42 protein-coding genes, 2 tRNA genes and 1 pseudogene (2 of these 45 cut by a window edge) are annotated in these 57,671 nt (G+C 42.2%); 21 read left to right on the top strand and 24 right to left on the bottom strand.

All coding sequences use genetic code 11. The features are described from left to right. Positions 1 to 1,154: the 3' portion of a ribonuclease Y gene (gene rny, locus AC3IRT_RS14140; protein ID WP_489393856.1), read on the top strand. It extends 406 nt beyond the left edge of the window; only the last 1,154 of its 1,560 coding nucleotides appear in the window; its start codon lies off the left edge, out of view; the stop codon is at positions 1,152 to 1,154. 150 nt (positions 1,155 to 1,304) lie between these two features. Next, entirely contained in the window at positions 1,305 to 2,519 is a 1,215-nt protein-coding gene (locus AC3IRT_RS14135) for an MFS transporter (protein WP_489393855.1), read from the top strand. An 82-nt stretch (positions 2,520 to 2,601) separates the two neighbouring features. Here AC3IRT_RS14135 and AC3IRT_RS14130 read toward each other — a convergent pair whose 3' ends face one another. The 5 genes from AC3IRT_RS14130 to AC3IRT_RS14110 all read right to left on the bottom strand — a co-directional run bounded on the left by AC3IRT_RS14130 (position 2,602) and on the right by AC3IRT_RS14110 (position 5,202). Then, positions 2,602 to 2,943: a VOC family protein gene (locus tag AC3IRT_RS14130; RefSeq protein ID WP_489393854.1), complete on the bottom strand. Its 342-nt coding sequence runs from the start codon at positions 2,941 to 2,943 to the stop codon at positions 2,602 to 2,604. Positions 2,944 to 2,983: 40 nt separating this feature from the next. Beyond that, complete coding sequence (locus AC3IRT_RS14125; RefSeq protein WP_489393853.1) at positions 2,984 to 3,520, bottom strand: hypothetical protein; 537 nt, start codon at positions 3,518 to 3,520, stop codon at positions 2,984 to 2,986. Positions 3,521 to 3,643: 123 nt separating this feature from the next. Further along, a complete protein-coding gene (locus AC3IRT_RS14120) occupies positions 3,644 to 4,099 on the bottom strand; it encodes a VOC family protein (RefSeq protein ID WP_489393852.1) in 456 nt (151 codons plus the stop codon). Between the two features lie 44 nt (positions 4,100 to 4,143). Then, positions 4,144 to 4,563 (bottom strand): RidA family protein, encoded by a 420-nt coding sequence (locus AC3IRT_RS14115; RefSeq protein WP_489393851.1) that lies wholly within the window; start codon positions 4,561 to 4,563, stop codon positions 4,144 to 4,146. A 66-nt stretch (positions 4,564 to 4,629) separates the two neighbouring features. Then, positions 4,630 to 5,202 (bottom strand): Crp/Fnr family transcriptional regulator, encoded by a 573-nt coding sequence (locus tag AC3IRT_RS14110; RefSeq protein ID WP_489393850.1) that lies wholly within the window; start codon positions 5,200 to 5,202, stop codon positions 4,630 to 4,632. Positions 5,203 to 5,370: 168 nt separating this feature from the next. On the opposite strand from AC3IRT_RS14110, the gene AC3IRT_RS14105 reads away from it, so the two are divergent. The 7 genes from AC3IRT_RS14105 to AC3IRT_RS14075 all read left to right on the top strand — a co-directional run bounded on the left by AC3IRT_RS14105 (position 5,371) and on the right by AC3IRT_RS14075 (position 16,070). After that, entirely contained in the window at positions 5,371 to 6,075 is a 705-nt protein-coding gene (locus AC3IRT_RS14105) for a response regulator transcription factor (protein ID WP_489393849.1), read from the top strand. A 4-nt stretch (positions 6,076 to 6,079) separates the two neighbouring features. Next, the gene (locus AC3IRT_RS14100; protein ID WP_489393848.1) at positions 6,080 to 7,423 is read left to right on the top strand and encodes a sensor histidine kinase; all 1,344 of its coding nucleotides are present in this window, start codon (positions 6,080 to 6,082) and stop codon (positions 7,421 to 7,423) included. 117 nt (positions 7,424 to 7,540) lie between these two features. Continuing rightward, complete coding sequence (locus AC3IRT_RS14095; RefSeq protein ID WP_489393847.1) at positions 7,541 to 8,779, top strand: TolC family protein; 1,239 nt, start codon at positions 7,541 to 7,543, stop codon at positions 8,777 to 8,779. Positions 8,780 to 8,783: 4 nt separating this feature from the next. Then, positions 8,784 to 9,890, top strand: coding sequence for an efflux RND transporter periplasmic adaptor subunit (locus AC3IRT_RS14090; protein ID WP_489393846.1), 1,107 nt, complete (start codon positions 8,784 to 8,786; stop codon positions 9,888 to 9,890). A 7-nt stretch (positions 9,891 to 9,897) separates the two neighbouring features. Further along, positions 9,898 to 12,990, top strand: coding sequence for an efflux RND transporter permease subunit (locus tag AC3IRT_RS14085; RefSeq protein WP_489393845.1), 3,093 nt, complete (start codon positions 9,898 to 9,900; stop codon positions 12,988 to 12,990). Positions 12,991 to 13,045: 55 nt separating this feature from the next. Beyond that, positions 13,046 to 15,298: an NADP-dependent isocitrate dehydrogenase gene (locus AC3IRT_RS14080; protein WP_489393844.1), complete on the top strand. Its 2,253-nt coding sequence runs from the start codon at positions 13,046 to 13,048 to the stop codon at positions 15,296 to 15,298. Between the two features lie 133 nt (positions 15,299 to 15,431). Further along, a complete protein-coding gene (locus tag AC3IRT_RS14075) occupies positions 15,432 to 16,070 on the top strand; it encodes an outer membrane beta-barrel protein (protein ID WP_489393843.1) in 639 nt (212 codons plus the stop codon). Positions 16,071 to 16,184: 114 nt separating this feature from the next. Here AC3IRT_RS14075 and AC3IRT_RS14070 read toward each other — a convergent pair whose 3' ends face one another. From AC3IRT_RS14070 to rpsL, 8 genes are all read right to left on the bottom strand, one after another. After that, positions 16,185 to 17,957 carry a RagB/SusD family nutrient uptake outer membrane protein gene (locus AC3IRT_RS14070; RefSeq protein WP_489393842.1) on the bottom strand — a complete coding sequence of 591 codons (1,773 nt, stop codon included), beginning with the start codon at positions 17,955 to 17,957 and terminating at the stop codon, positions 16,185 to 16,187. Between the two features lie 12 nt (positions 17,958 to 17,969). Beyond that, positions 17,970 to 21,542, bottom strand: a complete 3,573-nt coding sequence (locus AC3IRT_RS14065) for a SusC/RagA family TonB-linked outer membrane protein (protein ID WP_489393841.1) — start codon at positions 21,540 to 21,542, stop codon at positions 17,970 to 17,972. Between the two features lie 144 nt (positions 21,543 to 21,686). Beyond that, complete coding sequence (locus tag AC3IRT_RS14060; protein WP_489393840.1) at positions 21,687 to 22,655, bottom strand: FecR family protein; 969 nt, start codon at positions 22,653 to 22,655, stop codon at positions 21,687 to 21,689. Between the two features lie 129 nt (positions 22,656 to 22,784). After that, on the bottom strand, positions 22,785 to 23,384 hold the full coding sequence (locus AC3IRT_RS14055) for a sigma-70 family RNA polymerase sigma factor (RefSeq protein ID WP_489393839.1): 600 nt from the start codon (positions 23,382 to 23,384) through the stop codon (positions 22,785 to 22,787). A 122-nt stretch (positions 23,385 to 23,506) separates the two neighbouring features. Continuing rightward, positions 23,507 to 23,812 carry a 30S ribosomal protein S10 gene (gene rpsJ, locus AC3IRT_RS14050; protein WP_066753028.1) on the bottom strand — a complete coding sequence of 102 codons (306 nt, stop codon included), beginning with the start codon at positions 23,810 to 23,812 and terminating at the stop codon, positions 23,507 to 23,509. Between the two features lie 84 nt (positions 23,813 to 23,896). Continuing rightward, positions 23,897 to 26,020 (bottom strand): elongation factor G, encoded by a 2,124-nt coding sequence (gene fusA, locus AC3IRT_RS14045; protein ID WP_489393838.1) that lies wholly within the window; start codon positions 26,018 to 26,020, stop codon positions 23,897 to 23,899. A 132-nt stretch (positions 26,021 to 26,152) separates the two neighbouring features. Then, positions 26,153 to 26,620 carry a 30S ribosomal protein S7 gene (rpsG, locus tag AC3IRT_RS14040; RefSeq protein ID WP_489393837.1) on the bottom strand — a complete coding sequence of 156 codons (468 nt, stop codon included), beginning with the start codon at positions 26,618 to 26,620 and terminating at the stop codon, positions 26,153 to 26,155. Between the two features lie 19 nt (positions 26,621 to 26,639). Further along, on the bottom strand, positions 26,640 to 27,053 hold the full coding sequence (rpsL, locus tag AC3IRT_RS14035) for a 30S ribosomal protein S12 (protein ID WP_002993550.1): 414 nt from the start codon (positions 27,051 to 27,053) through the stop codon (positions 26,640 to 26,642). A 308-nt stretch (positions 27,054 to 27,361) separates the two neighbouring features. On the opposite strand from rpsL, the gene AC3IRT_RS14030 reads away from it, so the two are divergent. Then, positions 27,362 to 27,772: a hypothetical protein gene (locus AC3IRT_RS14030; RefSeq protein ID WP_489393836.1), complete on the top strand. Its 411-nt coding sequence runs from the start codon at positions 27,362 to 27,364 to the stop codon at positions 27,770 to 27,772. Positions 27,773 to 27,890: 118 nt separating this feature from the next. Here the strand turns inward: AC3IRT_RS14030 and AC3IRT_RS14025 are convergent, their stop codons facing one another. The 4 genes from AC3IRT_RS14025 to fsa form a co-directional block, all read right to left on the bottom strand. Continuing rightward, on the bottom strand, positions 27,891 to 28,169 hold the full coding sequence (locus tag AC3IRT_RS14025) for a GNAT family N-acetyltransferase (protein ID WP_489393835.1): 279 nt from the start codon (positions 28,167 to 28,169) through the stop codon (positions 27,891 to 27,893). 28 nt (positions 28,170 to 28,197) lie between these two features. After that, positions 28,198 to 30,327, bottom strand: coding sequence for a ribonuclease R (rnr, locus tag AC3IRT_RS14020; RefSeq protein WP_489393834.1), 2,130 nt, complete (start codon positions 30,325 to 30,327; stop codon positions 28,198 to 28,200). Between the two features lie 402 nt (positions 30,328 to 30,729). Continuing rightward, entirely contained in the window at positions 30,730 to 31,206 is a 477-nt protein-coding gene (locus tag AC3IRT_RS14015) for a Fur family transcriptional regulator (RefSeq protein WP_489393833.1), read from the bottom strand. A 91-nt stretch (positions 31,207 to 31,297) separates the two neighbouring features. Next, entirely contained in the window at positions 31,298 to 31,957 is a 660-nt protein-coding gene (gene fsa / locus AC3IRT_RS14010; RefSeq protein WP_489393832.1) for a fructose-6-phosphate aldolase, read from the bottom strand. A 130-nt stretch (positions 31,958 to 32,087) separates the two neighbouring features. Here fsa and AC3IRT_RS14005 point away from each other — a divergent pair, with 130 nt between their 5' ends. Then, positions 32,088 to 33,311 carry an MFS transporter gene (locus AC3IRT_RS14005; RefSeq protein WP_489393831.1) on the top strand — a complete coding sequence of 408 codons (1,224 nt, stop codon included), beginning with the start codon at positions 32,088 to 32,090 and terminating at the stop codon, positions 33,309 to 33,311. Here the strand turns inward: AC3IRT_RS14005 and AC3IRT_RS14000 are convergent. The 4 genes from AC3IRT_RS14000 to AC3IRT_RS13985 all read right to left on the bottom strand — a co-directional run bounded on the left by AC3IRT_RS14000 (position 33,308) and on the right by AC3IRT_RS13985 (position 42,381). Then, positions 33,308 to 33,763 carry a retropepsin-like aspartic protease gene (locus tag AC3IRT_RS14000; RefSeq protein ID WP_489393830.1) on the bottom strand — a complete coding sequence of 152 codons (456 nt, stop codon included), beginning with the start codon at positions 33,761 to 33,763 and terminating at the stop codon, positions 33,308 to 33,310. The two genes, AC3IRT_RS14005 and AC3IRT_RS14000, sit on opposite strands and share 4 nt — an antisense overlap. A gap of 35 nt (positions 33,764 to 33,798) precedes the next feature. Beyond that, positions 33,799 to 34,737: a malate dehydrogenase gene (locus tag AC3IRT_RS13995; RefSeq protein WP_489393829.1), complete on the bottom strand. Its 939-nt coding sequence runs from the start codon at positions 34,735 to 34,737 to the stop codon at positions 33,799 to 33,801. A 62-nt stretch (positions 34,738 to 34,799) separates the two neighbouring features. Further along, on the bottom strand, positions 34,800 to 37,082 hold the full coding sequence (tamL, locus tag AC3IRT_RS13990) for a translocation and assembly module lipoprotein TamL (protein WP_489393828.1): 2,283 nt from the start codon (positions 37,080 to 37,082) through the stop codon (positions 34,800 to 34,802). After that, a complete protein-coding gene (locus tag AC3IRT_RS13985) occupies positions 37,072 to 42,381 on the bottom strand; it encodes a translocation/assembly module TamB domain-containing protein (protein WP_489393827.1) in 5,310 nt (1,769 codons plus the stop codon). The genes tamL and AC3IRT_RS13985 overlap by 11 nt, the downstream gene beginning before the upstream one ends. A gap of 217 nt (positions 42,382 to 42,598) precedes the next feature. Here AC3IRT_RS13985 and AC3IRT_RS13980 point away from each other — a divergent pair, with 217 nt between their 5' ends. The 5 genes and pseudogenes from AC3IRT_RS13980 to AC3IRT_RS13960 form a co-directional block, all read left to right on the top strand. Then, on the top strand, positions 42,599 to 43,270 hold the full coding sequence (locus AC3IRT_RS13980; RefSeq protein ID WP_489393826.1) for a response regulator transcription factor: 672 nt from the start codon (positions 42,599 to 42,601) through the stop codon (positions 43,268 to 43,270). 5 nt (positions 43,271 to 43,275) lie between these two features. Continuing rightward, a complete protein-coding gene (locus AC3IRT_RS13975; protein WP_489393825.1) occupies positions 43,276 to 44,559 on the top strand; it encodes a sensor histidine kinase in 1,284 nt (427 codons plus the stop codon). 53 nt (positions 44,560 to 44,612) lie between these two features. Continuing rightward, positions 44,613 to 45,065, top strand: coding sequence for a PepSY-like domain-containing protein (locus tag AC3IRT_RS13970; RefSeq protein WP_489393824.1), 453 nt, complete (start codon positions 44,613 to 44,615; stop codon positions 45,063 to 45,065). A 15-nt stretch (positions 45,066 to 45,080) separates the two neighbouring features. Next, positions 45,081 to 45,524: a PepSY-like domain-containing protein gene (locus AC3IRT_RS13965; RefSeq protein ID WP_489393823.1), complete on the top strand. Its 444-nt coding sequence runs from the start codon at positions 45,081 to 45,083 to the stop codon at positions 45,522 to 45,524. 483 nt (positions 45,525 to 46,007) lie between these two features. Further along, positions 46,008 to 48,335: pseudogene (locus tag AC3IRT_RS13960) on the top strand (ABC transporter permease); the annotation flags it as partial. Here AC3IRT_RS13960 and AC3IRT_RS13955 read toward each other — a convergent pair. From AC3IRT_RS13955 to AC3IRT_RS13945, 3 genes are all read right to left on the bottom strand, one after another. Continuing rightward, on the bottom strand, positions 48,332 to 48,397 hold the full coding sequence (locus tag AC3IRT_RS13955) for a YSIRK-type signal peptide-containing protein (RefSeq protein WP_489396138.1): 66 nt from the start codon (positions 48,395 to 48,397) through the stop codon (positions 48,332 to 48,334). The pseudogene AC3IRT_RS13960 and the gene AC3IRT_RS13955 overlap by 4 nt on opposite strands. 129 nt (positions 48,398 to 48,526) lie before the next feature. Further along, the gene (locus AC3IRT_RS13950) at positions 48,527 to 49,774 is read right to left on the bottom strand and encodes a TlpA family protein disulfide reductase (RefSeq protein WP_489393822.1); all 1,248 of its coding nucleotides are present in this window, start codon (positions 49,772 to 49,774) and stop codon (positions 48,527 to 48,529) included. A 375-nt stretch (positions 49,775 to 50,149) separates the two neighbouring features. Beyond that, positions 50,150 to 50,234: transfer RNA gene (locus tag AC3IRT_RS13945), tRNA-Ser, on the bottom strand. A 267-nt stretch (positions 50,235 to 50,501) separates the two neighbouring features. Here AC3IRT_RS13945 and AC3IRT_RS13940 point away from each other — a divergent pair. The 5 genes from AC3IRT_RS13940 to AC3IRT_RS13920 all read left to right on the top strand — a co-directional run. Beyond that, positions 50,502 to 50,575: transfer RNA gene (locus tag AC3IRT_RS13940), tRNA-Arg, on the top strand. Between the two features lie 279 nt (positions 50,576 to 50,854). Continuing rightward, on the top strand, positions 50,855 to 52,318 hold the full coding sequence (locus AC3IRT_RS13935; RefSeq protein WP_489393821.1) for an FAD-dependent oxidoreductase: 1,464 nt from the start codon (positions 50,855 to 50,857) through the stop codon (positions 52,316 to 52,318). A 446-nt stretch (positions 52,319 to 52,764) separates the two neighbouring features. Continuing rightward, complete coding sequence (locus AC3IRT_RS13930) at positions 52,765 to 53,967, top strand: ROK family protein (RefSeq protein WP_489393820.1); 1,203 nt, start codon at positions 52,765 to 52,767, stop codon at positions 53,965 to 53,967. A gap of 5 nt (positions 53,968 to 53,972) precedes the next feature. Then, complete coding sequence (locus tag AC3IRT_RS13925; protein ID WP_489393819.1) at positions 53,973 to 57,275, top strand: SusC/RagA family TonB-linked outer membrane protein; 3,303 nt, start codon at positions 53,973 to 53,975, stop codon at positions 57,273 to 57,275. 12 nt (positions 57,276 to 57,287) lie between these two features. Further along, positions 57,288 to 57,671, top strand: partial view of a SusD/RagB family nutrient-binding outer membrane lipoprotein gene (locus AC3IRT_RS13920; RefSeq protein WP_489393818.1) — the beginning only. The gene runs 1,311 nt beyond the window's last position; the window shows 384 of its 1,695 coding nt (coding positions 1-384); the start codon lies at positions 57,288 to 57,290; the stop codon falls past the right edge of the window.

Genomic DNA, 57,671 nt, shown 5'->3' with positions numbered 1-57,671 from the left:
AAAATCAGCACATCAAACAACTGGAAACCATCGCCGGATTGACTGCCGACGAAGCCAAAGAACAATTAGTGAGCTCGCTACGCGAAGAAGCTCGTTCGCAGGCGATCATGCAGATCAAAGATATTGTAGACGAGGCGAAACTAACGGCTTCTAAAGAAGCTAAAAAAGTAGTTATCCAAACTATTCAACGTACCGCGACGGAATCTGCGATTGAGAATACGGTATCCATCTTTAATATTGAAAATGATGAGGTAAAAGGTCGTATCATCGGTCGTGAAGGTCGTAATATACGTGCTTTGGAAGCCGCAACCGGTGTGGAGATCATCGTGGATGATACGCCAGAGGCAATTATCCTTTCTGGATTTGATCCTGTACGTCGCGAAATTGCGCGTTTATCGCTTCACCGTTTAGTAACCGATGGTCGTATACACCCGGCTCGTATCGAAGAGGTGGTTGCAAAAACGCGATCGCAGATCGAAGATGAAATTGTAGAAATTGGTGAACGTACTGCCATTGACTTAGGAATTCACGGATTGCATCCAGAATTGATTCGTATGGTTGGTCGTATGCGTTACCGTTCATCTTACGGACAAAACTTGCTACAACACTCACGTGAAGTGGCGAATTTTGCGGCTACTATGGCGGCAGAATTGGGCTTGAATGTAAAATTGGCTAAGCGTGCTGGACTATTGCACGATATTGGAAAAGTGCCAGACGATAATCCAGAATTGCCACACGCTATCTTGGGTATGCAGTTGGCAGAGAAATATAAAGAGCATCCAGAAGTATGTAATGCGATTGGAGCTCACCATGACGAGATTGAGATGACTTCCATGATTTCACCAATTATTCAAGCTTGTGATGCTATTTCTGGTGCACGCCCGGGAGCGCGTAGAGAAGTAGTAGAAAGCTACATCAAGCGATTGAAAGAACTAGAAGATTTAGCACTTTCTTACCCAGGTGTAGAGAAAACCTTCGCCATCCAAGCAGGTCGTGAACTCCGCGTAGTGGTAGAAAGTGAAAAAGTAAATGATACCGATGCCGAGATCTTGGCAGCAGATATCTCTAACCGTATCCAGACGGAGATGACTTATCCAGGTCAGATCAAAGTAACGGTAATTCGCGAGACTCGATCGGTTTCGTTCGCAAAATAAATTTATAGCAACGTTTTTCCGCGTTGCTTGTATTTAAAATATCATTAAGGCAGGCCTATTCTTTGGTCGGCCTTATTTTTTATCACCGATTGGAAGTATTGTCTTTATGAGTTTAATAATTGTCGTTTAAAATAATGTGTGATCAATTTGATGAAAGAATCTAGTCCGACAGCAGCAAAAACAACTACGGGTATATCACGCACATTAGTTTGGCTAATGGCTATTATCTCAGGCCTTGTTGTAGCCAATAATTATTACAATCAGCCGCTATTGGCGTTAATTGCAGATGAGCTGCGTGTTTCGGAGAGTGCGGCAGGGAGAATTTCGGTGCTTACTCAGATAGGTTACGCTTTGGGGTTGCTATTGGTCGTGCCCTTAGGAGACAAGCTCTTACGAAAAAGACTTATTCTTATCGATTTGCTTTTGGTGATTGCAGCCTTATTATGGATGACTTTTGCTCAAGAATTATGGATGCTCTATGCCGCCAGTTTGCTGATTGGAGCTACTTCAGTCATTCCACAGCTGTTTGTGCCAATCGCAGCACAGCTTTCAAATGATCAAGAAAAGTCTGCAAATATCGGTCTAGTAATGTCAGGATTGTTATTGGGGATTCTTTTGTCGCGCTTTTTTGGAGGAATCGTCGGTGAATTGTGGGGTTGGCGTTCTATGTTTGGTATCGCAGCAGGAATAATGGTTTTTGTTTGGGTCATTGTTTACAAAATGCTTCCCGAAATGCACCCTAACTTTTCAGGAAGCTACAAGCAACTCATGTTATCAGTAGCTCGCTTAGCGAAGACGCAACCAGTCTTGCAATTGGCTTCTTTTCGGGGTGCCATGGCTTTTGGTTCTATGTCAGCACTTTTTACCACTTTAGTATTTCATATGGAGCAACCTCCATTTAACGTTGGCGCTTCGGTCGCTGGCAGTTTTGGACTGGCAGGAGCAGCAGGTGCTTTGGCAGCAGCCAAAGTCGGCAAATTACAATTGAAGATTGGAACAGACCGCACTATCCTATACTCCTTACTGGTTTTGATTGGTAGTTGGGGATTTACGTACTTTGGTGGAGAAACCTATTGGGGACTTATTGTCGGGGTTATTCTGGTGGATTTAGGTGTACAGGCAAGCCATATTATGAATCAAACCAGTTACTTCGCATTAAAATCAGATGCCGTCAACCGGCTTAATACAGTGTACATGGTTTCCTATTTTATCGGTGGATCGCTCGGCACATGGCTGGCTTCGATTGCTTGGGAATACGCACAATGGTCGGGCGTCTGTGCAGTAGGTGTACTATTTGGTCTTTTGGGATTGGTGGCACATTTATTATTCAGAAAAAAAATACGTTTAGCACCAAATAAAGTATAATAGCTGAGCTGTAACGTATGGTGTAATAAAGATTGATGCTCTAAAACTTATATTTTAGAGCATCGATCTTTAAGTGAATAGATTATTGATCTGACCATACAGCTAGTTCATTTCCTGATGGATCTAGGAAATGAAAGCGATGTCCTCCAGGGAAAGAAAATATATCTTTCGTAATAATTCCATTGGCGTGAATCACATTTTGCTTTGCTAGCGGTAAATCTTCGTGATAAAGCACAACTAATGCGCCGTTGATGACTTCCTCATCAGTTTTTTCAAAACCGCCATCTAAGCCGCTTCCTGCAAATGCCACGTAACTTGGTCCATAATCTGTAAAATTCCATTCGAAAGCCTTGGTATAAAACGCTTTAATAGCCAGTAGATCTGTGGCTCTGAATTCAATGTAATTGATGTGGTTGTTTGTCATGGTGTAATATATTTACTAGGGAATGATCTATTATTGTGATCTACTTACCAAAGGAAACATTAAGACTGTGCTTCTCCGCGTAATCTTGTCCTAAAGTCAGCAAAGAAACATATTTCGCTTCATAAGCCGATCCATATGTTTCAATAATCTTTTCAGACTCGGCCATGATTTTCTCTTCTGTCTGCTTTTGATCACACATCATAGCTAACTTGTTATATTCGTTTTGATATACGGGTAGTACAAATTTGAAGAGATCCAGTGCTTTTTCCTTGAGCACTTTGCCATCCTCGTCTGGAGCTGTGCTATCTTCAATCTTTTTGATCGTCTGCTCGATGTAAGCAATTTTGTTATCCACAATTTGTTGTGCTTCGTCACCATTATTTTTTGTACTGGGCATATCCGGAAACTCAACGGTTTCCGCAACTAATGATTTGGCAAAACGTTCAGATCCAAATTCATTAAGAATATTAGTATTTAAGACCGTGGTTTGAAAGAATTCATCTGGTGATGGACGATTGCAGCTTATAAATAGAGTAATAGCCAATGTAGTAAGGGATAAAAGTAAATTGAATCTCATAGATATTTATTTGTGTTCAATAGTGTGCTTATTATCCATGTGTGATGTCCTATTATGTCTATGTACGATGACAAAATATGGAACTGTCAAAAATATAATGTTGGGTCTTGAAGTATACTAGAATTAAGGTTTTGGTTGTGCCAACCAATCTTCATAAGATAGCACACCTAAGCTTGGCTTCGGCGCACCTTCCAGCAAAGCTAAAAACTCCAATTGATTCCCATCTGGATCGTTGAAGTAAATCGCTAAGGCCGGCATCCAACAAAAAACCATTGGTTGTACAGATCCATCTTTCAGAAAGTTGTAAGGTTGCAGCTTATGTTCTTGTAGAAAATCTACCGCATGGTATAGTATAAAATCTTTGTCGCAATAGAATGCAAAATGACGCGGTTGCAAGTTAGAAGTTTCTTCCCAGAGACCTAGCATGCTCGTTTTATCATTGCCAGGCATGTATAGAAAAGCAATTCGGCGATGTTCATCCAAATGGCCAATCGTTAAGTTCAATACTTGCGTATAGAAGGCAATAGCATCTTCCAAGTCACTTACTTGTATATGCGTTTCGTATATTCCTTTGATCATTTTTCAAAGATACTATTGATGAATTATATTTTTTAAATTTTTGATCACTCGCTTCCTTTTTGTGCGATAGCATCAATTTCAAAAAGCATACCCGGCAATGCCAATTGCTGTACCGGAATGAGCGTGCTCGTTGGCAACGTGTTTTTATCCCAAACCTCGGTTGCTTCTTCAGTCCAAATTGCGAGTTTGCCTGGGTTATGATCTACGATTAATAAGGTTATTTTCACCACATCCTGCAACTCGAAAGATTGTAATTCCAATTGCAACTTTAAATTTTGAAGTGCAGCGCGCACTTGCGTCCTGAAATGGGGAGAAAGTTCATGCTCTGATCCGACACCGCCACTTTGTCCGGATACGAAGCATATCGAAGTCGGATTAGTTACTTTAATACTGTGCGCGAATCCATACGGCGTGGGGTCAAAAAGATTTTTTGGATTAATAGTTCGTCTATTTGTTTTGATCATCACGTTTGTTTTTTAAGACAAATTTGGCAAGTAGTGTCTACAAAAACGTCTACAAATGTTGAGGTTTTAGATTTTTAACTCCTTGATGATGCGGCTTAGTTGTGTGGGCGTGATGCCGAGATAGGAGGCAATTTGATGTTTTTTTAGCTTGGTGTACATGGGTAGTTCGCTACTTAATTTTAGGTATCGTTCTTTCGCCGTTTCATTACGCAACGCGATTTCCAAAGGTTCTTTTTTCAGTACCCAATTGATTTCTAGATAATGCATATGAAATAATGCGATATCATGGTAAGTATTGCAAAGCTGACGAAAGCTTTCGGCTGGATATCGGATCACGGCACAATCCGCAAGCGCGACAATAGCGAACTGGCTAGGCAAGTGATCGATTACGGCTGCGGTAGATGCTACAAAGCTATGTTCAGCAAAAAACATTTTATAGCACACATCGCCATTTTTGGTCGTCGTATAATATCCCACCAAACCTTTTACGATAAAATAGATGTACTTCGCGGGTTCGTCCGCCCCTTGCAAAAAGGCTCCCTTTTTGATGTCATGCTCTACACATATTTCCAGGAAAGCATTTCTGCTCTCCGCAGAGAGCTTTTGGTAGCGTTCTACTTGCTCGATGAAGATGTCCATGCGCTGTCGAATAGGAATCTCAAAGGTAAGTTATATCCGCTTCATATCCTTCTCCATGGTCAATCCAACGTACTGCTTAGTACATAGGCATTATTTCAGCCCGTTTTTATTATCTTCGTACGTAACCCCATATGATTCGTTGCGGTTTGTGTGCAACATCTTGCGGTCATGAAACTCATTCCAATCCATTCTATGCAAATCTTACTTGTTGAAGATGATACCCGAATTAGCAGCTTTCTGATAAAAGGATTGGAAGAAGTTGGCTATTCGGTCACGCTATCCAAAAACGCAGAGGAAGTGCTCGAACATTATATCGAGATGTCATGGGATTTGATGATCGTAGACGTGATGTTGCCAAAGATGGATGGTATTCAGTTGGTACAGTCGCTTCGCTATAAAAAAAATCTCCTACCCATATTGATGTTGAGTGCGCTGCAAACCGTCAATGATAAAGTATCTGCCTTGGATTCTGGAGCTGATGACTATATGACAAAGCCTTTCCATTTTGCAGAATTGCTTTCCCGGATTCACGCCTTAACGCGACGTCACAGTCAGCAGCCCACACCACGCTCCAACATTGTAGAAATCGCAGATTTGCAGATTGATCTCCATCAATATCAAGTAAGTAGGGACGGAGTAGCCATTGAGCTTTCGCCTCGCGAATTCAAATTATTTAAATATTTGGTGGATCACAAAAACATGGCTTTGAGTCGCCTACAAATATTAAATGCGGTGTGGAACATTCATTTTGACAACCAGACCAATGTCGTAGATGTATACATATCCTACTTGCGCAATAAGCTAGAAACGGCCGACACCAAATACATCTACACGGTAAAAGGTATTGGTTATATGTTTAAAAGCAATCTCTGATCGGATGAAGCTAAGATCGCGCCTTTCATACTATTCTTTAGTGATTTTTAGCGTATTATTCGTTTTTACGACGGTGGTCATCTATACACTATTCTACCGTTGGGCACAGCAAAACGAGTATAAGAATCTGCAAAATACCACCTTAGTCGCTGCGGTGTATTACTTGGAGAAAGACGAGCAAACACATGCGGAGCACGTTAGCGTACAAAATGAGTTGCAACGATTAATCTCTACAACCAACATTGCAGTGTACGATAGTACAGACAAGCAAGCATACGGGCGAATGGAACAAGATCTCCTGATTTCTCCAACCGTCTTGGCCAAGACTCGGGCAGAAGATTACTATGTATTTGAATCGAAGACCGACTTTTACGCTGGTATACATTATCACGATAATCAAGGCGATTTCGTGGTATTTACGCGGAGCAGCAAGGAAAGTTTTCAAGAATTGATGTACGTATTGTTAGGCATCCTCAGCGCGGTGTTCTTGTCGAGCTTACTGATTATTTTATTGTTTTCTAGATGGCTAGGAAAGATCGCGTATCAACCTATTTTGCGGATTATCGAGCAAGTCAATACCCGCGACCATCAGAATCTTACCGTACCCATTACGATTGATCGGAGCTACGAAGAGGTCGATGAATTGATCCATAGCTATAACCGCTTCATCAAACGGATTAGTCAAACCTTTAATATTCAAAAAAACTTCATCGATTATGTATCGCACGAGCTGCGTACACCGATTGCAGCCATTTTAGGAACGCTAGAAGTTACCAGTCAGAAAGATAGATCGGTCGAAGAATATAAAACGATGGTCAAGCAGCTGGACGAATACATTCAAGATCTCCAATCCACCTTGGATCACATGATGCTACTTACCGGTGCAAAAACCAATTTTGACTTCGCGCCCATGCGTATCGACGAAGTACTCTGGGAAGTGGTAGAGCATGCTACGATGTACCACAATGCACAGATTGAAGTGTTTATGGATGTGCAGGATAATCATTTTTTGGAGATGAATGGCAATGACAAATTGCTGGAGCTGGCTATTAATAACCTCGTCGAAAATGCCATTAAATACTCCGACAACCAAACGGTGTACTTATCGCTGCATGAGAATAATGGCCAACTGAGTATTCGTATCGTGGATCATGGTATCGGCATTCCGCCAGAGGATATGGAGCGCGCCACACAAAATTTCTTTCGTGGCCAAAACACGTCTGCCTATCAAGGCAAAGGCATTGGCTTGTCTATGGCGAGCATTGTATTTTCTCTACATGGTATACAAATGAATATTGCTTCTGGAAAGGGCGGTACGACCGTTACCTTGTTGTTCTCCAGGGTTTAGTGCTTTAGCAAAGCATTTCTAATCAAATTCTAATCTTAATCAGAAATAGGCTTAATCTTCGCCCCGTACTTTTGAGACTTTACAAACTGGTATTACGTCTTGAAAATATTATATATCATGCTCTTATCCGGCATGCTCTTTTCGCAGGTTGGACAAGCTCAAACCTATTCTCTGGAGCAGTTGGAGGCTGCATTCTTGCAGAACAATTTTATGCTCATTGCCTCACGATTCCAAGTCAATCAGGCGGACGCCGAGATCGTGCAAGAAAAACTATGGGACAATCCAACATTAAGCATTAGCGAGGTCAATCTTTGGAGCAATCAAACTAGTGAGCAGTTCGCCCGACTATTTGGTAATTATGGCCGCACACAACAAGTGGCGGTCGAATTGGAACAGTTGATTGAAACAGCGGGTAAGCGGAAAAAGCGCGTAGCCATTCGTTCGCTAGAAAAAAACAACGCCATATTCGAGTACGAAGAACTGATGCGCGAGTTGCGAAAAGACCTTCGGCAGGCCTATAATGAGCTCTATGTGATTAGCAATGATCTAGGCAAACTCCAAGAATCCGTGGCGGTATTTACCAATCTGACTGAAACGTTTAAAAGGCAAGCGGCTAGTCAAAATGTTTCCAAAGCAGATTGGCTGCGTGTGCAGTCGGAGTTGATGACGATGGAAAAAGAGCAAGTCGATTTGCAAACTGAATTGATCGAGGCGATCGGTGTGATCCAAACATTGACCAGTATGCCCAGTATGAGCATCCAACAGCTCTCTTTTGCAGATATGCCACAGCGCCTCAATCGCAGCGTACCATTAGACACGCGAGCTAAGGCTTTTGAGAATAATTTGGGCATCAAAAAGCAGCAAAATCAACTCCTTATTGCCGATAAAGAACTGGAGCTCGAGTTAGCTAACAGAAAGCCAGATCTTACTGTCGGGATTAATTATGACCGCGGTGGAAATATCATGCAGGATTTCTTTGGATTAGGTGTCAGTATGGATTTGCCTTTGTTCAATCGAAACAAAGGAAATATCAAGGTGGCTCAATATCAAATCGAAGAGCAGCGTGCCAATCGCTCAGCGATCGAAATTGCCTTGGATACACGGTTGAATAGTCTTACCGCACAATTAGTCCAATACCGACAAACGCTTGACCGCTGGTCTGGCTTGGATGTAGAAGCAGAAAGCAAGATGTTGGAAAGCTATCATAAAAATATGCTTTCGAAGCAAATCACCTTGCTCGAATTTATTGACTTCACCCAAGCTTGGCGTGCATCGTACCAATCGATGTTGGAGCTACAAAAAAATTATTTAAACACGTATGAAGAACTACAATTTGTAGTTGGCAATGACTTTTAGCATCATGAATAAGCACATAACCTATTACATAATTCTGGCCAGTATGGCTCTTTCTGCTTGTGGATCGACTACAAGTGCGAACGTGGAAAATGAGCAAACGGCAGATTCAACGCAAGCGTATTGTCTCAACGAACAACTGCGCGGTAGCACAGCCATTCTGGAGGTGCTGGAACGTCCCATTACCGAACAATTGGCACTTTCTGGCAAGATTGAGTACAATGAAAATGACCTCGTCGCCTTCCAAAGTTTGCTCGTCGGTACGGTAGAGCAAGTGCAATTTGAGTTGGGCGATTTTGTGCGCAAAGGGCAGGTGTTGGTCACGGTAAAATCCAATGAAATTCAAGATTTAGTACAGCAACGCCGCTTTCATCAAAGTCAGATACAGACATTAGAGCATCAGTTGCAAACCAAACGAGAATTGCTCGAAGATGGTCTGGCTTCAAAACCAGAGGTATTAGAAGCCGAAAGCGAATTGGCCACGGCACGAATTGAACTCGATCGCGTATCGCAATCGCTACAGCTTTTTAAGGCCGCAGGACCGGGCACATTCCAAATTCTAGCGCCCAAAGACGGCTATATTATACAAAAATCAATCAGTGCAGGCCAAAGCATTACGGAAGATAGCGAACCATTGTTTTCCATATCAAATTTGAAACAAGTGTGGGTGATGGTGAATATTTATGCACGGAATCTACGCTTCGTCAATAATGGCGATCCGGTCAAGGTGCGTACAGTGGCTTATCCCGATCAATTGTACACAGGCAAAATCGATAAGATTTATAATGTGTTTGATAATGAAGAACATGTGCTCAAAGCGCGTGTCGTATTGGAGAACCAAAACCTCAACCTGATGCCTGGTTTGAGTGCCGATATCATCATCGACCGTAAAAGTTCGGCCGAAAAAGCGTTTGCCATTCCCAATGCGGCCAAGGTTTTTAGCAACAACAAAGAATACGTGGTCATCTACAAAGGCGATTGTGCACTAGAAGTACGACAAATCACCCAAATCGCAAGCAATGAAGAATATACTTACGTGAAAGAGCGTTTTGCCCCAGATGAAAAAGTAATTGGATCAAATGCGTTGTTGATCTTCGAACAATTAACTCACTAAGTTACCCATGAAAAAGTTTGTACAACAGATTGTTACCTTTTCACTGCGTAACACGACACTCATTTTGTTTGGTACGATGCTGCTGCTTTTTGCAGGCGTCTACGCATTGCGGCATACGCCGATAGAAGCTTTCCCCGATGTCACCAATACACGTGCTCGCATCATCACGCAATGGCCTGGCCGAAGTGCGGAAGAGATGGAGAAATTGGTGACGTTGCCCATCTCCAAAGAGATGAATAGCATTCCAAAGAAATCTCATATTCGCTCGATTTCTTTATTCGGTCTTTCAGTCGTTACGGTGCAGTTTGAAGATGGTGTGGATGATTTTTATGCACAGCAATATGTAGCCAATAAGCTCAATGGTGTCAACCTGCCCGACGATGTAGATGCAGAGATCGAACCGCCATCTGGCGCCACAGGAGAGATATTTCGCTATGTCATCAAAAGCGACCTTCCGATCAAGGAGGTTTCGGCCATCCAAGATTGGGTGATTGAAAGAGAACTCTTGAGCGTATCTGGCGTAGCCGATATTGTAAGTTTTGGAGGAGAAGAGAAGATCTATGAAATCAAAATTAATCCCACCGAATTAAAAAACTTTGATCTATCACCACTGGATGTGTACGAAGCGGTAGCGCGCTCCAATATCAACGTGGGCGGCGATGTGATCCAGCAGGGTGATCAAGCCTATGTGGTGCGCGGCGTGGGACTTCTAGACAAAATCGAAGATATTGGTAATATTACCATCAAGCTCAATCGATCTACGCCTGTACTAATCAAGAACGTAGCGGATGTCGTGATTTCAAACAAACCTCGATTAGGACAAGTGGGCTATAACGACGAAGATGACTTGGTGCAAGGTATCGTCATCATGCTACGTGGGGAGAATCCGAATGAAGTCATCGAACGATTGAAAACCAAGATCGAAGAGCTCAACACACGAATCCTACCTGATAATGTGCAGATGGAAACGGTGATTGACCGAACTAAGTTGGTAGACAATACTGTGCATACCGTATCTCGAAACCTGATTGAAGGCGTGCTACTGGTTTCATTAATTGTATTCATCTTCTTGTACAATTGGAAATCCACGTTCATTGTGGCATCCGTGATTCCATTGGCATTCCTGTTTGCCATTATTATGCTCAAGATTCAGGGTTTGCCCGCCAATCTGATTTCGATGGGATCGCTAGATTTTGGACTCTTGCTCGAAGGTACGCTGGTGATTGTGGAGACGGTATTTGTGGCACTGGCCACGGTATCGCACCAAGTCGGCAAAGAACGCTTTGCAAAGATGAGTAAGATGGGAATAATCAAGAAAAGCGCCGGTAGCGTCGCTTCCTATATTTTCTTTGCTTTGCTGATTTTGATCGTTGCCTTGCTGCCAATTTTCTCTTTCCAAAAAGTGGAAGGCAAGATGTTTTCGCCTTTAGCATTTACACTGGGTTATGCGCTGTTTGGTTCTCTAATATTGAGCTTAACGTACGTGCCGGCTATGTGTAAGCTGTTATTTACGAAGGATGTGGAGGAGAAAGAAAATGTGATTACGCGCTTTTTCCAACGCAATATATATGGTATGTATGCGGCGGCATTCCGCTATAAAAAAGCGACCATTGCTATATTTGTTGGTATTTTGAGTATTTGTGTGCTGAAGTTTATGCATTACGGTTCCGAATTTTTGCCGCAGCTCAATGAAGGAGCGATCTATATTCGGGCAACTTTGCCTAATAGCATTAGCCTCAAAGAATCTACGCGGCTCACAAAGGAGATGAAGCAGATGATGCGCGAGAGCAGTGATGCGATCGACTTTATTCTTACTCAAACGGGTAGACCCAACGATGGTACCGATCCGACTGGGTTTTTTAATATAGAATTCAACGTGCAGCTCAAAGATGATGGTGAGTGGGAGAGAGGTGTTTCCAAAGAGCAGATCATTCAAGATCTTCGCGAAAAGCTTAACCGCTATCCAGGCATTAATTTCGGCTTTAGCCAGCCGATTCAAGATAACGTCGAGGAATATGTGGCCGGCGTGAAAAGTTCGCTTGTTATTAAAATTTTTGGAGATGACCTCAATGACTTGGAAAGTTATGCCAATCAGGTAGCGGCTTCGATCGAAAAGGTACGTGGCATAACGGATATCAACGTGTACAAAAATATTGGGCAGCCCGAGTTGCGTATTCAGTTGCACGATTCGGAGATGGCCAAATATGGCGTATTTACGGATGATGTACAAGCGGTGATCGCGATGACGATTGGTGGACAGGCGGCGACAAAATTTTACGAGGGAGATCGCCAGTTTGATGTCGTGCTGCGGTTTGAAGAAGGCTATCGAGATACGCCAGAAAAAATCCGTAACATCTTGATTCCAACCAGTAACGGACAAAATATTCCGCTGCAAGAAATTGCGACGGTGGATTATCATACCGGGCCGGCATTTATTTACCGCGAGGGTAATAGTCGCTACATCGGTGTCGGATTTAGCATTGAAGGTCGTGATCTAGGAAGCACCATCGAAGATGCCAAACGCGTGGTAGCAAATGAGGTAAAACTGCCGAAAGAAAACCACATGGAATGGGCAGGCGAATTTGAAAGTAAAGAGCGCGCCGCGCAACAATTAAGCTTGGTAGTGCCAGTATCTTTAGTGCTTATCTTACTGTTGTTGTACTTCAACTTTGGTAATTTTACGGATACGGCAGTAGCCGCACTGACCTTGCCATTCGCCTTTATTGGTGGCTTTATTTCATTATGGATTACCGGCACTATTTTCGGGATCTCAGCGGGGATAGGATTTATCATTTTATTTGGTGTAGCCACGATTGATGGTATTGTATTGATCGGTGTGATTCGAGACAATCTGAATCACAAATACAGCCTTATTGAGGCCATTCAGCAAGGTGTGCGTAGTCGTATTCGCCCAGTCGTGATGATTGCTTTAATGGGGTCAATGGGCTTATTGCCAGCCGCTCTATCTACCGGAATGGGATCCGAAATCCAAAAACCGTTAGCCATTATGATTGTAGGCGGATTACTGATCTGTCTTATTCTTTCGTTCACCATTTTACCGGTTGTTTTCTATTTTGCGCATCGGAAAACTCACCGGTAAAACGGGCTATGTCTAATGATTTTGCTATCTTTGAGGTGATTACAAAAAAGATACTATGTCATCTAAGATTATTTATACAAAAACAGACGAAGCGCCTTTGTTGGCCACTTATTCATTCCTGCCAATTGTGCAAGCATTTGCCAAAACAGCTGATATTGAGGTCGAATTAAAAGACATCTCTTTAGCTGGTAGAATTTTAGCTCATTTCAATGACTCTTTGTCGGAAGATCAAAAAACAGCTGATGCCTTAGCAGAATTAGGTCAGTTGGCAACAACGCCCGAGGCGAATATCATCAAGCTTCCAAATATTTCGGCTTCAGTGCCACAGCTAAAAAATGCGATTGCTGAATTGCAAAAAGCAGGTTATGCTATTCCTAATTATCCAGATACTCCGACAACGGAAGAGGAAAAAAACATAAAAACAACTTATTCGAAGGTATTGGGTTCTGCTGTGAATCCAGTGCTTCGCGAAGGTAACTCTGACCGTCGTGCTCCTAAGGCCGTTAAAAACTATGTAAAAGCCAATCCCCACCGTATGGGAGCTTGGGCAAATGATAGCAAAACGGAAGTAACTTCTATGTCCGAAGGAGATTTCTACGGTTCGGAAACATCTTTGACAGTGGATAGCGATACGCAGTTCAAGATAGAATTTGTCAATGCAGCAGGTACTGTCCAAGAACTAAAAGGTTTTGCTAAGCTAAAAGCAGGTGAAATCATTGATGCATCGGTAATGAGTGTGTCGAAATTAAAAGTTTTCGTGCAAGCTGCGATTGCGGAGGCTAAAGCCTCCGGCGTATTGTTGTCAGCACACTTGAAAGCAACGATGATGAAGGTTTCTGACCCAATTATCTTTGCGGCAATTGTCGAAGTATATTTCAAAGATGTATTCGATCAGTTTGGATCATTGTTCGCAGAGTTAGGTGTAAATACCAATAATGGCTTGGGCGAAGTATACAGCAAGATTGCTGGCCACGACAAAGAAAATGACGTAAAGGCAGCTATTGAAGCAGCCATTGCAGCAGGACCTGATTTGGCGATGGTGAATTCGGATAAAGGAATCACCAACTTACACGTACCTTCTGATGTGATCGTCGATGCATCTATGCCAGCGATGATTCGTATCGGTGGCAAGATGTGGGACAAAGATGGCGCGGAGCGCGATACATTAGCGATCATTCCAGATCGTTCGTATGCTGGCGTTTATAAAGCCGTTATCGAAGATTGCAAGGTGCATGGCGCTTATGATCCTACTACAATGGGATCCGTTCCGAATGTGGGTTTGATGGCGCAAAAAGCCGAAGAATACGGATCACATGATAAGACTTTTCAAGCTACGGATGAAGGTACGATCCGTGTGGTAAATAATGAAGGTGCAGTGCTATTAGAGCAAGCGGTTGCGGAAGGTGATATTTTCCGTATGAGCCAAACCAAAGATGCACCAATCCAAGACTGGGTAAAGTTAGCCGTCAATCGGGCTCGGTTATCCGATACGCCAGCTATTTTCTGGTTAGACAAAGATCGTGCGCACGATCGTGAAATTATTGCTAAGGTAGAACATTACTTGAAAGATCACGATACCAACGATGTGGATATTCGTATCCTAGCACCGATCGAAGCGACGAAATTTTCGGTAGATCGTATTCGTAGAGGGGAAGATACAATCTCAGTAACGGGTAACGTATTACGTGATTACCTAACAGATTTGTTCCCTATTTTAGAATTAGGAACTTCTGCTAAAATGCTTTCTATCGTACCATTGATGAATGGTGGTGGATTGTTTGAAACTGGGGCAGGTGGTTCTGCACCAAAGCACGTTGATCAGTTTGTCACAGAAGGATACTTACGTTGGGATTCATTAGGTGAGTTCTTGGCATTGCAAGCTTCCTTTGAGCATGTAGCACAAACGCAAGACAATAAAAAAGCGCAAATATTAGCGGATGCGTTGGATCAAGCGAATGCTAAATTCTTGGCTAATGATAAATCACCAGCGAGAAAAGTAGGTCAACTAGACAATAGAGGATCACACTTCTACTTGGCAAGTTACTGGGCTGAAGCTTTGGCTGCACAGACTGCGGATTCGGAGTTAGCGGAACGTTTTGCTCCAGTAGCAAAGGTGTTAGCGGAAAACGAATCAAAAATCAATCAAGAGCTGATTGATGCGCAAGGTAAAACACAAGATATTGGTGGCTACTACTTCCCGAAAGATGAGTTAGCTTCTCAAGCGATGCGTCCTTCGGCTACATTGAATAAGACCATCGATGGGTTATACGATAGTGCATCCAATTCGAAGCAATTAGTGACGGACTAGATATAAAGAATCCTAGTATATAAACAAAGAACGCGGTGATTTCACCGCGTTCTTTGTTTATATACACTTTTAAATTCCTTAATCAGGTAAATTTATTATCTTCGCAGCTACATCTACTAATTATCTAATTGATATGAAAAAAATATTATTAACCATTTCCGCTATTGCGGGGTTTGTTTTTATTGGGTCTGCTCAAGATTATGGGTTTGAAAAAGGAAATGTGATTTTGGAAGGATCATTAAGTGCTTTAAGTGCAGATCACAAAAATACCAACAGTAAAACAAGGGAATTCAATTTCTATCCGAAGGCGGGATTTTTTGTTTCAGATAAATTTGCGCTAGGTGTTGACCTAAATACTGGGTCTACTTCTCGAACCAATAATATTGATCTACCAACGGAGGAAACGAATAAGTCAAATATATTTGGCGCTGGGGCTTTTGGTCGGTATTACTTTTTAGAAGTTGGATCTCGCTTCAAAACCTATACAGAACTAGGAGCCAAGTATTTGACTAGCCGTACTCGTATTGAGTCGCAACGTTTTGAAACCCTAGATGCGAGATTTAATGGATTTAACGTCAATGCAGGTATCGGTGCTAATTTTTTCCTAACGGAAAAAATCGCTATTAATTTTATTTTTGCAGATGTACTTCAATATCGAACACAGAAAGAGAAATCACCTAACGCGGAAAGAGATTCTTATTTCACAACCAATATCAATAATTTTGGTAATTTCTTCGCAACAGGAAGCTTTGGTTTGACATTTAAATTATAGTATTTCAACTAATATAGAAAAGCTGATCAGGCTTTTAGAAATTATATAACAACAAGCCCGGCCATTTGGCCGGGCTTGTTTTGTTAAAATAGTTATTACTGCTATTTCAAAATCCTAATATCCTGGATTTTGGGTTAAAGTAGCCGTTCCACTGATTACACTTAAGTCTAACTGATTTTGTGGAATTGGGAAGTAATTGGTTCGCGATATGGCTGTTGCACCACGTACATCCGTGGTGATGGTGCCCTCATACTGATAGAACGCATTCATGGCCGTTTGCAAAATTCCCCAACGAGATAGGTCAAAGAAACGATGTCCTTCCATCGCTAATTCCAATTTCCGCTCAAAATAGATGGCCTTTAAAGCCAAGTCTTGTGAAGAAAAGTAACCTGCTGGATATTCGTTGACCACATAGTTGGCTGCAGGAGTCGCATTAAAACCAGCCAGTGGCGCAGCATTGTTGATATAGCTGTACAACCAGCCTGTAGGCTCAGCAGCACGTGCTCTTACTCGGTTTACATAGGTTTGCGCCTGAGCCAAAGATCCGCCTCCTTGTACCTCTGCTTCCGCTGCCATCAGCAACACATCCGCGAAGCGAATCACCAAAACATTAATGGCGGTACCCGGAGCCCAAGAGCTTTGGTCAGAATAGATATCCTGCGTAGCTTGCCAGTAAATATTCTTTTTATTGCTATAAGGTCCTGCACTCACTTGTTCGCGAATCCAGCTACGTCCCGGATGCAATCCCCAATCGTGGAAAGGAATTCCACGTCTTCCGACGGTCCAATCCAATCGCGGATCGAGTGTGGTATTATCCGGTGTAAATGCAGTAGTAGACGCGATGCCCATATCACTGGCCACGGCGGTGCTATTATAGTTATCCAAGTAAGGCAATCCTGTCGTTGGCGAAGTACGATAGGAATTGACTAGATCTTGCGTTGGCTGGTAGAAACCACAACAACGGAATGGACTTTCATACGGAAAGTTCAGTTTACCTCCAGAATTGGCAAACGTAATGGAGTTTGTTCCATCATTGGCTACCATCTGTATCGCAAATACCGACTCTGCATTGTTCTTAGTTGCGGCGTCAAAGTTGTTTCTAAATGGTACGAGGTCGTAGCGAATGCCATTGACGGTTACCCCATTCGTGATCACATCGGTGAAGATTGTGCGTGCTTCTGTGAATTTTTTCTGATACAAAAGTGTTTTCGCTAAATACGCACCTGCCGCCCATTTATTCACGCGACCGATCTCCGCAAAAGTTGCGGGAAGGTTAGCAAAAGCATACTCAAAATCTGCCTGAATTTGTGGCCAGATATCAGCAGTATTAGGTTGATAATAGCTTTCACTGGTTTCATCAACCCATGGTACTTGATTGAACATTTTCTTCAGATCGAAGTAGAAGTGTGCGCGCAGAAAACGAGCCTGAGCCGCGATTTCCGTACGTTCCTCTTCCGTTAAATCCGTAGCAAGACCCAAGAACCTTAAGGTCTGATTGGCGCGACTGACTCCTTCAAAAGAAGATTTCCATTTATTGTTGAAAAAACCATTACTCGCATCCTGCGTTAGTCGCGCAATTTGATTGATGGCTGGCTGATCTCCTCCATCACTTCCTTTATGCGCTTCACCACCGGCAACACTGCCATAAATCCAGTTATCGGGAGATGATTCCCAAGGGCCACCACCACCGAGACCATCGTCGTTCCGTGCTGCTGCTAATGCCGAGTAGGTTCCAGTTAATAGCGAATTGACCCCAACTTTATTGCTGAGCTGTTCTTCAGTCAGTTCTCCTATCGGAGCTTGATCTAGGAATGATTTGCTACAGCCAGTAATAAGTAGGCTACTGCATAATCCCCATTGTATAATCGATAATAATTTCGTTTTCATAATATGGTGTGTTTAAAAACCAACATTCAATCCAAATAATATTTGGCGCGGTGTGATGTATGTACCTTGGTCAATACCAAAGGCGGTGGTCGAACCTGAAATCTCTGGATCTGGTCCCGAATATTTGGTTAAAGTGAATATATTGGCAGCCTGTACATATATACGAACTCGCTTAAGCTTGGCACGTGTTAGCCATTCCTCTGGCAATGTATAGCCTAGTGCCGCATTACGAAGACGCAGATAATCTCCCTTTTCGACGAAATAGGAGTTCGGCACATCTTTCGTGCTGGCATAACTGGTTAGTTCCTGAATTGGTGCTTTGGCATTCATGTTTTCAGGTGTCCAAGAGTTGTATACAGCCGTATTACTGTTTGCACTACCGTTGAATGAAGAATAGAAATCGGTGTACCAACGTACGTTGTTCCAGATATCGTTACCTGCAACGCCATAAAAGAACGCACTGAAATCCCAGTTTTTATACGTAAGCCCTAAGTTAAGTCCATAACTCATTTTCGGGTTTGGATTTCCTAAGACGGTACGGTCATTCGCATCAATAATACCATCACCATTGATGTCCGCATAGCGGAATCGACCAACACCGATATCTGTTTGGTAGAGCGCTTCTGGGTTGCCAGAGACTTCTCTTGCACCTGCATTGGCTGCGTTTACTTCTTCCTGTGAGTTCCAGAAACCTTCCGTTTGATAGCCGAAGAATGAACCCATTGGATTGCCTACAGAATTTCGAACTACATAACTACCGTTAAAGCGGTATTGCGATCCTATTACGTCGAAGTAATCACTGTTTTGAGAGACGTTCTGAATCACGTTTTTATACGTAGTCAATGTACCTGTGGTAGTCAGCTTTAACTCTGGTCCTAGCTTAAAGTTTCCAGTGATCGCTACATCTAAACCAGAGTTTTTCATCCGTGCCACATTAGCAAATGGTTGCGATGCCCGTCCTGCTGTTCCAGGAAGTTCTGGATTGTATAATAAGTCGTCGATTACTTTGGTATAATAATCTACGTTTAATTCCAACTGGGAGAATAACGTCGCATCGAAACCAATGTTGGTGTTGATGTTTTTCTCCCAACGGGCGTCGGGATTTCCGATGCGAAATGGTTGGACACCGAGCACGGTACTGTTCCCAGAACCGGTAATGTCATAATAAGACGAGCGGCGCACACCTACAAAAGTGTTAAAGGAATTACGCGAGTTGACGTTCAACTGATTTCCCATTACTCCATAACCACCTCGAATCTTGAAGTCATTCAGCCAATTTTTCGTATCGGCCATAAAGTTCTCGTCGGATATGCGCCATCCAGCACTAACGGCTGGGAACCAACCCGATTGGTTATTTAGGAATTTGGAGGAGGCATCACGGCGTAATGTTAATCCCAATAAATATTTCTGCTTAAAGTTGTAGTCAACACGTCCAATTAAAGAAGACAACGTAGAAGCATCTCTTGCCGATCGAGCCGTCTGCGCACCGAACCCAGTGTTTAGATCGACAAAATCACGGTCGAAAGATACATATCCTTGTGTGCTGGCCTCCATAAACCGGAAGTTTTCTTGATAAGACTCCGTACCTAATACCACCGATATGTCGTGGATATTATTAAAGTTCTGCTTGTAGTTGATGGTGTTGGTCCAGGTCCAGTTCCAAGCATTGGTAGAATTTTCCGTGTAGGCATTGGCTACTTCATTTTCTAAGTTTTCGTACTGCGGAAATATGAAGCGTTGCGAGTGACCCGAAAGGATTTCTCCACCGAATACAGTACGTGCAGTAAAGTTCTTCCATAGATCTACCTCGGCAAATACATTACCGATGAGGCGGTTATTCTGGCTGCGATTGTTACGTGTACGATCCACGATCGCTACCGGGTTTCGTGCATTACCTAATCCTCCACCTGCAGTTCCAGCATAGTTTCCCATAATATCGTAAACCGGAATGATGGGTGCCTGACGGAAACTCATTCCGATGGCGCTACCTTCATCTAAATCGCCGATCCCATCATTTCCTAATCCGTCAGTTATCGATCCTTCTTCCGTTTGCGGAGATCGCCGTAAGGAGTAGGTGATGTTTTCTCCAATGCGTACTCGGTTACCGATTTTATAATTGGAATTCGCTCGGATGGTGTAGCGATTCATATAGGTGTTTTTCAAAACTCCTTGTTGGTCAAAATAGTTTGCCGAGAATAAGAATGCCCCTTTTTCGTTACCGTGGCTCACCGCGATATTATGGCTCATAATAGGCGCATTTTCAAAGATTTCATCTGCCCAATCCGTACCGGCATGATTAGCACGGTTGATGCGGTAAAAATCTCCGGCATTCCGATCGAAGTAATTAGGATTTACATTGTATAATGCAGGATTCACACGCGGATCTCCTTCCATAGCGCCTTGCGGCGCGATGTAGTCTGGTAATCTTGGTTCGGCGCCAGAGCCATATAGATCACTGCCTACAGCAACACCACTATTGCGTTGCGCTTGAAAAGTTAGGCGAGCATTATCGAGCGGTGTAGCGATGTCCCAAATATTACCTGAGATCGGGCGCTGACTTCCGTAAAACATGTCGTAATTCACACGGACTTCACCATCTTGCTTTCCTTTTTTGGTGGTAATGATAATAACACCGTTGGCAGCACGTGCACCATAAATGGAAGCTGAACCCGCGTCTTTCAACACTTGCATCTGATCGATATCATTCGGATTCAAATCCACGATGTTTTGGATCGGAATTCCATCTACAACGTACAAAGGGGAGTTGTTACCAAAGGTATTGATACCGCGGATGCGAACTTCTGGTTCGCGACCGGGTTGGCCTGAACCAGTAACTGTTACGCCGGAAGCCTGTCCTTGCAATTGATTATTGATTTGGCCAGATGGTTGGCGGTTCATCTCCGAAACGTTCACCACAGAAACCGCACTAGTCAGGTCTTTACGCCGTTGTGTCGCATAACCCGTTACGACGACTTCATCCAGATTGCTCGTAGATTCGTTCAGTTGCACCGTGTAATTATCTGTTGCAGATGTTACGGGTACATCTTTTTGCGTATAACCGATGTAATCAAACGTAAGCACATCGCCGCTTTTGGCGGTGATCTCAAAGCTGCCATCTTCTTCCGTACGCGTACTTACATTCGTGCCTTTCACGGTGATGCCTACACCTTGGATGCCTTGTTTGCTTGTGGCATCCACTACTTTACCGCGAATGGTACTTTGTGCTGAAGCGCGTAAGAGAAGAATTTTTTCGTTTTCTAATTTGTATTGCACTTGGAGGTCGGCTTGTATTTGATTCAATAGCTGACCAAGCACCCAGTCTGTCGTTTTCAGATCGAGCATACGCGTTGTTTGCAATATCGATGGACTGTAGACAAATTTGATTTCTGTCTGTTTTTCGATTTCGTTAATCGTCCGTTGCAAACTGATTTTTTTCTCAGTGAGTGTCACTTTTTGATGCGTTGGGTTTTCGCTTTCCGCAGCCTGCGATTTTGCCCCGATCACCAGCGCTAAGAATAGCAAGCCGCAGCGGAGCGCTTTTCTATTCATGGCGACTAATCTGGAACTGTATTTTGTGAAGTTCATAATTCTGGGTTTTTATGTTTACCAATTGGTTTTTTCGATCAGATGTGCATCTGTTCGTTCACCTCGTTGTCGGCAGATTAGAAGACTGCCGGATAAGAATTGAGTTTTTGTTTTTATCATAAATGTGTGTTTAAATGTTAGTGGTTATAAAATTGAAATTTGGCGATCGTGGATTACATAACGCGTGGCCGTTACAGCGCAGATCAAATCCAGTTGTTCGAAGAGCGTTAGGTTGTCCAAATCTCCGGTAAATGTGGTGCTGGTGTGGGTCGGGGTTACCCGAATGTCTAGCTCATAGATTTTGCTAAGCTTGTTGGCCAATTTCGGTAAATCAATGGCCTGAAAGCGTACTTGGGCGAGCAGTGCTTTATCTAACAAGACAGGTTTTGGTTTTTCTACGATGGTAGCTTGTAGGGTTTCTCTTTTCTTATTGAATACCGCGCGATGATTGCTGGTTAGTGTAAGCTCGTTGGTTTGCGATTTTGCAAAAAGACGGAGTGCCAAGGAAGTGTCGTGGCAGGTCTGTGTCACCTGAACTTTGCCGGAGTACACGATCACTTCGCTTTGCTCGTTATCAGTATCCTGTATCAGGAATTGAGTGCCAAGTACTTGCGTGGTCATCTTACCGTGCAATACTCGGAAAGGACGTAGCGGATCGCTCGTAATATCAAAAATGGCACTTCCTTCGAGCGATACTTTCCGCTGCGAAAATTCAGCAGCATAAGTCAAACTACCACCTTGCAATAATTGGATGATCGATCCATCGGGTAAGTCTACACGTATGGTATCGTTGCCATCATTGCGTACAACTTCTAGCGCTGTTGCTGGTTGCCAAAATGTAAACACTAAAATGGGCAATAGCAGAGCGGCTGCGAGAGCTATCCAGGTATAAGAGGTTTGGGATAATTTGATGATTGGTTTGGAAGCCGACTTGGCTTGCGAAATCTTGTGCCACAGGCGTTCTTCCATGGCTTGGTAATCTTCCTCGTGCAAAGATAATTTTTCCTTTTCAGGAAGGCTGTCGTACCATTTTTCGATCATGCGTGCTTCTTCGGACGTGCAGGTTCTTTGCAGGTACCGCTGCAGTATTGCTTGAAATTGTTTGCGACTCATCAGAAAAGTCAGTTTATAATGTTTACATAGGTTAGCGAAAGCAGATTTCAATCTCGCGATCTACTCTATAAGTAGCACAAGTGCGATGTATCCCTAAAAGAAATTGAAATTATTTTTTATTTCCTTTGTTTAAGAAAAAATAAGTGTTATGCTAACACTTGTAGCGAGAAGAGCCACAGCAAGGTAGTCGCGTAGGATGATACGTAACGACTTTAACGATTTAGTAATGTGATATTCTACTGCTTTTTCGGAGAGATGCAGTGCCAGCGCAATTTTTTTGATGGGCTGGTATTCTAGTCGACTCATTACAAATATTTGCCTTGTTTTTGGAGGAAGTTGTTCTAATCCATCATAGAGTTGTGTCATCAGTTCTTTAGCGGCCAAGCCGTCTAGGCTGCTGTGTTGTTGTTGCGATTCTTCTTCAGATTTGGTTACGTTGGCAAAGCGTTCTGCTTTAATGACTGATCTGAGGTGATTGATAAAACTAAATCGGGCGGCCGCATCAAGATAGGAGGGCAGAAACTGAATCTGCAAATCTGCACGTCGTTCCCAAAGAGAAACGAAGATTTTTTGCGTGAGCTCTTCAGCTAATTCCATGTCTCCGGATTTAGCATAAAGCTGTCTAAATAATGATCGCCAAAAACGCCGGTAAATCTCTTCAAATGCGCTGTGATCGCTCTTTTTTAACATGGACAGCAGCATCTCGTTGGTTAGTTTAGAGTTCTGCATAGGTTGATTATAATAAGTAATGATAAATATATATAATTTTTGTTACAAACCACAAAATCCTATATACGAAAAAAGCTCCCAGTAGGACTGGAAGCTTTTAGATTTTTCAGATTGAAAATCGATCACACTTTGATTTCCACTTCAACGCCTGAAGGCAATTCAAGTTTCATCAACGCGTCAACTGTTTTCGAGTTAGAAGAGTAGATATCCAATAGTCTTTTGTAAGCACTTAATTGGAACTGCTCACGCGCTTTTTTGTTAACGTGTGGTGAACGTAAAACGGTATAGATTTTTTTCTCAGTAGGCAATGGAATAGGTCCGCTTACTACTGCACCTGTAGGTTTTACTGTTTTTACGATTTTCTCAGCTGACTTGTCAACCAAGTTGTAATCGTAAGATTTCAATTTGATTCTGATTCTTTGGCTCATTGTTTATTGTTTAAATGTTAAAAATGATCGCCAATTAGAGCTATTAACAACTGGCGACCGGGTTTTATTTTAGGAAGGACTGTATTATTCTACAGAACCTTTTACTCTACCTTTTGATTTCGCGACTACATCTTCTACGACGTTACGAGGCGCTTCTGCATAGTGATCGAACTCCATCGTAGATGTAGCACGTCCAGAAGTAATCGTACGCAATTGAGTTACATAACCAAACATCTCAGAAAGTGGAACTAATGCTTTGATTACCTGTGCACCGTTACGAGAGTCAAGACCTTGCATCTGACCACGACGACGGTTCAAGTCACCCATTACATCACCCATGTTCTCTTCTGGAGTCAACACTTCGATTTTCATGATTGGCTCCATCAATACTGGAGAACATTTTGGCAATGCCTCACGGTATGCTTGACGACCAGCTAACTCGAAAGATAGCGCATCTGAATCGACTGCGTGGAATGATCCATCAATCAAACGAACTTTCATGCCTGATAATGGATACCCGGCCAATACACCGTTTACCATAGATGACTCAAATCCTTTTTGAACAGAAGGGATAAATTCTTTAGGAATTTTACCACCAACGATTTCGTTTACAAACTGAAGCGGAGATTTTGTTGCGTCATAATCTTCATCTGCTGGAGAGATAACGATTTTGATATCAGCAAATTTACCACGACCACCAGATTGTTTCTTGAATACCTCGCGGTGCTCTGTGGTACCGTTGATAGATTCTTTATAAGATACTTGTGGAGCTCCTTGGTTTACTTCTACTTTGAACTCACGTTTCAAACGATCGATCAAAATTTCCAAGTGAAGCTCACCCATACCAGAGATAACTGTTTGACCAGTTTCTTCGTCTGTTTTTACAACAAACGTAGGATCCTCTTCAGCCAATTTACCAAGACCAATACCTAAACGGTCCATATCAGCTTGCGTTTTTGGCTCGATAGCTAAACCGATAACTGGCTCAGGGAAGTTCATAGACTCTAACACGATTGGGTGTTTTTCGTCACATAAAGTATCACCTGTTTTGATGTCTTTGAAACCAACTACAGCACCGATATCACCTGCCTCAATGAAAGGGATAGGATTTTGCTTGTTAGCATGCATTTGGAAGATACGAGAGATACGCTCTTTGTTGCCTGAACGCGTATTCAATACGTAAGAACCAGCATCTAATTTACCTGAGTATGCACGGATGAAACACAAACGACCTACGAATGGGTCAGTTGCAATTTTGAAACCTAAAGCTGCGAAAGGCTCTTTAACATCTGGCTTACGCAATAACTCTGCGCCAGTGTCAGGATGAGTACCTTTAACACCTTCAGAATCCATTGGCGAAGGCAATAATTCCATCACCAAATCAAGCATGGTTTGCACACCTTTGTTTTTGAAAGATGAACCACATACCATTGGTACGATAGAGTTATCTAATACTGCAGCACGTAACGCGTTTAAAATTTCGCGCTCTGTTAAAGAGTTTGGATCTTCGAAGAATTTCTCCATCAAAGTTTCGTCGTAACCAGCTACTGCTTCTAGTAATTTTTCGCGGTATTCAGCTACTTCATCCAACATATCTTCTGGAATAGGAACTTCTGTAAAAGTCATTCCTTTATCTTCTTCATTCCATACGATACCACGGTTGTTGATCAAATCAACTACACCTTTGAATGTGTCTTCAGCACCGATTGGCAATTGCAAAGCAACAGCATCCGAACCTAACATAGATTTTACTTGGCCAACTACTTTCAAAAAGTCAGCACCAGAACGGTCCATTTTATTTACGAAACCGATACGTGGTACAGCATAGTTGTCTGCCAAGCGCCAGTTAGTCTCAGACTGTGGCTCTACTCCGTCTACTGCGGAGAATAAGAACACCAATCCATCTAATACGCGCAAAGAACGGTTTACCTCTACGGTAAAGTCAACGTGTCCTGGTGTATCGATAACGTTTACTTGGTATTTATTGTCGCGGTAGTTCCAGAAAACAGTAGTAGCTGCTGAAGTGATCGTGATACCACGCTCAGCTTCTTGCTCCATCCAGTCCATGGTAGATGCACCTTCGTGAACCTCACCGATTTTGTGGTTTACGCCAGAGTAGTAAAGAATACGCTCTGTCGTTGTAGTCTTACCAGCATCGATGTGGGCAGCGATACCGATATTTCTAGTTAATCTTAAATCTCTTGCCATAATAATTTTAAAGCGATAGGCTTAATGCCTGTATTTTGTTCAATGTTTTTAAATAAGTACACCGGCTTTGTCAAACCCTTGCGGGATGTCAAAGCCGGCGTATGCCTTATTAGATTCTCGTTGTTTTCACGATTAGAATCTGAAGTGTGAGAACGCTTTGTTAGCTTCCGCCATTTTATGCGTATCTTCTTTCTTCTTCACAGCTGCACCTTCACCTTTAGAAGCTGAAATGATTTCTCCTGCTAATTTTTCGAACATGGTTTTTTCACCACGTTTACGAGCATAAGAAATTAACCATTTCATACCCAAAGCGATTTTACGATCTGGACGAACTTCCATAGGAACTTGGAAGTTAGCACCACCTACACGACGTGATTTTACCTCTACGGCTGGCATCACGTTGTTCAATGCTTTTTTCCAAGCTTCAAGACCGCTCTCTTGAGTTTTTGATTCTACTAATTCTACTGCATCGTAAAAGATAGAATATGCGATAGATTTTTTACCATCGAACATCATGTTATTTACGAAACGCGTTACCTGGACGTCATTAAACTTCGGATCAGGTAAAATGATTCTCTTTTTTGGTTTTGACTTTCTCATTTTATTTTCCTCCGTTTAATTATTTCTTTTTGCCTTTTGCAGGAGCTGCTGCTGCTTGTCCTGGTTTAGGACGTTTTGTTCCGTATTTAGAACGACGTTGGTTACGACCAGCTACACCTGATGTATCTAGTGCACCACGGATGATGTGGTAACGTACACCTGGTAAATCTTTCACACGACCACCGCGGATCAATACGATAGAGTGTTCTTGCAAGTTGTGGCCTTCTCCTGGAATGTAGGCATTCACCTCTTTACCATTTGTAAGACGTACACGCGCAACTTTACGCATTGCTGAGTTTGGTTTTTTAGGGGTAGTAGTATATACACGTGTACATACACCTCTTCGCTGTGGACATGAGTCCAACGCTGGTGACTTACTCTTGTCAACCAGAGCTACTCTACCTTTTCTAACTAATTGTTGAATAGTAGGCATTTACCTGTTCTAGTTTTTATTCGTTTAAAATAATTTTTTAAAGTTCGCAAAGATACTTATTCCCTTTTGAATATTAAATAGTTAGAAGATAAAATTTGAATGTTTTTTCAACGTTCGGGCGGCCTTATAGGTTTAATAGCTTTGCCTGAGCTCGTGTAGGCTTAATAAGTACCTGCTCATTCAGTCTATCTCTGTTGGTCTTATGTTTACTAATAATGTTTTTTGTTTTACCATTATCGTATCGATTTGGCACATATTTTGCCAAAGGCATAATTAATTAAAGCATTTAAACATTATCTATTAAAACTATGAAAACTACTTGGGTTTCCGCCATTATGTTGGCGCTTTTGACGTTTGTGTTCGTTGGATGTTCTAAGGATGATAATCCTTCACAAACTGATGGCAGTATTGATGCGGCTGTCGGTACGTTTAAGGGTACTTTAGACATAACTGATGGGCGTGGTCAAATATTTGATCAAACGATCGTCGTAACAAAAGTTTCCAATGAGAGGGTTAAGGTGACGGTTAGTGATGCATCGCTAAATTTGCCTGCTAGAGAATTTAACGTTACAAATAATGCAAATTATTCTATCCAAGCGGCAGCAACGGAGCCAGGAGCTGCATTCTTGTTCGAGGTTGGAAATAAGACGATTGTTTATTTGGCTAAGCCGATGGCGCAAGGTGATGTGACATTCAAGTTTGATGGAGCTAAGCAATAATCTACATTCTTAAAGATAAAAAAGCCGGATCTACAATTAGATCCGGCTTTTTTTATGAAGACTCACATGCATACGCTTTTAGGCGGATACATGCACTGCGCTCTTTTGCCTCTGCGGCTTACAATACATCCCTTATCTCTTCGACCTTGTCGAATACGCTTTTGGCAAAAGGACACAAGGGCAAAATTTTGACGTTGTTCTTTCTGGCAAAGCTTACGGCTTCCATTAGCATTGTTTTACCTACGCTTCTTCCTTTAAAGTCGGGATCTACTTCTGTATGATCTATAATGATGCGAGTGTCGCCTGCCCAAGAATACGTCATTCGCCCAGCCTCTGTCTCATCTTCTACGGCTTTGAAGAAACCTTTGCTATCCCGATTGCTCTGTTCTACGTGCATATTGTTTATGTGTTTATAACAGGTTGTATTAACTAACTAATGTAAAATCAATCTGACGTTTTTCCAGATCCACCTTTTTGACTTTGATTTTCACCTCATCGCCTAATTGGTATACTTTTTTCTTGCGTTGTCCAATTATCGCGTAATTCTTTTCATCGAGCGTGTAGAAGTCGTCATTAATATCGCGTAGGCGAATCATACCTTCGCACTTGTTTTCTTCAATCTCTACATACATGCCCCATTCGGTCACGCCAGAAATCAGGCCAGTGTATTCTACGCCGATCTGGTCTTGCAAAAACTCCGCTTGTTTGTATTTGATGGAAGCGCGCTCTGCTTCTGCTGCTTTCTTTTCCATCTGCGAGCTGTGTTCGCACAATTTCTCGTAGTGCTCTGGATTGACTTTCTCCCCGCCGTCTAAATAAAATTGGAGCAGGCGATGTACCATTACATCCGGATAGCGTCGGATCGGAGAGGTGAAGTGGGTGTAATAATCGAAAGCTAATCCGTAATGCGAAGTGTGTTTGGTCGTGTAGATCGCTTTTGCCATCGAGCGTACTGCTAGTGATGTCAATATGTTTTGCTCTTTCTGTCCTTCGATCTTCGTCATTAGCGCATTCAGTGATTTGGCGGTTTCTTTGTCTGTTCGCGTATTCATTTTATGGCCAAACCGCGAAGCGAACTGAGAGAACGACGCCAAAGCGTCTGGTTTTGGTACGTCGTGAAAACGATACACAAAAGTCGGCTTGTTTTTTCCTTTACCGCGCTTGCCGATGAATTCGGCCACGCGTCTGTTCGCTAATAGCATAAAATCTTCGATGAGCTTGTGAGCATCCTTACGCACTTTGGTATATACGCCGGTAGGTTTGCCATTTTCGTCGAGGTGGAACTTTACTTCTTCGGATTCGAAGCTGATGGCGCCACTTTTAAATTTGCGCTCGCGCAGAATGTATGCTAGCTCATTGAGCTTCAAAATTTCGTCGGCAAAATCGCCAGATTTATTTTCGATCACTTCCTGCGCTTCTTCGTAAGTGAAGCGGCGATCGGAGTGGATCACGGTGCGGCCAAACCATTCGTTTTGAATCTGTGCTTGGTCATTCAATTCAAAGACTGCCGAAAAACAAAGTTTATCTTCCTTTGGTCGAAGTGAGCAGAGGTTGTTGGACAAGCGCTCGGGCAACATCGGGATCACGCGATCTACCAGATACACGGACGTGCCGCGATCGAATGCTTCCTTATCTAACGGCGAATCCGGAATCATATAATGCGACACATCGGCGATGTGTACACCGATCTCGTAATTGCCATTTTCTAGTTGTGCGAAGGAGATGGCATCGTCGAAATCTTTGGCGTCTAGCGGGTCGATGGTGAAGGTCGTCGTGCCTCTAAAATCGCGTCTTTTGGAGATCTCTTCTGCGGTAATTTCGGTAGCGATGTTTTTGGACTCTTCTTCCACTTCATTGGGGAAGTTGAGTGGGAAACCGAAGTCTGCCAAGATTGCATTCATCTCGGTATTATTCTCTCCTTTTTTACCCAATACATTCTTCACAATTCCGATCGGATTCTTCGCGTTTCGCGGCCATTCCAAAATCGAAACTAATACCTTTTCGCCGTTCTGAGCTCCGCTCAAATTGTCCAATGGAATGAAGATGTCGTGGTGCATCTTTCGGTCGTCCGCTGCGAAGAAAGCGAAGCTTCCAGAGATGTCAATTGTACCGGTAAAGTCGGTCTTTGCACGCTGTATAATTTCGACTACTTCGCCTTCTTTTTTGCGCCCACCTTTGCGTTCGAAAACATGCACTTTCACGATGTCTCCATGCAGGGCTTGGCGTAGCTTTCTAGGGGCAACGAAGATGTCACCATCTTGCGATTCTTCGGGAACAATGAATGCTGATCCGTCAGCGGTCATATCGACTTTTCCCGTTATATAAGCTTGCTCAGATTTTAGTTTGTACTTCCCGCGATCATGTGATGTAAATAGTCCGTGCTTCGAAGTGTCTGACAGAATGTCTCGTATCGCTTCCTTCGCTTCGTCGTCGTCCAGATTGAGTTTGGCACTTACTTGTTTATAGTTAAGAGGCTTGTTGTTGCCCTTTTCAAAAATCTCTACAATCAGTTTCACGAAAACATCTTTGTAGATTTGGTCTGCTTTATTCTTCATCGTTCTGTGTCGATTTATTGGAACAGTTTGGCTCTGCAAATATGCAGTAGTAAACCTGTTCGTATATACTCGAAGGTACTATTTTTTTACGGCATATACAAGGTGGTGGGGTAGGGGTAGTGTCGACTTTTAATATAGTGTATTTTTAATTTATTTTAGCCTACTCAATGACTTGATAAGTAATACTATATAATTTTTTTGCTAAAATATGTTAATGATAAATTTGCTTTTAGAACATTTGAGCGCAATAATAAGAAAAGCCATCAGAATTTGATGGCTTAGCTAAAATAATTTACATGAATTTTGATGTGATATAAATATATTTAACTAGTTTATTTACAGTGATATATTTTTGTTTAGATAAATATTTAGCTTGGAAAAAAAATCCGTTTTTTAGCATTTCTATTTACCATTTACAGATGTTTTCGCTTGACACTTGTCGCAAAGGCCAACGGCATTCACTGCCACAGATTGCAATGCGAAATTCTTCGGTACCCGGATGTTTGGGATCGAGATTTCTTCAAGGCAAATCACGCTATTGCAAGAAGAGCAAATGAAATGAATGTGCTGATCCTCATGCTTGTGCTCCGAGCAATTGTGCGAACAGGTGGCGTAGGTTGCTGTACCATGCAGGTCAAATACTTTGTGCAGAATTCCCTTTTCTTCAAAGCTGGCTAGGATACGATAGAGCGTCACTCTGTCAGTTTCCTTACCTAGTAATTTTTCTAACTCGGGTTGCGAGATCGCACTATCTTTTGCTGATATGATCTCCAAAACACGCAATCTTGGTTGGGTCACTTTCAACTTGTTCTCTCGAAGTAAGGTTTTAAAACCCGCTAAATCGTTTGCTTCTTCTAGCCCTATTTGATCTTCTTTCATACGGTATAAAAGTACGTATTATATAGACAAAAAAAAACCGTTGCCACGGGATGTGACAACGGTTTTACAGCGCCCTAAAATAGGGTCAATATTATTTTCCAGCAGCCTTGTTGTAGTCCGCCAAAAACTGAGTAAGTCCACTGTCGGTAAGTGGGTGTTTCAACAAAGCAAGCATCGCCGAAAGAGGTCCAGTCATCACGTCTGCACCCAGCTTAGCACAACCTAAAATGTGTGCACTATGACGTACCGATGCAGCCAAGATTTGGGTTTCGAAAGCGTAGTTGTCATAGATCAAACGGATCTCTTCAATGAGTGCCAATCCGTCTACCGAGATGTCATCCAAACGACCGATAAATGGCGAGACATACGTGGCTCCGGCCTTCGCTGCAAGCAATGCTTGACCAGCTGAAAAGACCAACGTACAGTTGGTTTTAATGCCTTTATTTGAGAAGTATTTTATGGCTTTAATGCCATCCTTAATCATCGGAACTTTGACTACGATTTTGGGATTCAATGCGGCTAATGCTTCCCCTTCTTCGATCATCTCATCGTAGGTTGTTGCGATTACTTCTGCACTCACATCACCATCTACGATGTCGCAAATTGCTTTGTAATGATTCAAGATATTTTCCTGTCCAGAAATACCTTCTTTGGCCATGAGGCTCGGGTTGGTGGTTACCCCATCTAATACGCCTAAATCCTGTGCTTCTTTGATTTGCTCGAGGTTTGCCGTGTCGATAAAAAACTTCATATTCGATGTATTGATTTTTAGTGTATTATAATATTGGAAAAACTAACATTCGGGTTAGTTGTTCCAAAGTTAACTATAAAAAACACAAAGAGTAAACGGTAATTCTTAAATTCGGACCTTATCTTGATGGATGAACATTTTTAGATCGTTGCAATACCCTAATTTCAGGTTACACGTTATCGGACAGGCTATTTCCCTGATGGGTACTTGGATGCAGCGCGTAGCCATCAGCTGGATGGTGTATTCACTCACTAATTCGGTTTTCTGGTTAGGTTTCGTTTCCTTTATATCGTTATCACCTTCCCTTTTTCTGTCGCCGTTTATCGGATCTTTCATCGATAAACGCAAGAAATATAATCTAGTGAAGAAAACGCAATTTGGTTTGATGGCACAGGCTGGTCTGCTCACTTTATTGGTGTTTACTGGGCAGGAATCGGTATTGTTGTTATCCACTCTCGGTTTTGTACAAGGCGTAATTAATGCTTTTGACGTGCTGGGAAGGCAATCGTTAATGGTTTCTTTGGTGGAGGATAAAAAGGATTTGCCCAATGCAATTGCACTGAACTCTTCCATCTTCAATGCGGCGCGTATGGTCGGTCCTGCCATTGGCGGTATTTTGCTCACGACGTACGGAGAATTAGTCTGCTTCGCAGTCAACTTTATTAGTTTTGTGCCCGTGATTATCTGCCTGATGTTGATGCGCGTCACAGAGCGCTCATTTGAGGGCAAGCGCGGCACGAACTGGGAAGGATTGGTAGAGGGGTTTCATTATCTAAGAAGATCGCCGCATATCGCTTCTTTAATTATCGTTTTGACCTGCTCTAGTTTATTGGTTATTCCATACACTTCACTATTGCCTGCAGTCGCTCGAGAGCTTTTTCATGGTAATGAAGCGACATTCTCTTGGTTTGAAAGTATGGCTGGACTGGGTGCAATGATTGGCGCGGTAAATATGGCGCGGTTAAAGTCTGGAGAGAATTTGCGCTATCGCGTGTTGTTTGCGGCTGGCATTATGGGCGTAGCGTTGCTGTTTTTGGCTTATGCGCATTATCTGCCTTCGGCCTTGATCTTCACGGCTTGTGTTGCATTTGGTATGATGATGCAAAATTCATCCATCAATACCTACATCCAAACGCACGCCATGCCGGCTTACCGAGCAAGAGCGATGTCTTATTATGTGATGGCTTTTCAAGGTGTATTTCCGATCGGAAGCTTGCTGATCGGAAGCTTGGCTGAAGTGATTGGCTTAAAAAACACCTTGTACGTGATGGGAAGTTGCGCGGTAATGATCTCGCTTGGCTTCTACCTTTATCTTCGCCTGCATATCAAGCGCCGACTTTTCAAACGGATCTAAACAAGTTCTTTCGCACGTTTTCGTTTGCGATTAGTGAGTTGTAGTATCGCAGTTTTATAGTTGATGACTGCACCATAGGCATGCAATATATCGCCGCCTAGAACGCCTACTACGGGCTGTAAATTCATTTTGCGATACGCGTAATTGATGGAGCTCAGATCCAATACGGCGAAATCAAACTTTTTGATCTGCCAATCACCGATCGTTACTTCTGGAATATGTACGAAAAAGCTTTCCATAGCATTAGTACCCAGTCCTGTAGAAAGCACATCGGTGAGGTTCAATTGGGATTCTGCTATTCCGGCTTCTAGTAAGGTCGTTTTGTCTAAAACGGTTTTAGATGCGCCGGTGTCCACCACCATTTTAAAGGTTTTACCTAACAGCTGTATCTCTATAAGGGTATGGAAACCATCCGGTTGTAGTTGGATGATTTCCATTGGTATTTTCGTCATGTATTGCGGTGATTAAGCAAATCGAGTATTTGCTGTTAAATGATGCCTTCGTCGGATAGTACCTGATTCATTTTACGAACAGCATCGGCGCTTTTGCTTAATAGTTCTTGCTCATCGGTGGATAATGACATCGGCACAATGCGATCCCAACCTTTGTTGTTGATGATGACTGGTACGCCCAGCGCGATGTCTTCGTGTCCGTATTCGCCTTCGAGATAAACGGAAGCGGTAAATAGTTTTCCTTGATTGCGTACAATACTCTCGACCATTGCGGCAGCAGCAGCACCAGGAGCATACCACGCGGAAGTACCAATTAAACTGGTCAATGTAGCTCCGCCAACCATCGTTTTTTGTACAATTTCGGCTTGTTCATCTTCCGACAGAAGTTCGCTGACACGGACACTATTCCAAGTAGCATGGTGGATTAATGGAATCATCGTGGTATCACCATGTCCACCGATTACGATGGCATTTAAATCTGTTGCGGCAGCATTTAATTTTTGGCCAATTTGATATTTAAATCGAGCAGAATCCAGTGCACCGCCCATACCAATTATTCTATTTTTCGGAAGCCCACTGCTCTTCAATGCCAAATAAGTCATCGTATCCATTGGGTTGGACACAATCAGAATGATGATATCTGGAGAATGTTTAACGAGGTTTTCTACAACGGTTTTCACGATGTTCGCATTTGTGCCAATCAGTTCTTCACGCGTCATTCCCGGTTTGCGCGGGATACCAGAGGTAATGACAGCCACTGAAGAGCCCGCTGTAGCACTGTAATCGTTTGTAACACCAGTTATCTTAGACTCAAATCCCAGTAGGGCAGCCGTCTGCGACATATCTTGGGCTTTGCCTTCGGCAAAACCATCTTTGATGTCGAGCAAAACTACCTCTTCCGCAATATTTCTTCGGATAATATTATCAGCAGTAGTCGCTCCTACGGCTCCTGCACCAACTACAGTTACTTTCATGGATTAGTGGATTTATTGATTCACTTAAAGGTACATAAAATACGCTGGACTTTCTGCCATTCTTAAAATGGATATCCAATCGCTAAGTTGAACACTAAATTACGCCGTCTCCATTCGCGATCGCCAAAGTCGATCGCATTAAATACCCAGCCATTATTTTCACGTACATAAGGTTGTCGGAAAGGAATAGCTAAATCCGTACGGATGACCAAAAAGTCGATATCGACACGTAAACCTAAGCCACCGCCGACGGCCAGCTGTTCGTAAAAGCGGTTGGTTAACTCCGCACCAGGTCTGGTTTCATCCCGGCGTTGTAACCAAATATTACCGGCATCCACAAAGGCTGCCCAGTTGAAGATCCCAGAAATTGGCGCGCGATACTCGGCGTTGAGTTCCAGCTTGAAATCCCCGGTTTGATCAGCAAAAAAATCATCAGGCACATAGTCTGCTGCATTGACCAACCCCGGTCCGACAGAGCGCGCTCGAAACGCACGCATACCATTCGGGCCACCCGAGAAGAATTGCTTCAAATAAGGAAGTTGAATGGAGTTGCCATAGGAATGACTCACACCAATCATGGCTCGCGTAACAAAAGTGGATTTAGGAGTTATTTTCCAATAATGTCTGAAATCTGCTTCACCTCGTATGAATTGCGCATAGCGCGTGCCAAACAGAAACTCAGGACTATCTGAAGATGCATCTGCTCCTTGAATCAAGCCTAGCACATTACCCGATGTATTCAACGCACTGCGTACAAAGTAGGTATGCGTACGATCCTCCATATTGTTCTGGAAAGTAAATACGTAGTTTGGTCCGAAAGAGAATTGCGGCTCGATGATATGTAATAAGGAAGGAAACGATATGGCTTGATTTCGGTATTGTTCTGTCACATTCCGGGGCTGGGCATAGATAATCTCCGCTACTGTCAAGTCATGAACTTTGCGCTCATTTTCCTTCCAAGAATAACCAAAGTTAAAAGTCAATGAGTTTAAACTATAGAACGCACGACGATCTAAAAACTCATAGCGCAAACTAGCGAAGGTGCGAGGGATGTATTTTCGCGAAGGTGCCCATTTGTATGGAGACAGCAAGCGTGGCCAGCTGATAGCTGCTTCGGCACCATAGCGAATAAAATTGGAGTTTAAGGCTGCACCACCTACCTGCGTTTCAAATCCAGCAAAAGTCGTTAAGGTGAGTGTCTCAAAACCTTTAAAAGCGTTTTTCAGACTCCAGTTTACACTACCTTCAATACCATTATATACGGTCGCTGTCTTTCCGATGAGCTCGGTACGTAACGTCCTAGGCTTCATAGGTGTGAGGTAGTAGTAAACATCCATCGTGTTGGCCGAATCCGGACTATCGACAAAGTCATTTTTTACGAATTGGAAAGCATTCATATTGACCAGGTGATTGATGGTCATGTTGTGGTCTTCGCGATTATACAGCTCGCCCTTGTGAAAGAATAGGTGGTTAGCGAGTACTTTTTTTCTAAACTTGTTGTCAGGATCGTGAATGTAATATTCGCCTTCGTAAGCTTCGGTTCCTCTAGGAATACGTCGTGTGTAACCCTCAGCTGATTGTGTGTAATCTGGAAAAACCACTATTTTTCCAATACGTTGAGGATGTTTTGCGCGTTCAGCCGTTCCGGGTTTTACGGTCATAAACATGTCTACTTGATGTCTTCCTACTGTACTATCCACATCCAGCAACATGTTGTCTGCATTGAAATAATAATAGCCTTTGTTTTTCATGGCTACATCAATGCGTTCCCGCTCATTGATCACCACATCCAGATTGTAATTATTACCGCGGCGCAATAGTGTAGCATCCTTGGTGCTAGCCATATCGCGACCCCATTGTTTTGTCGAATCGACATCAAAGGAAACTTCTCTGATTTTGTAGCCCGGTCCCGCAACGGCATCGAATTGCACGGTTGCTTTCTTGCCATTAATCAAGGTGTCGGAAGTAACTTGCGCCTGAAAAAAACCGAGGTTCTCTAGGCGATTTCGCAACAGATTCTCATTATATTCGTAATTGACCTCACTTAACAGTACTGGAGCTTTTCCTTGGCGTCTGATAAATCGTTTTATAAATCCAACCGTCGTATCTGGTCCGCCACCCATATTCCAAAGCGTTACCTTTAATTTTGAGGTGGGCTCTGGGCGTACGTAACTTTGCAGTCGACTTTCAAATAACTCTTTCCGATCTTTATCCAAGGTGTCATTTTGAATATTTACCGTAGCTTCTTCAAAAAGGTGTTCTCCGTCGGCAATATACTTAGTGGCATTACAGCCCACTACGAAAAGCAGTGATGCGGTAGCTATTAAAAGGTGATTATTTTTCATTGGACTCCCTTTCCTCTTCCTCATTTCTTATGGCTGTATTTTCTTTTCTTTTTACGGTATCTTTTGGGCTGCGTGTTCGCGCGCCGAAATTTGTTACGCCGTTATTGCTGATACTATCTTGTGCTGTAACGGGTCTGCGTGTTGATAAGTTGTGGCGTCGATCTCTATTTAGTCGACGTTCCAGACTATCCTGAATTATCGTTCGTACACTATCTCTGTAAACAGAATCGGTGTCAATTCGATCTACGTCAAACCGTCTACGGAAGTTCACATTACTAGTGTTGTAATAGTTTTCGACTGATCTGGCACTCATAAATATTTCGCGGAACTTATCATACGTTATATTAGCTACGATGCCGATTCCTGTTTCTATAAACTGCCCCTGCAAGGTGGGTTGATATTGGTTATTACGAAATACTCGACCAATATAACGGCCATCTTGAGATAAGCGGTATTCTAGGGACACATCACCTGCAATGTTGGACGTTTTTTCCCCTGGTCTGGCGTTACCCTCTACTTCAAAATTGGATCCTACCGTAACTTTAAGCCGATCATCAAACAGCGTTCTGGATAAACCTACGTTTAAGTCGGTACGGTTCTGCGCACTTCCGGTAAGGAAGTCTTGTTCAGATTGCAAGTTGAAGTCAATGTCCACACCGCGGATTAGATCAGAGGTCAGATTATTCAATTGCCCCGTAAGGAAGTTACTTAATGTACTGCGAGCCATGCCTTCTACACCACCACCACCAGATAAACTTTCGAAAGGATTTGCCGACATGAAACGGCCAAGTGCGATCAATGAAAATACTTGTTTGTTCAATTCCGCTGGATCATTTCGCATATTCGCTAATGCAATATTGACATTGCTCGTCACATCTTGCGGCACCATAGTGCTATTGTCGTCCAATTGTATATCAAAATTTAAGTCAGGAGTAAATAACGCTCCAGATAACTTCAGCAAGACGTTAAAAGGAATACGCTGTCTATACAAGTTTTGAGCTTGTTGGTCCACTTGACCTTGAACCAATTCCAATGTTGGAAATCGATTACTGTATACTGCGGTAATGTTCATATTCGCATCCAATGGATCACCACCCCAGGTGATAACACTTCCTTTCTGGAAGGTAAACCTGCGAGACAAAGGTCCGAGTGGCACGGTGTATTCTCCTTTTTCGATCGTATAGGTACCTGACATCGTGATTTTTTCGCTCGCGTCTATTCCAGCGGTTAACTCGGCTATACCTTGAATATGCAGCTCATCCTGTGTACCCGGATCAAGTACGACGGTAAAACGTGCTTCAGGATCTGTTTGTAATTTTAAACTGATATCCATACCGGTAAGTGCTGCAGGTGCAGTTGTGATGGAATCAAGCTGGGCAAATATATTTCTGGCAGAGGTATCACTTCGATTAACGAATTTTACGACACCCTCTCGCTCGGCTACACCCGGATTTTCGTTTGGTACGACAAAGTAAAAGTCTGTATTGTCGTTCACTCGAATACTACCATCTACGCGCGGGCTGTTCATGTCGCCCGTCACTTTGAGATTGGTAGTGAGATACATTTTTCCGTAAAACATATCATTGTCTTCCATCGTCGAGTTCATAGCTTCAAAGTCGTCCATGTTAAGGCTTAGATTGAAGGCAAAGTCGGTATAGTCGGTCGTGCGTACCGTTCCGTTGATGCGTGCGGCATTGTTCTTGCCGTCGCGAATTTCGAACTGCTTGAATTGTACTCCTTGATTATTGAATGATATCGTTTGATTGTTGATCAACATGGTTGAATTCAACATCGATACATTCATTTTACTGTTGTTGAATGTCAAACCGCCCGATATACGTGGTGCTGCCGTAGTGCCTGATATATCAATCTTACCTGTAATATCACCTTCGGTATTTTTCAGGTTGCCTAAGCTAAATGCTTCCAATGTTTTCATCATCATCGGCTTCAGCTCTAGGCTGGCGTTGATCTGTGCATCGCCTTCTGGTGGGGAGATAAATGTTCCTAATAATTGCACTTCATTGCCGTTGCCAGTGATGCCGATATCTGCTGCGAATGTATTCTGCTGTTCGTTATTCACTTTGATACTGATATCGCCAACTTCTTGTTTCGCAAAGCTGAATGCATTGATCATTAGATCGGAAACGAATACCGGACTGCTTTCCAGACGGGAAACTGTAGCCGTTCCATTGATGCCACCTCCGATATCCAATGTCTCCGAATCTACCATTCTGCTGATGGTTTCTATACGAAAGTTGTTGAAATTAAGTGCGATAGGGGAGTTGAAGGTAGAGTCTTGGGACTGTACTGAAAGCTCCTGTCCGGCATGGCTCAATACAAAATCACGAACCAGTACGCCAGCATCACCAAAAGCAACCTGGTTATTAGGCTGTACATTCCAGGTATCATAGTTCAGCATAAGTCCATCTTCCAGCATGCTCAATATGTAGTTGTTGTTTTCGGCCGTCATCTTGGCACCTAGGTGATACTGTGGTTTGCTTTCTTTGTCTCGTATCCAGAGGCCGAAGTTAAGATTGTTGTCTGCCACATCACCACTAATGATGGTATTGATCAATTCGATGCTGCTCACGCTAATCCTGTTGATCAATGCATTATAATACAGCGTGCTATCTACCGTTATGATATCGGCTCCGACATTTTCTACTTCTGTACCAGAATAGATGAGTTTTGGTGCCAATAGCTTGGCTATAAGCATTTTGGTTTCGCTGTCAAACGTTCCATCTAGCGTAATATCGCGCATCTCTTCGAGATCGGGTACTAACTCTCGGATGATACGAGAGTGATTGACCCGAGCACTAAACTCAAATCGTTGTGGAGAATAAGAGGTCGTATCGACCACATTAGTTGGATTATAATATACACGTACAATATCCTGAATAGAAGTTCCCAGTTCGGATAGACGGTAATTGCCAACCAAGTGAGCATTCAAAAATTCAGAATTGAATAATATTCTGCTGCGTTCGGCAGTAGTTAACGTGGTTAGTGCTATGGTATCTAGGTAATAGCGATCCGCATTGTGCGCTATATTCGAGTTCAGCACTTTCAATGAACCATTCAAATAGTCGATATCTAATGTCTCGAAGTCTGCCACAATCTTTCCATGATAGCGGAAATCATCGTCCATCAGTTTTAAATTCTGCAAATTCACGCTATCGATCATTAGCGTAGCGGTCAATCTAGGATAGGTATCATGCATATTCGCATCCAGATCTAAATCAAATCGCACGTTGGGATCTGGGCTGTTGATATTTCCACGAATATCTCCTCGGTTGGCTTCCAGATCCATGGTGATATCGCGGTAGGAGTAGCCCATCGCATCAACACGGTTTATCGTTCCTTGCACTTGTGCAAGCATGGTTTTTGGATCCAATCCGGTACCTTTTATATGTGCATCTGCTGCGATAATGCCCAGTACAGAATCTTGACCCAAGATTTGGCCAATGTTTAAATCATTGATGGCTACGCGAAGATCGTAGGTCGTATCGCGCGCCATACGCATATTTCCGTTTACGCTGGCATTACCTTGCTCGGTAATGAGATCCATATTGGTTGCAAAAGCCGTCATCCCGCCTTTGAATTTTCCTGATAAACTAATGGAATTGGGCAGTTGAATACTGTCTGGCAGCATCGATTTTGCCACCAAACGCTCAATATCTCTTCGGCCTGTGGTAAACTTTCGCAAATCTAAATCCACGTACAATTTCTCTACATCTGGTAAGCCTTTGATATGGGCTTTTGCCAACATATGGGTATTATCCAGGGTTTTGAATTCAAAATTTGGAATATATAAATCATTCACAAATCCATGAACGCGTCCGTCAATATAAAACTTCTGAGCCAACAGCGGTTTCATGCTTTCTTCTTTTTCCAAGTCAGGAGCTAAGAAACGCAGATCGCTCATGTCGATATGACTTTTCTTGATATTGGCTTCAATCTGTACTTTACTCAGATCTTCTGACAGGGCATCAAGTGAAGGATAACTTACCTTAACATAATCGCGAATCAAACTTTTCGATGTTTCTACATACAAGTTCTCAATCTTCGCACCCGTGTTGTGATATGCAAAATCTGCTTTTACTTGTTTCAGGAAGAATCCGGAGTGATCTTTTACCGTCAAGTTCTTCAACGATCCAGAAATGGAATCTGCCGAATAGTAAAGATCTTGTAAATCGGTTTCAAAATTGGACAAGCGCATGTTGAAGAAGTCTAATCCTTTTGTTCGTGGCTGGTTTTCATCTTTGAACCAAAAGTTGGTTTTCTCCACATTCAATTTACCTAAGCTTACAACCCAATTCATGGGCTGTGCTTCGGCGGTACTCGTATCTTGCCCGGCAGCAGCAGGAGCTGGAGCGTCGACTTTGCCAAACAAAACATAGGAATCGGATTCCTCTAAGGTTACGTCCTTGATTCGTACGATTTCTTTGTTGAGATCCATTTCTTCGATATTAGCGATGAGTTTGCGTAAATCAAATTTGGTATCCATACCCGAAGCTTCATCATCGTACTTAATATGAATATTGCTAAGATTAATTGTTTTGATATCTAAAGCGGGCATCGCTGCCATTGCGGTGGTGTCGGCTGTCTCGATGCCGAAATCCGTCGCACTTGGCGCATCTGTGCTGTCTGCTACTGCCCACTGCCGCACTTTGGCTTGCACACCGTCCAAATTAATGGCCGACATGGCAAATGCCATATCACCGGTCAGATCAAATTTCTTAATATTTGTACTAAAATGTTGGAGATTAAGGTCTGCGGATGTGCCGATTACTTGATCATCGTACACAAAACGAATGCGCTCGAAAAGTACTTTATCCAAATCAAATACCATGCTTGATTCAGTTTCTTCCTGTTTAGGCTGTGTTTCTGGCGAAGCAAATGCATTGACAATATAATCGAAATTGAATGTGCTATCGGGGAGGGTACGGTTTATTTTTGCTGTTACACCTATTACTTCCAACTCCTGAAGCTCGACGGTATTATCCAACAAGCGCCACATATTGATATCCACCAGAATCCGTTCTCCCGATAATAAGGTGTCTTGCGATTGATCTTCGAAGTAAATGTTTTCTAAGACAAGCTTTTTTGGGAAAGCAATGTTAATATATCCAATGCGTACTGGGGTTCCTATCTTTCCCTCTACATAATTCGTTACTTTTCCAACGACAAAATTCTGCACGGAAGGAATCCTTATTAATACAATAATTAGTAAAGCCAAAAAGATAACAGAACCGATGATCCATAGGAGAGTCTTCAGCGCGATTTTTCCAAATCTATTCAAAATACAAGTATATATTGTTAATATTTACGTTAGAAACACCTGGTAGCTTTTTATGTTTGCAGGAGTTATTAAAGTTGTAATACAAAAAAACCGATACAATCCCGATAGAGGCTATATCTGAAATTGCAGCATAATTTTTGTAGTTCCAATGCTTCGTGCAAATGTCGTTCCTTTTTTTGCGTAGAAAAAAAATATTATTGGCCTTAGAATACATAGTATGAAGATATTGATCGTAGAAGACGAAATCGAGCTCCAGCAAGTGATGGTAGAGTTCCTGTCGCGAGAGAGTTATCTCCTAGAAGTGGCGGCTAATTTTTCGGAAGGGTTGGAAAAAATTTCGTTATACCAATATGTATGTATTCTTTTGGATATCACTTTACCCGGTGGAAGTGGAATGCAATTGCTGCAATCCTTACGAGAACATGGAGATACTACACCTGTGGTGATCATTTCTGCGAAGGGATCTATTGAAGATAAAGTAGAGGGATTGAATCTTGGTGCAGATGACTATCTTCCTAAGCCTTTTCATCTAGCGGAGTTGTTGGCCCGTATCAAATCGGCCGTACGTAGACATAATAACCATGTGGATAATCGCGTAACTTATAAAAATGTGGTTTTGGTTCCGGATGATCGTAGTGTACTAGTAGATGGTCATGTCTTGCAGCTCAATCGCAAAGAATTTGAGGTGCTTTATTATTTTATTATTCGCCCAGAGAAACTGGTGCAAAAAGCCTTGTTAGCCGAATCTATATGGGGAGATGCAGTGGATCAGGCAGACAGCCTTAACTTCATCTACTCACAAATAAAGAATTTACGCAAAAAATTACGTGACAATGGTGCCGAAGTCGATATTCAGGCTGTATATGGTGTGGGTTATAAATTAGTGTAGAAATCATGGCTATATCCATCAAGCAGTATACGATGCGTTACGTGATGATTGCCATTTTTGCAGTCATGACCGTCTGGGCGCTTCTCTTTTATGCATACATATTAGACGAGGTGTATGATAATGCCGACGATGGTTTGCGAAACCAAAAGATTAATATCTTACGTGCTGTCTATGAAGATCCATCTGTTTTGGCATTGCGCGAATATGGGGTCAATGAGTTTCGGATAACTCCATTGGCCGATACCGTGTTTGATGAACGAAATCGTTTTTCGCACGATTTTTTTTATATGCCTTATGATGACGAGGACGAGCCGTATCGCGTCCTTACTACCATGTTTTATGGGCCTGATAAGAACACCTATTTGCTCGAGATTCGAGCATCTACGGTAGAACGAGATGACCTTATCATTGACCTATCTACGGCTTTATTGGTGTTGTATATTGTAATGATCTTGAGTATTTATCTTCTCAAAGAATACATTTTTACGCGTGCCCTACGGCCATTTAAAGGGATTTTAAAAGACTTGAATGACTATCAAGTTGGGAAGACGATGGCAATTTCACCGGTGGATACCAATGTGTTGGAGTTTCAGAATCTACATCAGCACATTGCATCTATGGTAGCGCGAAATGCGGCCGTTTTTGCCGATCAGAAATTGTTTATCGAAAATGCATCGCATGAATTGCAAACGCCCTTAGCTATCGCCATTAATAAGCTCGATCTGATATTGGAAGATGAGGAAACTCCTGCAGAAGTGATGACCAAGTTAGCAGATACCAAAGCTTCTTTAAAAAGATTGATCGATCTCAATCGCTCCCTATTGTTTTTATCGCGTATCGAGAATCGCCAGTTTGTGCAGAATGAATTGATTCCGATAGATGCTTTAACTGATGAACTGCTGAGCAACTTTTTGGATATTGCAGAGCATAAGGATATCAAAGTGACTTTAGATTATGCTGCCGCTTTGCGTGTAAAGGGCAACCGAGATCTACTGGCCATGGCCTTGTCAAACCTTATTCGCAACGCGATACGCTATACAGAATCGGAGGGTGAGATTCGTATCTCCATTAATTCGAATAGCTGGCAGATTGCTAATAGTACTAATCTAGGTGCCTTGCCTGAGAGCTATATATTTAATCGCTTTTATAAAGGATCTGATAGCATGCAGTCCAACGGACTCGGACTTTCGCTGGTGCGATCAATCCTGCAGATCACGCCTGGAGGCGCGGTAGCATACTGTTTTGAAAATAATTTTCATATTTTTTCAATTTCTTTTACAAATTCCTAAATCTTTCCCAAATACGCCCTCATCTTTGTTCCTAATAAGATTTAGCACAGAGAATGAGAACGCATCATATTTCTTTTTTTGGATTTCTGATACTCGTACTAAATGCCGCCGGAGTATCCGGTCAGGACAAGAATAGCTCCGTTGCTAAGTTGCCGCAAAAAGCGAAAGACTTTTTGAATGCGCATTATGCTCGTATCGATGTCGCCTCAGTGAGTGAGGGTGTACAATCGTGGTTTGAAAGTAATGTGTACCGCGTGATATTGAAAGATGGAAAACGGATTGCATTTGATGAGTCGGGAAACTGGAAAGAGGTTGATGGCAAACGAGCAGCGCTTCCGCTAAATCTGATACCAGCCAATGTGCGGGCCTATGTAGAGCGTAGTTTCCCGAGAACGGAGGTGGTGAGAATGAAAAGAAACAAACATAGATATCATGTAGCGATATCTAGCGGACTACAATTAGAATTTAATAACAAAGGAGAATTTATAAAAATTAAGCAACAATAACTCTACACTACACAAATGAAAAATGCAATCTTAAACACTTTGGTTTTGTTAACAATGGCAGTGGCTTTCTTATCTTGCGACAAAGAGGAAACGATTCAATCGGCAGATTTGCCTGTCGCGGCCAACACTTTCTTGACGACTCATTTTACGAATGCAAAAGTATCGCATGTGAAAAAGGAAAAAGAAGGTTTGTCCGGTCGGGAATACACGGTTTACTTGAGCGACGGAACTGAAATTGTTTTTGATAAAAACGGTGATTGGACAGAGGTTGACGGAAGCAATAATACAGCGATTCCAGAAACATTCATTTTAGCACCAATTGTATCTTATGTCAATGAAAAGTACCCACAAGCAAAGATTGCGAGTATCGAAAAAGACAGAAATGAATTCGATGTCGAATTGACTAACGGATTTGATTTGGTCTTCGATGCCAACGGTACTTTTAAACGTATGGACTAATCAAGTCTAAAGGTTCACTACCTGGGAAATAGAGAGCTTTTATGTACGATGCCATGAATAAGGCACGTTGATATTACACAAAAACCTTGGCTTGTTAGCCGAGGTTTTTTGTGTTTTTAGGTACGCCAAAAGGTGTCTAATCCTGAAGTGACTACACAGGTCGATTTTTAAATCCTTAATTGGTTATACATGCTATTTGTTATTCCTAATTGAACTCTACATTGCATAGTGGGATTTTATAATGTTTCATGCGCTACCATGTGTATTGTCAATTTGCGTATGGAAATACTGTTCAGTCCCGTACAATACATGTCCATAAACGGACATGTATTCAACATTAAAATATTTGTTTTGGGTTGATTATCAGTTTTTTGTGGTTTTGGCAAATAACTTGAATAAGCTGGAGAGGCGGATGCCGATGAATCAAAATAGGCTATTTTTAACTCATCCAATCCGTTGACATAAAACTAAAAAAAGATAGCCATGCTTAGAAATTATTTCACGATAGCCTTACGGAATCTCAGGAAAAATATGGCGTTTTCCGCCATTAACATTATCGGGCTAGCTATCGGCATGGCAGGTTGTTTGATGATTGCCTTATGGTTGCAGAACATGCTGAGCATGGATCGCTATCATACAAAAGACGATCGCTTGTATATTATCAGCAACAGAGACGATTATCAAGGATCTAAATTTGCCTGGCTAAATACTCCGAAGATTTTGGGGGAAGCGATGGGAGCGGAGTTTGCAGATGTGGAATCGTACTCTCGCTATGGTGACGAAAACCATTTTCTAACGACCTATCAACTGAAAAAGATTAAAACCAACTCCACCTTTGTTGATCCTGGTTTTTTTGACCTATTTGACTTCACACTGATATCAGGAGAAAAGGACGGTTTGCTGCAAGATCCATCGTCGATCGTGTTGACGGAGTCGAAGGCGAAGGCACTCTTCGGTGAGGAAGAGCCTATTGGTAAGATCATCAGGATTGACTCTGTAAATCAAGTGCAAGTGCAGGCAATCATTGCGGATCTCCCTGCCAACTCCAGCTTTGATTTTGAAGCCTTGCTATCGTGGGATTATGCTAAAAAGATCGGATATTATGACGAGAATTGGGCTAATAACTCCATTACGACATTTATTTTGCTGAAGGAAAATGTGCGCTTATCCAACTTCAACGATAAAATAAAAACCTTCGCCCGAGATCGTACTAACCTCAATAATAGCTTCAGTAAAAATACATCCGAGATATTTGCAACACCATACAGAGATCATTATTTGTATAATAATGGTAAAGGGGGAGCGTATACCAGCGGACGGATTGATCTAGTCCGACTTTTTGCTTGGATAGGGGGATTTATACTATTGGTCGCTTGTATCAATTTCATGAATTTGAGTACCGCAAAATCGGAGTTGCGCGCTAAGGAGGTCGGCGTCAGGAAAGTAGTAGGCGCAAGAAAGAAAAGCCTGATTATTCAGTTCCTTTCTGAAAGTATGCTCATTAGTCTTTTAGCTATGATTCTAGCATTAGTCATCATGATCATCACGCTTCCATATTTTAACCAACTAGTCTCGAAGAATCTTTCTATATCATTTCTGACGCCTGTTACTTGGCTGTTTCTTATTGCATTTGCTTTGTTAACCGGTTTATTGGCAGGTATTTATCCTGCATTTTTCCTTTCTGCATTTACACCGATCAGTACACTAAAGGGAAAGTTTAAAGGATCCACGAAAGGAGTTAGTATTCGTTCTTTGCTCGTCGTGCTGCAATTTACTTTAGCTATTATACTGGTGATCTCCACGGTGGTTGTAACCAAGCAAATTCAATACACGAAGGATCGCGATAGAGGCTATGAGGAAAATGGGCTAGCATATACGTATATAGAAGGGGCAATAGACACACATTATGAACAAATTCGCCACGACCTACTAGCGAGCAATGCGGTTCTGTCTGTATCAAAAAATATGTCTCCCATTACCGACCGATGGAGCTCCGGACAGGGATTTACATCAGATGCTTCGACCGAAGCGGATAAAAGAATAAACTATGTCCGCTTTAGCACCGATGCCGACGGGGTGAAGACTTTGGGTTTTGAACTATTGGCCGGACGAGATATTGATATCAATGCATTTCCTACAGATAGCTTAGCGGTACTACTAAATGAGTCTGCTGTGCGAGCACTCAAATTAGAAGATCCGATAGGCAGTACGATTATGGGCGATGGGGAAAAACGTGTGGTAGTCGGCGTTATTAAAGACTTTGTTATCGGCTCACCATTTGGGAAACAAGAGCCCACCGTTGTTTTGGGGCCTCATGCATGGTTTAATATTATACACTATCGACTAAATCCAGCTAAGAGTACAGCGGAAAGTCTGAAAGCTATCGAAGCAGTTTTTAAAGAATACAATCCCGATTATCCATTTTTATATCATTTCATTGACCAGGTTTTTGAAAGCAAATTCAAAGAAACTCAAGCAGTGGGTACCATCTCCATGTTATTTGCCGGCCTGACTATCTTTATTGCGTGTTTGGGTTTATTAGCTCTTATCGCCTATATGGCTGAAACACGCGTCAAAGAAATCGCTGTACGTAAAGTGCTGGGGGCGTCTGTCACACAAATTACAGTGCTACTTTCTCGGGATTTTATCAAGTTGATTATCTTGGCTATTGTCATCGCATCACCCATCGCATGGTGGGCAATGAATAACTGGTTAAAAGATTATGCTTACCGTATCGAGATACAATGGTATTATTTTCTAATTGCAGGCTTTATCGCGATTACCATTTCATTAGTGACGATCAGTTTTCAGTCTATTAAAGCTTCGCTTGCTAAGCCAGTTGATAGTTTGCGGAATGAATAATAACGATATATATAGATATAGTTTTAATGAATTGCGGTTTTTGATTAAGTGTTTTTCTGAGATTATTGTTATCCTTTTTCTATTTTATAAAATAAAATCAGATGTTTGATTATTGTTGAAATATGGAGAGTGCAACACCCTTATTTCCTATTGCTCAATTGACGATCTAGTTCTTCGCCACTAAGATTAAACCCTACTACTGTGCCCATTTTATCGATCAAGAAGTTTGATGGTACTCCATGGATCTTATATTGTTTCGCTACCACATTATTCCATCCTTGCAGGTCTGAAACATGTAGCCATTTCAGATCCTCCATCTGTATTGTCTGTGTCCAATTTTCATGATTTATGTCGACCGATATGCCTATGATTTCAAAATCTTGACCATTATATTTATTATAAATGTTTTTGAGGGCTGGCAAATGTTCTCTGCAAGCCCCACACCAACTCGCCCAAAATTGAATTAGTACGGTTTTGCCCCGCAGTTGAGATAGCGTTTGCTGGTTTCCCTTCCAATCAGTTTGAGTGAAATCTATGGCTTCCTTGTTAAGAATATCTTGGGCGAACTCTTGAGCAATAATAAAATTGTTAATTCTCTGTCCTGTCGGTAGATTTTTCACCCTTTCTGAGAGATTGTCGTAGAGGGCTGTAAGGGATTTCATATCCATAAGCTCACTATTATAATATTCCTCAAGTTCTACAGTTGATGCGGGGGAGTCTGGATGATCCTTTACGAAATTTAGAATCGTGTCATTATAATACACCGGGTATTGTGCACGCACAAAATCCATTACAATAGGTCGCACAATAGAGTCTTTATACTTCTGATCTTCCATGTCAAAAGGTTCATTAAGCAGTTGTTGATATTTTGCTTCTATGATTTCATAAAAACCATCTTTTAATTTCAAGAGGAGCGCGTACTCTTTTTGAGCAGTTGTGGGGTTAGTAATTTTACTATTAGCAATAATACTATCAGATTTAATATGACATTGACCTGCCTCAGCCATAAATGTGTACAAATTATCTAATTCTGCTGCAATTTCATTAAGGCTTTTGTTTGGATTATTGTTTATTGCATCATCCGGGTAAAACGCCACGAATGACCTACGTGGTTCGTCTAATGGCGCGGTTATTTTTATAATGTTATTTTCAAACTCTGGTATGATCGAATGTCCTCCAACCGTTATCATAAATTTGCCGGAACGATTTTGCAGTTGATTAATGTCAATGGTTAATTCAAAAAGTCCTGAGTCTCTCTCATTATGATTTGCTTTGTTGCCAGCAAAGCTAATGTTAAGGGATATTGCTGTTATTATACCTAGTGATAATAGGTAAGAAATTATTTTGTTAAATGTGATTTGTCGAATTGGTGTTAATATAATTTTCATAACATAAATGCTAGCAGGTTTAAATCATCTATCAATGTAAGGAAAATTATTATTAAGTGATTGTTTTTTTGACACTTGCTTATGAAGAATACTCTTATTGCGAAACTGCTTTTAACAGTACAAAACCATTCGCATATTTGGATCTCTTCTACGTAAAGACTCGAACCCACCCAGCGCTTCTGTTCGAACCCTCATAACGCAAAAAATCCCTCATCTTTCGATGAAGGATTTTTAAGCGGAGAGTGAGGGATTGGCTCATCCACTCAGCATCCCGCACGCTACCCTGAGCCTTCCAGAATCGAACCCCGGCCAACGCTTCTGTTCGAACCCCCACAACGCAAAAAATCCCTCATCTTTCGATGAAGGATTTTTAAGCGGAGAGTGAGGGATTCGAACCCCCGGACCTGTGACAGTCAACAGTTTTCAAGACTGCCGCATTCGACCACTCTGCCAACTCTCCGCGACAAAAGTAGAAATTCTGAACAGATTCGCAAAATTTAATTTTAAAATCTTCGATGCCTCTAACAGGTTGTTTGGTGAATGTTGGAATAATCAACTGTACAGCAGTTAGATACAGTTGATGGCTGAATTGTAAATAATTTTGTCATTCAATAAAATAGCCTTATGCATGTTTGCAAGTAGTAGATCATTCGTAACTAGACGGAGAAATTGACAAAATAATTTTGCATTTCTGCCACAAATGGCTACTTTTGCTCCACATTAAAACGCGCCAATAGCTCAGTTGGATAGAGCAACGGTTTTCTAAACCGTCGGTCAGGGGTTCGAATCCCTTTTGGCGTACGAGGATTTATTCTCACTTTAAAGGCGACGTTGCTCCAGACGTCGCTTTTTTTCGTTTATAGATATTCTCGATTGATCCGTGATCACAATTACTTTGAGTATTCTTGATCTGGTAGAGCTGATATGGATTCCCTTCATATTGTAAAGCTATATATGTATAAGCCTTGTTTAAATTAATTTGTTTGTACTTTAGATGGTTTAAATATGGAGAGACTTACAAGGTTTAGAAAATAAGATTTTAGTTTCCATCTTTATTTCGAATAATCAAAAACTAGAAAATTGGAAAATCAGCAGACCAGTTGGACTATCTGTTTAGAATGTCGTGGAGAGGGAAAAAAAAGCCATAAGCTTCGTAAAAAAGTAAGGATTCAGCACAAATTGGCATTGGCTCAATTTGAGCAAACAGAAGAGGGAGGTACAGCTCCAGTTCGTCCCAAATCTCCCCGCTATTCCTGTCCGAGCTGCGCTGGATCGGGCTTAATCCCAACTGCGCGACCACCATTGCCAGATCATGAAAATTATCCGCATGTGGCAATTATTGGTGGGGGAATCGGCGGCGTAGCACTAGCTGCTGCACTATTGCATCGCGGAATTCCTTTTTCCTTATTTGAGCGTGATAGCGACTTCAATACGCGTTCTCAGGGATATGGACTTACTTTGCAACAGGCCAGTAAAGCTATTGAAGGGCTAGGTGTTTTCTCTTTAGCAGAAGGTGTTATTTCAACACGTCATGTGGTACATACTACAACGGGAAAAGTGATTGGTGAATGGGGCGTTAGAAAATGGATTCCAACAGACTCCATTGCATACCCGAAGCGTTCGAATGTGCACATAGGCAGGCAATTACTCCGCCTAGAACTACTAAAGCAAGTTGGTAAACACGCGGCTGTACACTGGGGTCATCAGCTAATCGATTTTGAGCGATCGGAGAATGATGGCTTCGAGCTGAGTTTTCAGGTCGATGGAGAGATCAAGCGATCTAGGGCTGATTTGGTGGTTGGAGCTGATGGTATCCGCAGTTCCGTTGGGAGACTGCTATTTGGAGAGGATTTTCGCCCCTTACGTTATTTGGGCTGCATTGTCATACTCGGTATTTGTCCGCTAGCTGCGATCGAGGATGTGGATTCTGAACTGTTAGATTCTGCCACCGTTTTTCAAACAGCTAACGGCAATGAGCGAATTTATATGATGCCTTACACATCGGATTCTATCATGTGGCAATTGAGTTTCCCCATGGCCGAAGAGCAGGCTAAGGCCTTAAGTGCTGCGGGGACTTCCGCGCTCAAGGAAGAAGCTTGCCGCAGAACGCAGTGGCATGATCCAATTCCTCAGATTTTAGCGGCTACGATGGAAGCTCAAATCTCAGGATATCCTGTGTACGATCGTGAATTACTTCAGCAAACATCTATGGAGGATGTGGGGTCAGTAACACTGATCGGGGATGCTGCTCACCCAATGAGTCCATTTAAAGGACAAGGAGCGAATCAAGCATTATTGGACGCACTTCAGCTTGCGCGAGCGATTTACAAAGGATGCAATCCACATCTTCCATGGAGAACAACAGGGTTGCGGAAAAGCGTGCTCAACGAGTTCGAATCGGAAATGTTGGCACGCAGCGCCACTAAAGTTAAGGATTCGGCAGAAGCCGCTGCGTTTCTGCATTCAGATATTGTCCTGCAGGAGGGTGATGAGCCGAGAGGGCGGTGTTTAAAGTCCATCAAAAATAATTCGGATGGTGTTTAAACTGTGCTGCCGTGCGAGTGTAAGCTGTATTATACTAAGATAGATTGGTTAAAAGCCTGTTTAGTTGTAATTATTTAATAATAAGATTTCTATAGTGATTTCGTTTACTTGCTCTAAAATAGAAAAGAATGATATTGAGCACGCGTACTGGAAAGTGCAAAATTATCCAAAGAAGTTTATGGCATTGTAGATAGTAATATTATCTTACAAAATAATCGGAGATTTACGATTCCTATTATTATTTTTTTCTGACCTAAATAACAATCAAGCCCTTTCCATAACCGAATTTTCAATTCCTAGATCAGCTTGTTTAAATTTTCTTTATAAAAAAATTAAAAAGATTTCAATTTGATAACAATTTGTTATTATCTTGCTGCCACATATTATTAACAAACCAAATCTTATTAGCCTGTACCATCTATCGTACAAGCTCTTATTATCTACCCATGGCGAAATCTATTAGCCAAGTAATGAGGTGTCTCTCAATTAATCGTGAGCATTCCATTGCAGAGCTGTCACAATTGATAAACAAGAGTATTCCTAACGTAACAGGGATAATCAACTGCTTGCTGGAGGCAGAGCTTGTCATCGAACAAGGGCTGGCACCTTCTACAGGAGGAAGAAGAGCGCAACGCTTTGCTTTGAATGTAGAGCAACTACCTTACGTGCTAATAGTTGCACTAGATCAATTTTACACGTCTTTTGCTCTTTATGATATTTCGGGCAACCCAATAGGCGATGTTAAACATCTGTATAACCCATTAAAAAACACGAAAAAGGCTTATGAGCAACTATTAGAATCGTGTAATGAATTCATGGCTCCATACGGAACTGGACAGATCTGTATTATTGGCTTATCTATGCCCGGCTTTATCGATTCTCAATCGGGTATCAACAATTCCTATCCGCACTCTGATCCATTCTATAACTTAAAAGAAGAACTACAGTCTTTATTTAAGCTTCCCGTAGTTATAGAAAATGATTCCGTAGCGATCGCTATGGCTGAAAAATCATTTGGCGATCAAAAATATGCAAAGGATCTTTTGGTGGTCAATCTAAACTGGGGCGTAGGTTTAGGGATCATCATTGATGGCAAACTTTTTAAGGGCCACAGCGGTCACGCAGGAGAGTTTAGCCATATTCCGCTAGCTGACACCGAATTGCTATGCTCGTGTGGAAAGCGTGGTTGTTTAGAAGTAAGTGCCTCCTTAACCATTGCTTTAGCGGCGGTTACACAGCGGATCAACATAGGAGAGGTCTCTTTATTGGCTGGCACCTATCAGCAGCATGGTACAATCTCGGGGGATGAGTTTATCGATGCGGTAAATCGGGGTGATCAGCTCGCTGTGGAAGAAGCGCAAAAAATTGCAGGAATGCTGGGCAAAGGAATCGCTACCTTGATCCACATTATCAATCCTGAATACATCACCATTAGCGGACGTGGTGCCAAAATGGACGCTATACTACTACCTGAAATACAAATTGCTATACAAAAATATGCCATACCGCATATTGCACGATTTACAAAAATTATTATTTCAACTATTGAACATCCGCAGCTTATCGGAACCTATGCCTTAGCTGTTCAGGAACTCGATTTTTCTACTTTAACGACTAAATCTTTAGCCAGCACATTACCAAATCAATAATAATTATGAATCAAATCAACTTTAAAACATGCGCCTTGCTGCTACTGATGGTATTTGCCATCGGAGCGGTTTTTGCGCAGCAACCACACGTCACCGGTACGGTGAAAGATGTGAATGGACCACTACCAGGTGTTACGGTAACGTTGGTCGGAACGAATCGATTAGCTCAAACGGATGGCCAAGGGCGTTTTATGATCACCGCCAAGGCTGGGGACCGATTGCGCTTTTCTAGCATTGGCTTCAATTCTTCAGAAATTCAAGTCGGAGCTGCAACTAGCATTACTGTTCAATTGGAACCCGATGCCGGAAAAATTGACGAAGTGGTAGTAACTGGCTTGGGAGAGCAAAGACAACGTCGGCAATTGGGATACGCTATGACGCAAATCTCTGGTGACGAAATTAGACAAACTAATGCGATCAACCCGATTGCTGCTTTGCAAGGTAAGGTGCCCGGATTGCAGATTAACGTCGGTACAGGTGGTCCGCAGGCATCCACTCGCTTCTTGATCCGCGGAGCTGGGTCTTTAGATCCATTCGGTAATGCGCCACTGATCGTAGTTGATGGTATTATCATGGATGAGGAAGTGGTATTGCCCCATCGTGGTGGTGATCAGGACTTTGGTAACATCTTGAAAAACATCAACCCAGATGATATCGAATCTATTTCGGTACTAAATGGTGGCTCGGTAACGGCATTGTACGGTAGCCGTGCGAGTAATGGTGTTATCATGATTACTACGAAGAAAGGTTATTCGCAGCGTGGTTTCGGTGTTGGATTTACACATACGCAAGGCTTTGAACAAGCTTATGCAACACCAGACTTTCAGGACATCTATGGACCTGGCACTAATCCTAATGCCGTGTATACAGTAGGTGCAGATGGAATTGAGATAATTCCAACGACCAACTATGCCTATAGTTTCGGCCCTAAATTCGATGGACGAACGGTACGTGATGTTAACGGATTACTCGTTCCATTTCAGGCAAATAACAGTCCGCTGGATATCTATGAAACCGGACGTTACTCGAATAGCAACCTGTCACTACAAGGTGGTAATGAACGCACAACATTTCGTTTTTCATACACTAATACGTATGCAAAAGGAGTGTCGCCAAACAATAAAATGAATAGAAATAACTTCAACTTAAGAGCCACTCAGCGCTTAGGCAATGCAATTCATTTGGATGGGAGTGTGAGCTATACCAACAATGCGGCGTTTAATCCACAGTATGGTGGTGATCGCTGGAATATGGGGAACAACATTTTGTATGGTCTATCGTTTGGTGTTCCACGTCAATACGACCTCGCTTACTGGAGAGAGAATTACTTAGATCCGATCAATGGTGGTGTAAATCGTGCAGATGCATCGAATAAGACGCCATTGTTGTTCATGTTGTATGAAAATCGTCAACTGCAAACTGAGGACAACTTTAGAGGAAACTTAAATAGCCGCATTAACTTCACCGACTGGCTAACCTTAGAAAGTAATTTTAGTGCAAACTTGTTCGCCACTAACCGCCAGATGATGAACCGCGGTCAGGACGCAGCCTTCGCTAATGGTAACTACAGTAACTATTCTTCTCGCGTATTACAGACACGTTACATCAATAGCTTACGTGCCACTAAATCGTATGGAGATTTTGACATCATGGGACAGGCAGGTTTAGAATTGAATCATTCATCTAGAAATGGTATAACTGCCCGTACTGATGGTATGGTAACCCCAGACGTTTTTAGATTAAGCAATTCACGTTTAAGACCTATTGTAAATGAGGAAAAACCGAATCAAAAGAGAACCGTATCGGCAATCTTCCAGACAGCTGTTGATTATAAAAATGCACTAACACTCAATTTATACGGTCGTAATGATTGGGATTCTAGTTTGGTGTATCCAGATGAAACCGGTAATTACTCGTACTTCTATTATGGTTCGGATGCGGCTTGGGTATTCTCCGATATGCTAGAGCTTACCGGAGATATTATATCCTTTGGTAAACTCCGTGCATCTTACAATCAAGTAGGTAAAGGAACCAGCACCTATAACGCTATGACAGGTTTCTACGTACCACGTGACCCATATGTTAATCAGCCGATGTATGATTTTGACTCGAAACGATTAGGAAATCGTGACCTACGTCCTGAGCGTAGCAGTACATGGGAAGTGGGTACAGAGATGAAATTATTTCAATCTCGTTTAGGTGTTAATGCGACGTATTACAGTAAAGATACTCGCGATCAGATTATTGACTTACCTGTTACACGGGAGAGTGGCGTAACAAGAGCCTTGATCAACAGTGGACATATTCGCAACCGCGGTATAGAGCTTGGATTGAATGGTACGCCAGTTAGAGCAGGTGCTTTCACTTGGGATGTATTTTTCAACTATACACGCAACAGAGACAAGATATTGGAATTGGCTCCAGGAGTAGATATCCACGAGCTAGAATCTGATGACGGTATCCGTACCATTGCAAAAGTGGGTGGCACATATGGTACTATGGTATCTAATTACGGTCATGCTTTATTTCAGGCACGTGACGCTAGTGGTAACCCAATTGACCACGTCAATAATGGTAAAAATGTGATGACACTTTTGGGTACGAACCTAGGAAGATTCGTACGTTCTCAAGATTATGCACAAGGAACGGAACGCGAAAAAGAAATTGGATCGGTCTTGCCGCGTTTTATGGGAAGTATTATCAATCAATTCAGTTATAAATCATTCATGTTTAGTTTCATGCTAGATGCTAAATTTGGTGGTCACGTGTATTCTCCAACGTACAACTATTCTATGCAAACTGGTCAGTTAGCAAGTTCGCTATGGGGAAGACCAGGTACCGAGGGCAGTGTTGAGTTTACTAACGCAGCCGGCAATCAAGCTTGGGGAGTCATTCCTGATGGCGTATTTGCGCAGGGTACGCGTGTCGGCGGACAAGATGTCGGCGGTTTAACCTATCAAGAAACAACAGAACGTGGATTGACTGTTCCGATCAGTGACGTGAACTATTACAACTCGGCTTACGGCTGGGGAACAGGTATTCGTGAACGTGGTGCCTTTGAATCTTCTTGGATTATGGTGCGCGATGTGTCCGTAAGCTATGATTTACCAACAGCGACAGCTAGCAGACTTAAACTGAATAATCTGAGATTGACATTGAATGCACGTAACCTTGGTTATCTGTACAACACATTGCCAGATAATTTTAATCCTGAAGATTTGCGTTCTACATCTTCAGCAGCTTCGATGTTAGGAGGTGGTACACCGTTAACAAGAAGTTTCAATTTCACCATCAACACTAATTTTTAATACACCTGTGTTATGACAATTTTAAAAACAGTAAAATATATAGCCTTTGCCCTCGTCGCTCAAGCAACCATTATGGGATGCAGCCGAGACCAATATGCTGAATTCAATACGGATCCAGATGCGGTACTAAACCCCAATCCAGATTACCTCTTTACCCAGGCAGTTGCTAGAACGCAGGATAATGACTTTGAAGCGTTCTATGATAACTATAGTTATATCAGCCGCTGGTCAAGGGTTTTCTTGCAGATCACTGGTAACGGAATAGGAGTAACGGATAATGCCGCCAATGCCAATAATCGGTACGGTAAGTTTTTTGAAGATATAGGTCCTCTATTAGTGGACGTACAGGCACTTATAGACCGTATGCCTGAAGATCAGAAAGCTCGTAATGTATAT

This window comes from Sphingobacterium sp. KH_072, assembly GCF_057837975.1.
Note: the sequence above shows the minus strand (reverse complement) of the source record. Positions and strands in the feature narration are given on the sequence as shown.

What these genes read in the sequence shown, in the direction of transcription:
- AC3IRT_RS13970 (WP_489393824.1), top strand. Translation starts at nt 44,613, where the DNA reads ATGAGAACGCATCATATTTCTTTTTTTGGATTTCTGATACTCGTACTA.
- AC3IRT_RS13930 (WP_489393820.1), top strand. Translation starts at nt 52,765, where the DNA reads ATGGCGAAATCTATTAGCCAAGTAATGAGGTGTCTCTCAATTAATCGT.
- fusA (WP_489393838.1), bottom strand. Translation starts at nt 26,020, where the DNA reads ATGGCAAGAGATTTAAGATTAACTAGAAATATCGGTATCGCTGCCCAC.
- fsa (WP_489393832.1), bottom strand. Translation starts at nt 31,957, where the DNA reads ATGAAGTTTTTTATCGACACGGCAAACCTCGAGCAAATCAAAGAAGCA.
- AC3IRT_RS14075 (WP_489393843.1), top strand. Translation starts at nt 15,432, where the DNA reads ATGAAAAAAATATTATTAACCATTTCCGCTATTGCGGGGTTTGTTTTT.
- AC3IRT_RS14060 (WP_489393840.1), bottom strand. Translation starts at nt 22,655, where the DNA reads ATGAGTCGCAAACAATTTCAAGCAATACTGCAGCGGTACCTGCAAAGA.
- rpsL (WP_002993550.1), bottom strand. Translation starts at nt 27,053, where the DNA reads ATGCCTACTATTCAACAATTAGTTAGAAAAGGTAGAGTAGCTCTGGTT.
- AC3IRT_RS14105 (WP_489393849.1), top strand. Translation starts at nt 5,371, where the DNA reads ATGAAACTCATTCCAATCCATTCTATGCAAATCTTACTTGTTGAAGAT.
- AC3IRT_RS14130 (WP_489393854.1), bottom strand. Translation starts at nt 2,943, where the DNA reads ATGACAAACAACCACATCAATTACATTGAATTCAGAGCCACAGATCTA.
- AC3IRT_RS14085 (WP_489393845.1), top strand. Translation starts at nt 9,898, where the DNA reads ATGAAAAAGTTTGTACAACAGATTGTTACCTTTTCACTGCGTAACACG.
- AC3IRT_RS13950 (WP_489393822.1), bottom strand. Translation starts at nt 49,774, where the DNA reads ATGAAAATTATATTAACACCAATTCGACAAATCACATTTAACAAAATA.
- AC3IRT_RS14095 (WP_489393847.1), top strand. Translation starts at nt 7,541, where the DNA reads ATGCTCTTATCCGGCATGCTCTTTTCGCAGGTTGGACAAGCTCAAACC.
- AC3IRT_RS14115 (WP_489393851.1), bottom strand. Translation starts at nt 4,563, where the DNA reads ATGATCAAAACAAATAGACGAACTATTAATCCAAAAAATCTTTTTGAC.
- AC3IRT_RS14120 (WP_489393852.1), bottom strand. Translation starts at nt 4,099, where the DNA reads ATGATCAAAGGAATATACGAAACGCATATACAAGTAAGTGACTTGGAA.
- AC3IRT_RS13965 (WP_489393823.1), top strand. Translation starts at nt 45,081, where the DNA reads ATGAAAAATGCAATCTTAAACACTTTGGTTTTGTTAACAATGGCAGTG.
- AC3IRT_RS14110 (WP_489393850.1), bottom strand. Translation starts at nt 5,202, where the DNA reads ATGGACATCTTCATCGAGCAAGTAGAACGCTACCAAAAGCTCTCTGCG.
- rpsJ (WP_066753028.1), bottom strand. Translation starts at nt 23,812, where the DNA reads ATGAGCCAAAGAATCAGAATCAAATTGAAATCTTACGATTACAACTTG.
- AC3IRT_RS14030 (WP_489393836.1), top strand. Translation starts at nt 27,362, where the DNA reads ATGAAAACTACTTGGGTTTCCGCCATTATGTTGGCGCTTTTGACGTTT.
- tamL (WP_489393828.1), bottom strand. Translation starts at nt 37,082, where the DNA reads ATGAAAAATAATCACCTTTTAATAGCTACCGCATCACTGCTTTTCGTA.
- AC3IRT_RS13925 (WP_489393819.1), top strand. Translation starts at nt 53,973, where the DNA reads ATGAATCAAATCAACTTTAAAACATGCGCCTTGCTGCTACTGATGGTA.
- AC3IRT_RS14025 (WP_489393835.1), bottom strand. Translation starts at nt 28,169, where the DNA reads ATGCACGTAGAACAGAGCAATCGGGATAGCAAAGGTTTCTTCAAAGCC.
- AC3IRT_RS14065 (WP_489393841.1), bottom strand. Translation starts at nt 21,542, where the DNA reads ATGAACTTCACAAAATACAGTTCCAGATTAGTCGCCATGAATAGAAAA.
- AC3IRT_RS14080 (WP_489393844.1), top strand. Translation starts at nt 13,046, where the DNA reads ATGTCATCTAAGATTATTTATACAAAAACAGACGAAGCGCCTTTGTTG.
- AC3IRT_RS13975 (WP_489393825.1), top strand. Translation starts at nt 43,276, where the DNA reads ATGGCTATATCCATCAAGCAGTATACGATGCGTTACGTGATGATTGCC.
- AC3IRT_RS14100 (WP_489393848.1), top strand. Translation starts at nt 6,080, where the DNA reads ATGAAGCTAAGATCGCGCCTTTCATACTATTCTTTAGTGATTTTTAGC.
- AC3IRT_RS14055 (WP_489393839.1), bottom strand. Translation starts at nt 23,384, where the DNA reads ATGCAGAACTCTAAACTAACCAACGAGATGCTGCTGTCCATGTTAAAA.
- AC3IRT_RS14005 (WP_489393831.1), top strand. Translation starts at nt 32,088, where the DNA reads ATGAACATTTTTAGATCGTTGCAATACCCTAATTTCAGGTTACACGTT.
- AC3IRT_RS14125 (WP_489393853.1), bottom strand. Translation starts at nt 3,520, where the DNA reads ATGAGATTCAATTTACTTTTATCCCTTACTACATTGGCTATTACTCTA.
- rpsG (WP_489393837.1), bottom strand. Translation starts at nt 26,620, where the DNA reads ATGAGAAAGTCAAAACCAAAAAAGAGAATCATTTTACCTGATCCGAAG.
- rnr (WP_489393834.1), bottom strand. Translation starts at nt 30,327, where the DNA reads ATGAAGAATAAAGCAGACCAAATCTACAAAGATGTTTTCGTGAAACTG.
- AC3IRT_RS13980 (WP_489393826.1), top strand. Translation starts at nt 42,599, where the DNA reads ATGAAGATATTGATCGTAGAAGACGAAATCGAGCTCCAGCAAGTGATG.
- AC3IRT_RS14015 (WP_489393833.1), bottom strand. Translation starts at nt 31,206, where the DNA reads ATGAAAGAAGATCAAATAGGGCTAGAAGAAGCAAACGATTTAGCGGGT.
- AC3IRT_RS14135 (WP_489393855.1), top strand. Translation starts at nt 1,305, where the DNA reads ATGAAAGAATCTAGTCCGACAGCAGCAAAAACAACTACGGGTATATCA.
- AC3IRT_RS14000 (WP_489393830.1), bottom strand. Translation starts at nt 33,763, where the DNA reads ATGACGAAAATACCAATGGAAATCATCCAACTACAACCGGATGGTTTC.
- AC3IRT_RS14090 (WP_489393846.1), top strand. Translation starts at nt 8,784, where the DNA reads ATGAATAAGCACATAACCTATTACATAATTCTGGCCAGTATGGCTCTT.
- AC3IRT_RS13995 (WP_489393829.1), bottom strand. Translation starts at nt 34,737, where the DNA reads ATGAAAGTAACTGTAGTTGGTGCAGGAGCCGTAGGAGCGACTACTGCT.
- AC3IRT_RS14070 (WP_489393842.1), bottom strand. Translation starts at nt 17,957, where the DNA reads ATGAAAACGAAATTATTATCGATTATACAATGGGGATTATGCAGTAGC.